Below are 45,026 nucleotides of genomic sequence, written 5' to 3' on the forward strand. Positions count from 1 at the left end.
GACTACAACATGCGCTGGCTCGCCTCCCTGGTGGCCGACATCCAGCGCGTGCTGACCCGGGGCGGCGTGTTCCTGTACCCGGGCGACGCCCGGAAGAACTACGCCCGCGGTCGCCTGCGGCTGCTCTACGAGGTCGCCCCGGTGGCGATGCTGGTCGAGCAGGCCGGGGGTGCCGCCACCGACGGCCAGACCCGCATCCTCGACCTCGTCGCCACCGGCATCCACGAGCGCGCGCCGCTGGTCTGCGGCTCGACCGAGGAGGTGGAATGCGTCGCCGCCTATTATGCGGGCGGCAAGCCCGATGCCGGCCGCTCGCCGCTCTTCGGCCAGCGCGGCCTGATGCGGTCCTAGGGTCCAACGCAAAGTCGAAAAACGCATGTCGGCGCGGCACCCCATCATCTCGGTGACCGGCTCCTCCGGGGCCGGCACCACCTCGGTCCGCAACACCTTCGAGCAGATCTTCCGCCGCGAGGATGTGAGCGCCGTGTTCATCGAGGGCGACGGCTTCCACGCCTACGACCGGGATACGATGCGGGCGATGATGGCGCGCGAGCCGACGCTGTCCCATTTCGCCCCGAAGGCGAATCTCCTGCCGGAGCTCGAGGCGGTGTTCCGCAGCTACGCGGAATCCGGCGCCGGCCGGACCCGCCACTACGCGCACGATGCCCACGACGCGCAGGCCTACGGCATCCCGGAGGGCAGCTTCTCCGCCTGGGAGGCGTTCCCGCCGGATTCGGACCTGCTGTTCTACGAGGGCCTGCACGGCTGCGTGGCCGACGCCGAGGTCGACATCGCCCGCTACGCCGACCTGAAGATCGGCGTCGTGCCGGTGATCAACCTCGAATGGATCCAGAAGCTGCACCGGGACCGCTCGTTCCGCGGCTACTCCACCGAGGCGGTTACCGACGTGATCCTGCGGCGGATGCCCGATTACGTGCAGACCATCTGCCCGCAATTCTCGTTCACCGACATCAACTTCCAGCGGGTTCCGACCGTCGACACCTCGAACCCGTTCATCGCCCGCTGGATCCCCACCGCCGACGAGTCGATGGTGGTCATCCGCTTCAAGGACCCGAAGGGGATCGACTTTTCGTATCTGGTCTCGATGATCCACGACAGCTTCATGAGCCGGGCGAATTCCATCGTGATCCCGGGCGGCAAGCTCGATCTCGCCATGCAGCTGATCCTGACGCCGATGATCATGCAGTTCGTCGAGCGCCGCCGGCGGCTGGCCTGAGCCTCGGAGGGATCCGTTGGATCGACCCGGAACGCCGATCCTGCGCGCCGAACACCGCCGGGGTCAAACCATCGAAGGATCCGTGATGCTCCCACCCGTCATTGCCCCCTCGATCCTCTCCGCCGACTTCTCGAGGCTCGCCGAGGAGACCCGCGCCGTGGCCGCGGCCGGCGCCGACTGGATCCACCTCGACGTGATGGACGGCCATTTCGTGCCCAACATCACCTTCGGACCGCCGGTGGTGAAAGCGCTGCGCCCGCACTCCGAAAAGTTCTTCGACGTGCATCTGATGATCGCCCCGGCCGATCCGTATCTCGCGGCCTTCGCGCAGGCCGGTGCCGACGGGATCACGGTCCACGCCGAGGCCGGGCCGCATATCCACCGCTCGCTGCAGACCATCCGCGATCTCGGCAAGCGGGCCGGCGTGGCGATCAACCCGGGCACCCCGGCCGCGATGGTGGAGCCGGTGCTCGACCTCGTCGATCTCGTGCTGGTGATGACGGTCAATCCCGGCTTCGGCGGCCAGAGCTTCCTGCGCAGCACCATGGACTCGGTGGCGCGGGTCCGGGCGATGGTGGCCGGCCGCGACATCCGCATCCAAGTCGACGGCGGCATCGATCCCGAGACCGTGCGGGTCGCGAGCCGCGCCGGCGCCGACACCTTCGTGGCCGGCAACGCCGTCTTCGGCGGCGGTCCGGAGGCCTACGCCGAGCGCATCGCGGCGATCCGGGCCGGCGCGGAGGGCGCCTCCGGCCGCGATCTGTCGTGCTGAGGGCGCTGATCTTCGACGTCGACGGGACGCTGGCGGAGACCGAGGACCTGCACCGGCAGGCGTTCAACCGGGCCTTCGCGGATCTCGGCCTGTCCTGGAGCTGGGACGCGGCGCTCTACGCGGACCTGCTCACCGTCATGGGCGGCAAGGAGCGGCTCGCCCACTACATCGACACGCAGCACGCGGCCGAGGCCGAAGCGCTCCACGCCCTGGCGCCGGAGATTCACGCCCGAAAGACCCTCGCCTACGGCACGCTCGTGGCGGAGAGCGGCCTGAGGCTGCGGCCCGGGATCGCCCGGCTGATCCGCGAGGCGCGGGCGGCCGGGATCCGCCTCGCCGTGGCCACCACCACGAGCCGGCCCAACGTCGACCGGCTTCTCGCCGTCAATTTCCCGCCGGACGCCACGCCCTTCGACGTGATCGCGGCCGGCGACGAGGCGGACCGCAAGAAGCCCGCGCCGGACGTATTCCTGCTGGCGCTGGCCCGCCTCGGGATCCCGGCGTCGGAGGCGGTGGCCTTCGAGGATTCCGCCGCCGGCATCGCATCGGCCCGGGCCGCGGGCCTGCCGGTCCTGGCGACCCGGAGCCGCTACACCGAGGGCCACCAGCTCGACGGCGCCTTCTCGGCGATCTCCGATCTCGGCGAGCCGGGGCGCCCGCACCGGCACATCGCGGGGCGCGAATGGCCGGGCGGGGTCGTGGACCTTGCCGGCCTCATCCGGTGGCACGGGACGCAGGACGATCAGGGCGCGGCGTTCCAGGCGATCGGCACCAGCCGGTAACCCGGGCCGTCGCGCTCCACATGGCCGAGCGACGGGAACGGGAAGTGGTAGCCCACCACGAGGGCCTTCTCGGACGCGGCCATGTCGTAGAAGCGGTGGCGCGTCGCCTGCGCCTGATCGGCATCGTGATCGTACATCACGTGCCAGTCCGGGTGCTGCAGGAAGAAGGCCGGGATGTTGGTCACATCGGACTGGACCAGCAGGCGGTCCGAGCCGGAGGCCACCGCGAAAGCGGTGTGGCCCGGCGTGTGCCCGGGGGCGGCGAGCGCCGTGATCCCCGGTGCGACCTCCTCGTCCCACGCGAAGGTGCCGATCCGGTCCCTCAGGTCGCCGAGCACCCGGCGGGTGTTGGCGAAGTAGGCCTGCGTGATCGCGTCGGCGGCCTTGGCCATGTTGTCGTCGTTCATCCAGAAGGCCCAGTCGACCGCCGCCGCCCGGATCTCGGCCTTCGGGAAGGCCGGCGTGCCGTCGGCGGTCTTGAGCCCGTTCGTGTGATCGGGGTGAAGGTGCGAGATCAGCACGAGATCGACGTCCTCGGGCGCAACCCCGGCGGCCGCGAGGTTGGCCTTCAGGCGACCCACCGGCGCCCCGGGCACGGGCCCGTTGCCGGTGTCGATCAGGACCAGCTTCGCGCCGGTGTTGATCAAGGTCGGGTTGAACGGCACCGTGACCTGCCCGGGCGGCATGTAGGCCGCCTGGGCGGCGCCCAGCGCCTCGTCCCGGGGGACGTTGCGTACGAAGCGGTCCGGCATCGGGAAGCTCCGGGCGCCGTCGTTGAGGATCGTGACCTCGCAGGTACCGAGGCGCATGCGGTAGAAACCCGGCGCCTGCGGATCGCCGAGGCGTGCCGTGCCCCGCGCGCCGTCGACGAGACCTAGGGCGACGCCACCGGCGAGTGCTCCGCGGACGAGGTCGCGACGGGTCGCGTTCGGCATTCGATCCTCCAGGGACAGGAAACGTGGCGAAGTCCGATCCGGCGCGCCCCGCAGGACGCCCGGGTTCGCAATGGCGGGCGGGTGTCGACCGGGGAGGGGACCCTAACGGCCGCTCTGCCGGCGCGGAATGCGCGCCTCGCTGCGTCCCTCGCTCCGCCCCTGCGCCTCGGTGGCGAACAGCATCGTGCCGGCTACCACGCCGAGCGCCGCCGCGATCCCAAGTTTGAGCCAGCGCGGGTCGGCGGCCGCCACGTGGGCGGTCGACCGGGCGTCGAAGCGGCCATGCGCCCCGGGATCGGTGTCGACCGGATGGTAGAGGTTGTCGGGACGGTTCTTCTGCGCCTGCACGCTGGTCATCTCCCCACGATAGCCATGCCGGGCGAGGTAGCCGTCGATCCAGCCCGGAATCAGCATGTTGCCCACGATGGCCTTCCAGGCCGAGGCACCGATCCACAATTCCCGCGGCGCCTCGTGCGCCGCCCGGTACACGTGGCGGGCGATGGCCTCGGGCTGGTAGATCGGCGGCACCGGCTCGAGCTTGCGCGGCAGCCGCGAGCGGGCCCAGTCGAACTGCGGCGTGTTGACCGCCGGGAGCTGAATCATCGTCAGACGCACCCGGCTGCCGTCGTGGAGCAACTCGCTGCGCAGGGAGTCGACGAAGCCGCGCACCGCCGCCTTGGCGGCGCAGTAGGTCGCCTGCAGCGGGATCGACCGGTAGGCGAGGGCCGAGCCGATATGGACGACCGTGCCCCGGTCCCGCGGGACCATGTGGCGGAGCGCCGCCAGGGTGCCGTGCACCTGGCCGAGATAGGTCACCTCGGTGGCGCGCCGGAACTCCTCCGGGCTCGTCTCCTGGACGGGCGCGTAGATCGTCACCATCGCGTTGTTGACCCAGACGTCGATGCCGCCGAAGGCCTGCGCCAGCGCATCGGCGGCGCGCGAGACGGCGTCCGCGTCGGCCACGTCGACCGCGAAGGCGCGGGCCCGGCCGCCGGCGCGCTCGACGTCGCGGATCGTGCCGGAGAGCCCAGCCTCGCCCCGGGCGATGAGCCCGACGTTCCATCCGTGCCGGGCGAATTCGTGCGCCACCGCCCGGCCGACGCCGGCGCTGGCGCCCGTCACCATCACTGTCCCGCCGCGTCCATTCCGGTTCGACATCGATGCTCCACGTGACAGGCGTCCCCGGCCAACGCCCGTCACCGGGGATCTTTCCGTGCTCGCGCGATCGGGATGACCGGCGCCGCCGCCGGCCGGTGATCGCGATCGCGTTGCCTCGCCGGAAGGCGGCGGCCTATAACGCGGCGACCTCACAGCCGCGACGGCGGGGTCCCGGACGCCCGCCCTCGCCAACGAACAAAGTCTCACACGCCATGGCAGGCCATTCGCAGTTCAAGAACATCATGCACCGGAAGGGCCGGGTGGACGCGGTCCGCTCGAAGGTGTTCGGCAAGCTCGCCCGCGAGATCACCGTGGCGGCCAAGCTGGGCACGCCGGACCCGGCGATGAACCCGCGGCTGCGCGCGGCGATCATCGCGGCCCGCGCCGAGAACATGCCCAAGGACAACATCGAGCGCGCCATCAAGAAGGCCGCCGGGGCGGACGGCGAGCACTACGAGGACATCCGCTACGAGGGCTACGGCCCCGGCGGCGCCGCGCTGATCGTCGAGGCGCAGACCGACAACCGCAACCGCACCGCCTCGGACGTGCGCTCGGCCTTCACCAAGTCCGGCGGGAGCCTCGCCGAGACCGGCGCCGTGGCCTTCATGTTCGACCGCGTCGGCGTGATCGCCTTCCCCACCAAGGTCGCCGATGCCGACACGATGCTGGAGGCCGCCATCGAGGCCGGCGCCGACGACGTCAGCTCCGGCGAGGACGGCCACGAGGTCGTCTGCGCGCAGGAGGCCTACGGCGAGGTCGCCAAGGCGCTGGAGGCTCGTTTCGGCGAGCCGAGCCGCACCGGCTTGATCTGGAAGGCGCAGAACACGATCGACGTGGACGACGAGACCGGCGAGAAGCTGATCCGCCTCGTCGAGGTGATCGAGGACCAGGACGACGTCCAGCACGTCTACGTCAACTTCGCCCTGTCGGACGCGCTGATGGCCAAGCTGCAGGCCTGAACCCGGCTCGGCCGCCGGCGGCGCTCAGGCGGGCGCGGCCGCGAGTTCGGCGCCGAACCGCTCCTGCGCGTAGCGCTCCACCGAGAAGGTGTCGTCGGGCAGCTGGACCATGAAGCGCTCGGCCACCTCGGTGACGACGATGTCGGGCCTGACCCGCTCGATATACGCCCAGTCGAGCGAGGTGCTCCAGATGAAGTGCACCTCGCGGAACGTCTCCGCCAGCATGATGGTCAGCATGTACGGCATGACGTGCGAGAAGGAATCGCCGAACAGCGCCAGCCGTCGGGGATCGGTGGCCCTGTCGTTGCCGTAGACCACGTGGGCGCCGACATGCAGCGTGTGCAGCAGGCCGGCCTTCTCCCGGGCCTCGACGATCGGGCTGCCGTAGCGCCGCACCGCGTCCCGCTGCATCAGAACGGTGCGCGAGCGCGCCCGGCGGGGCGGATCGAAGGCGCTCCCCAGGTCGCCGTCGTGGTCGGTCTCGAAGGACGGCCGATCGCGGAGGTCCTCCCGGGGCTCGGCGCCCAGCGCCCGGCAGATCTCCGCGTAGGCGAGGTAGCAGCCGTCGAAGGACCAGTGGGTGTCGGTGCGGCAGTAGAGGTCGGCCGTGTCGCGTTGCGCCCGCATCGGCGTCACCAAGTCGACGCAGGTCCGCCGCCACCGCCTCCGCCGCCGCCAGGCCGCGTAGAGGCCGACGGCGCGCCGGAGGCGGCCGAGGGGGGGCTCGCCGTGGAGCAGCCGGTAGGCCGGCGAGGCGGTCGGCCGGATCGTGATCCCGTCGAGCCGATGGTCGTAGATCATCAGCTTCTCCGGGGCGACGACGTGGCGGTACAGGATGCCCATGGCGCGCAGGCGGCGCTCGCGGGTCGCCACGAGGCTCCGCCAGTGCCAGATCAGTTCCGCCGTCTCCTCCGGCCGCTCGTACTGGCCGAGGACGTCGTTCGTCCCGGTCTTGAGGAACAGCCATCCGTCCTGTCCGACATGGATGTGGTCGGTGTTGCTCGAAGCCATGGCGCACTCGTGAGATCCGCCGCCCGGTCCGGCGAATTCGGCAGAAGGAGCGGGATGCCGGACGCGGGGCGGTCGGACAGGATGGCGGGACGATCCCTCTCGCCCGCCGGAGCCCGTCATGCCCCTCACCATCGCCCGCGCCAAGCCGCATCGCGTGCGCCCCGCAAGTCCGGCCGGGCGCGACCGCCTGGTCGTTCGGCCTCGTCACCCTGCGCGCCGCGACGTGCTCGCGCGACGTCGGGAGCGGTGGCGCCGACCGGGATCCCCGCCGGGCAAACCAAGACGGTCGCGGACGAGCCTTCGACGGGCGACCGCGTCGGCCGGCACGCGGAGCATTGTCGGGTTGGATGGGATCACGTGCCGGACGGTCTGGGCGCGCATCCCCTCCCTCTTGCGGGGAGGGGTCAGGGGAGGGGGTGGTGCCGGATGGGGCTCGGCGGTGGCGTCTGCACCACCCCCACCTCCAACGCCTCCCCGCAAGGGGGAGGGGAGCGCGTCGCGCTTCGTGATTTAAATCCGATAGAGAACGCTTCAGCGCCGGCCGCCGCCGGGCCCGCCGAAGCCCCCTGGACCGCCGAAGCCCCCCGGGCCGGCCCCGGGACCACCGCCAAAGCCGCCGGGGGTACCGGCTGGTCCCCCGAAGCCGCCGGGTCCGGGGGGCAGGCCGCCCGGGCCGCCGGGCGCGCCGCCCCGCGGCGCGCCGAACCCGCCCCTGCCTTCCAGACCGGTCAGGCCGCCGGCGCCGGGCCGGGTATCGATCGCCTGTCCCCGCTCCTCGCGCAGGCCCCCCGGCCGTCCGCCGGGCTCCGCGCCGAAGCGTCCGGGCGACTCGTCGGGCAGGTTGCGCAGGTCCAGGCGGTCGCGCTCCCGCTCCAACCGCGGCGCGTCCGGCTGCGGCGGCTCGGGCGCGATGCGGTTCTCGATCCGCAGACGCTCCACCGTCAGGTCGCCGCCCCGCGCGACCGCCGCGGTCAGCACCGCCCGCACGCTCCCGGCCCGCGGCACCGTCGCGCCCGGAAGACCCGTCACGGCGTAGCCGCCGCCGACCTCCAGCCCGGCGCCGGCGCGGCCGATATAGGCCTCGATGGAGACCCGCTTCAGGCCCGGCGGGAACGGCAGGCCCACCTGAGCGGCGTCGGTCACCGTGAGGAGCCCGTCCGCCGCCGTGCCGGTCACGAGGGCGCGCCTGCCGGTCGGCAGCGCCTCGGCGCCGCTCAGCCGGAGCCCGCCGATGCTGAGGCCGCCCGCGCTCCGCCGCACCGGCCCGGCGACGCGGTCCGGCCCGGATCCCCGCGGCTCGATCAGGCTCGCCACGATCACGTCGTCCGGCCGCCGCAGGCCGCTGACCGCGACCCGCAGGCCCGGCTTCCAGTCGCCGGGAAGGCCTGCGGTCAGGACGCGCTGGCCGAGCACCACCATCCGCCCGGGCGCAATCGACTCGACGGGACCGACGACCTCGCTCGTCACGTCGATGCGACCGGTGGCGAGGCCGCCGCCGTCCGGCCGCGCGACGACTTGGACCACCTGTCCGATCTTCAGGTCCGCGGCCCGCGCGGCCGCGCCGTCGATCCGCACCTCGACCTCCGGGGGGTAGGCGATGCGCAGGTCGTTGACGATGATCGAACCGAAGCGGCGGATCGTGCCGATCACGCCGGTACCGCCGATGCCGCGGTCGCCCTCGCCGGGCGGCCCGTTCCGGGGCTCGTCGGTCCGCATCATGCCGGTGCCGCCGATACCCTGGTCGCGCGGCGCCTCCTGCGGCCGGACGGCGCCCGGCAGCAGCGTTGCGGCGCCCGCGAGCAGGCGCAGGACGAACCGGCGGTTCGGTGAGGATCGCACCGGCCGGCCTCTCAGCGCCCGCCCGGGGGCCGGGCTGGCGGCGCGGCCTCCGTGTAGACGTAGAGGCCGAAGTTCCAGCGGTGATCGCCGCCCGGATCGTCCGCACAGGCGGCGTGCGCCTCGCGGTTGGCCTGCTGCAGGGCCTCCATGGCGATCTCGCGCGCCCGCGACTCGAGCCTGGCCGCGAGATCCTTCGACAGGCCGTCGTAATGGACGGCCCGTTCGAGGAACCGCGGCGCCGCGCCGACGATGTTGGCCACGCTCGCCGCGATGTGGTCGTGCAGGTTGCGGCCGAAGTAATAGAGCTGCGGTCCCTCCGCGCCGTCGCCGCGGGGCACGTAGGCGGCCTCGGCCAGCACGATCCGGTCCTGCGCATCCGTGAAGGCCAGCCCGCGGTCGAGCCACTCGTCCAGCACCGCCCGGGGCCGGAGATCCCGTGTGACGCCCGAGACCAGGGCTTCGAAAGAAGGCGCGCTGCCCTCGGCGGCCCGCGGCAGGGGCAGGGGATGGCCCTGCGGATCGGTGAAGGCCGGGTCGGCGATCCAGCGGGCGATGATCCGGCTCGTGCGCGAGACCACCGCCGGCACGACGCTCACCGGGGCCCCGGCTCCGCGCAGCCGCCGCACCTCCTTGCGGTGGATGCCGGTGAGCAGGGAGACGCGGCTGTCCGTCTGCTCCTTGCCGGCGAGCGCGAAGTCGTATTCGGCGACGTTCACGTAGAGTTCCCGCAGCAGGTCGGCGAGGGCCGGGAAGGTGATGCCCCGCGCCACCAGCAGTCGCACGAGCGGACGAAGCAGCCGCGCCAGCGGCGCGTGCAAGCTGGCGCCGTCCGGCGGTGTATCGGCGGTCTGGGACATGCGGGCATCGTTATAGCAAGGGTCGTGGGAGACAATCCCACACCGTGCGCGGGCGCACCTCGGACCGCGGTTTCGGCGTTGACGTGGGATTTCTGCACACGTAGTTCGTCTGCGTGGTCAATTTTCCCACGTACACCTTGGAGCCGATGTCATGAAGGTCGAGACGCGCATCCTCGTCGCGGACGCGCTGCCGCCCCTCACCCTGGCGGCGCCGTGCCCCCGTCGTATCGCGCGGGGTCAAGCCATGCCGCGGCTCGGGCGCATCCTGTGCGTCGCCGCCGCGCTCGCACTGCCCGCCCTCGGGATCGCCGTCGCAGATACGGTCCACCGCGTCGGCGCGTCGGGGGCGCCGCAGGCCGCCGCACCCGTCGTCCCCTCGGACGGGGCGGCGGCACCCTCGGGGGCCGTCGCGCCCGCCCGCGTCCTGCGGATCATCAGAACGGCTGCGCTCCCCACCCGGCGCGGAGAGATGGGGGCGTGATCGCCGTGTCCGAGACCGGCGGCCCGTCGACCCGACCGGCACCCCGTTGCGGCGGAGCCCCGATCCTCGATCTCGCGCTCTGCCTCATCCTCTCGGTGACCGTCGTCGGCCTGCTTCTGATGGCCCTCTGACGCCGCGATCCGGCCGCTCCGCCGACGAGGCCTCGCGGGACAGCATCGCGCCACGCCGCGCTACTCCACGCCGCGGCCGGGCGGCCGGACCCGTCGCGCCCGCCGGCCGCCGATCGGAAGCGCTCGTGCCCGGTCCTGACCACCAGCTGCGCCTTCGAAACCGGGAGCGCGGGCCAAGGCGATCCGACCTCCGGCGCCGTGTCCGCCGAAGTAGGCTCCGGATTTACCGCAGCGTCATACTACAGTGCCAGCGTTCCCGCGTATTATGATGCCGGCAAACAGGATTATGGCCTCCTCCCGGTCCGGTCGGGTGTGGAGTACCGAATTTAGACAATATTGATCAAGTCGGATCTTGACGACGTGGCCCGGCTGGGTCGCTATGCGCGACGTTCGGCGCCGGGAATCCATGGGCCGGCGGTGCCGTTGCACGGCTGGTCGGGATGGTCGGTGCCAAATGCCGCGCGCGCGTCGCCGCGCGGCGCCCGGATGCATCTCCGACAGGATCGGCCGTGAACGCTTCCCGCCCGCCTATCGCCGCGACGGTGGTCCTCGCCCTCGGACTCGCCGCCGTCCAGGCGCCCGTGCGGGCGCAGGAACTCGTCCCGCCGGGGCCGGACGGCCGGGGCGCCTTCCTGATTTACGGCAACTTCTGCGGACCGGGGAACCGCGGTCCCGGCTACCCGCCGATCGACGCGCTGGATCTGGCCTGCGCGCACCACGACGCCTGCTCGGCCGAACCGAGTTCCGGCATCCTGACGAGCTGCGCCTGCCACCGGCGTCTCCAGATCGAGGCGGGCGCCGTCGCCCGCGATCCGCGCGCGCCGGACCGGACCCGTCAGACGGCGCAGTTCATCTCCGACTTCGCCACGGCGCTGCCCTGCGAGTAGGGGCTCTCCGCCGAACTGGAGGCCGGTCCGGCCGGCGCGCGCGGCCGCGCCATTGCGCACGACAGGGCCGTGCGACCGCGTCGCGCGGGCGTTCCACCCAGCCGCTCGTCCCGAGGGAGACGGGTTGGAAGATCGGAGCCCGGCGAGGCCAGGTCGCGTCCTCCGGTCGTGGAGCGTGCGGCGACGCGATCGGGACCCCCGGGCGCGCCGCCGGCCCGGTCAGGCGGCGTCGGCCGGGCTGGCCGCCGCCTTCGGGCCGCCCTTGGCGACGCCGACCACGGCGGGGCGCAGGACGCGCTCGCCGATCACGTAGCCCGCCTGCACGACCTGCACGACGGTGCCGGCGGGCACCTCGGGATTGGGCACCTCGAACATCGCCTGATGGCGGTTCGGGTCGAACTTCTGGCCCTCCGGCTGGACGATCTTCACGCCGTGGCGCTCGAGCGTCTTGGCGAGGTCGCGCTCGGTGAGGTCAATTCCGTCGATCAGGCCCTTCAGCGCACCCTCGGCGTTCGCCCGCGCGTCGGCGGGGACGCTGTCGAGGGCGCGGCGGATGTTGTCGGCGACGTTGAGCACGTCCCGGGCGAAGTTGGTGACCGCGTAGGTCCGGGCATCCGCCACCTCCCGCTCGGTCCGGCGGCGCAGGTTCTCCATCTCGGCGAGCGTGCGCAGGGTCCGATCCTTCAGCTCGTCGCGCTCGGCGGTGAGCAGCGCGAGCGTCTCGGCGATGGGATCGACGGATGCCGCCTCGGCGCCCTGGCCGTTCGGCGCGGCGTCCTGCGCGGCGCCGGCACCGGCTTCAACCGTGGTCTGGCGCGGGTCGTCCTGGGGCATGTCGTTGCTCGTCATCGCGATTCAGTCGTCGGGGCGGGGTTGCTCGGGGCCTTCGGGACCGGCGCTGATATCTGGCCAGGCGCGCCCGAAATCAACCCGGCCGTCACGCTTCCCGGGGCGGCGGCGCGGCGACGAGCGCCTCCAGCCCCTCGGCCTTGAGGGCGGCGACGTCCCCGGCGAAGACCTCCATCACGGCGCTGCGGATCGCGGCCTGCCGGTCGGGCTGCGTCACCCGCGTCCCGGTGAGGTCGGTGACGTAGAAGACGTCCACGGCCCGCTCGCCGAAGGTCGCCACGTGCGCCGAGGTGATGTTCAGCGACAGCCGGCCGAACGCGGTGGTGAGCTCGTAGAGCAGGCCGGGGCGGTCGAGGCCCGTGACCTCCACGACGGTCTCCCGGCTCGACAGGGCGTTGTCGATCGTCACGTCCGGGGGCACCGGGAACATCTTGGCGCGGGCGCTGGTCGCGGGATGCTTGTCGGCGACGAGGTCGGCGATGCGGATCTCGCCCTTCAGCGCCCGCTCGATGGCCGCCGTGATGCGCCGGGTCCGGCGCAATTCGTCCTCGTCGCGCTCGAAGGCCCGGGAGATGAAGATCGTGTCGAGGGCGAACCCGTCGGTCGTTGTGAAGATCTGCGCGTCGACGATGTTGCTGCCGGCCGCCGCGCAGGCCCCGGTGACGATGGCGAGCAGGCGCGGGTGGTCGGGGGAGTAGATCGTGATCTCGGTGACGCCGCGGACCGGGTCGAGGCCCACGTCGGTGGCGCTGGTGCGGCCGTCGCCCAGCGCCTCGCGCAGGAACATCGCGTTCTTGAGAAGGCGCGCGCCCTCCACCTTGAGCCAGTAGGCCTGCCCGTGCCGGGCCGCGTAGGCGTCGAACTCGTCCGAGGCCCAGCCTGGCAACCGCTCGCGCAGGCCCATCTGGACCAGGCGGACCCGGTCGGTCCGCGCGATCTCGGAATGGCCCCCCGAGAGGTAGACCTCGGTCTCGTCGTACAGGGTGCGGACCAGGGTGCCCTTCCAGGCCGTCCAGACCCCGGGACCCACCGCGGTGATGTCGGCGACCGTCAGGATGGTCAGGAGCTTCAGCCGCTCCAGGCTTTGCACGCTGGCGGCGAAGCGCTCGATCGTCTTGGCGTCCGAGAGGTCGCGGCTCTGCGCGGTCATGGACATGAGCAGGTGGTGCTCGACCAGCCAGCGCACGGTCTCGGTCTCGGCCTGGCTCAGGCCGAAGCGGGGGCAAAGCTTCTCGGCGATGGCGGCGCCGGCGATCGAATGGTCGTCCGGCCGGCCCTTGGCGATGTCGTGCAGCAGGATCGCCACGTAGAGCGCGGTGCGGTTGTGGATGGTGTGCACGAGGCGCGAGACCAGCGGGTAGGTCTCCTGCGCGCGGCCCGATTCGATGTCGGCCAGCACGCCGACCGTGCGCAGCAGGTGCTCGTCCACCGTGAAGTGGTGGTACATGTTGAACTGCATCATCGCGACGATGCGGCCGAAATCCGGGATGAAGCGGCCGAGCACCCCCGCCTCGTTCATCTCGCGGAGAGCCTCCTCCGGGGCGTTCCGGGAGGTGAGGATGTCGAGGAACAGCCGGTTGGCCTCCGTGTCCCCGCGCAGCGACGGGTTGACGAGGCGCAGGGAGCGGCTGGCCAGCCGCTTGGCGTCCGGGTGGATGGCGAGGTTGTGCCGGTCCGCGAGCCAGAACAGGCGGATGAGGTTCACCGGGTCCCGCTCGAAGGCGTCCTCCGCGCGCAGGTTCACCCGCCCGTGGTCGATCCAGAAATCCTCCGCCTCGATGGCGGTGGCCCGGAAGCGGTCGCGGAACCGGCCGATCCAGCGGTCGAGCACCGGCGTGCGCTTGGCGTGGCGCGCCTCGAGTTCCGCGCAGACGATGGCGGTGAGGTCGCCCACGTCCTTGGCGATGCGGAAATAGGCCTTCATGAAGCGTTCGACGCCCGAGAGGCCGCCCCGGGCCTCGTAGCCGAAGCGCTCGGCGATCCTGGGCTGCAGGCCGAAGGACAGGCGCTCCTCCGCCCGCTTGGTGACGAAGTGCATGTGGCAGCGCACCCGCCACAGGAACTCCTCGCAGCGCTCGAACAGCGCGTATTCCTCCGGCGTGAACAGGCCGGCACTGATGAGTTCGATCTGGTCGCGGACCCGGTAGGTGTACTTGGCGATCCAGAACAGCGTGTTCAGGTCGCGCAGGCCGCCCTTGCCGTCCTTGACGTTGGGCTCGACCAGGTAGCGGGAGGTCCCGGCCTTCGAGACGCGCAGGTCCCGCTCCCGCAGCTTCGCCTCCACGAACTCGGACGCCGAACCGACCACGAGCTCGGCGTCGAAGCGCGTCACCAACTCCTCGTAGAGCGTGCGCGTGCCGAACAGGTATCGGGCTTCCAGGAGGGACGTGCGGATCGTCATGTCGGCCCGCGCCTCGCGCAGGCACTCCTCCACGGAGCGGGTGGCGTGGCCGACCTTCAGCTTCAGGTCCCACAGGACGTAGAGCATCCCCTCGACGACGCTCTCCGACCACGCGGTCTGCTTGTAGGGCAGCAGGAACAGCAGATCGATGTCCGAGCCCGGCGCCATCGTGCCCCGTCCGTAGCCGCCGGTGGCGACCACGGCGAGCTGCTCGCCGGTGGAGGGGTTGTCGTTGGGGTAGAGCCGCCAGACCACGGCGTCGTGGATCGTCCGGACCACCGCGTCGGTGAGGTTCGAGAGCGCCTGGGCGCAGCGCAGGCCGTTGCGGTCCTCCAAGAGCTGCGCCTCGGCGGCGCGGTGGCCGTCCTCGATCACCTGGCGCAGCTGCGGCACCAGGGCGGCCCGGAGCTTGGTCGGCTCGCGGGCCTCGCGGTCGAGGTTCTCCAGGACCGTGTTGAGGGCGGCGACGGGATCGAACATGGCTCCCGTTAGCATGATATGCCTACGCCGCCAGCCATGCGGCGATACCCCGGGTGCTGCGGGCGTCTTGCGCCGGTCCGGACACTACTCGGCCGCCGGGAGATCGAGGGCCAGAAGCCGCGCCGTCCGGTTGCGCTTGGCGGTCCGGAGCTCGGCCTCGCCCGTCTGCCGGCGCGCATCGGCGATCGCCGCGTGGACCCCGTCCACCGCCAGGATCAGGGCGCTGACCGTGCGGGCGTCGATGCTGCGTTCCCGGGCGTAGCAGACCACGTCGGCCACCAGCCCGTCGGTCTCCAGGGTCATGGCGTCCAGCTCGGCGCTGCTCGTGGCGGCGCGCACCTCGCGCATGATGTCGAGCAGGCGGTCCAGGACGAAGTCGACGCGCTCCCGGCGCTTGCGGGCGAGCCGCTGCCCGATCCAGGCGATGCCCGAACCGATCGTGCCGCCGAAGAAGGCGAACAGGTAGATATAGTCCTCGTAGCGATCGAGGAAGGTCTGCTGCTCGCGCTCGAAGTAATCCACCGCACCGGGGTGGTTGGGGAGGCGCGCGGAGGTCGCCGCCACCGTCGTGTCGAAGTCCGGCGCCTTCATCAGCTTGGCCACCGGCGCCGCCGAGGCGAGCCGCGAGCGCCACTCGAACAGGTGCTGGGTCGCCGAGGCGACCGCGACCCGGCTCACCGTGCCCCGCGCCATGAGGCGGTAGGAGGCGCCCACGGTCTTGACCTCCTCGTCGGGCCGCTTCGGGCGGCCGCCGAAGGTCCCCGCCGGGATGGTCACGGCCTGCAGCTCGGGAAAGCGCTGCAGGATCGCGTCGCCGTCCGGGATCGAGACGAAGCCGATCTTGTGCTCCGGCGAGCCCTGCTCGACCGCCCGCACCATGGCGGCCGCCGTCTTCGAGGCGGGGCTGCCGATCACCGCGACCGCGTCGACGCGCTTCTCGGTGAGCGCGGCGGTCACATCGGTGATCTTGAGCGGGACCACGGCGACGTGGCCGGCGGCGGCCTCCGATTCGGCGGCCGTCTGGCCATCCCCCGGCGCGTCCGCGTCCGGGCTGACCGACTGGAGGTCGTAGAAGGAGAGCAGGTTCGCCAGGAACGGCAGATCGGCGCTGTGCCGCACGACGATGCCGAGGCGCTTGCGCGCCAGCGCGGGGATGTCGTCGATGTCGGCCGAGTCCGGAGCCGCGATGATCAGGGCCTCGTCATGCAGGATCGCCAGGGTCAGGCCGTTCTCGGGCAGGAACACGTCCGGACGGACCACCGCGAGGTCGGCCTTGTTGCGCTGGAGCGCCAGGGCGCTGTCGCGGACGTCGCCGTAGCGGACGACCTTGAGGCGCACATCCTCCCGTGCCCGGTCGAGGGCGCCGGCATAGGCCTCGATCAGGGCCGCCTCGGGCCCGTCCTGCGGTCCCACCGCCACCGTGAGGGTGTTCGGACGCGAGAGGTAGACGATCGCCGCCGCGGCCGCGGCGAGGCCCAGCGCCACGAGGACCAGGAGCCACTCGCGCCGCATCAGGACATCCGCCGCGGCGCGGAGGTGTCTCCGCCCCGGGCCGAGGGGTCGGTCGGGCGAAGGACGATGGTTCGGGCCATGACCGAGCCTGTCGCGTTGCGCGCGTTCCATACAGACGTCATGGAACGCAATCCTGTCGAGATCGTGAAGAACCGGTGAAACCTCCAATCGTTGCAGGATCCGCGCCACAACGCCGCGACCGGGAGGTCAAGCCGCCCGGGCCGGTGAGTGCGGCCTGGCTGGAGCGTGCCGCCCTCCATTATCTGGAGCGCTACAGCGCTTCGACCGAGATGCTGCGCCGGACCCTGGCCCGCCGGGTCCAGAAGCGCGCCCGCGCCCGGGGCGAGGATCCCGAGGTGTTCGCGGACCTCGTCGCGGCGACGGTGGCGCGGGCGGTCTCGGCCGGCCTCGTGGACGATGCCCGCTTCGCCGATACCCGCCTCGCGACCCTGCGCCGTCGCGGCACGTCGAGCCGCGGGGTCTCGGCCAAACTCGCCGCCAAGGGCGTCCCGCGCGACGTGGTCGAGGCGGCCATGCTGGCGGAGCGCGTGGCGCTTCCCGACGGGGAGGCGGAGGCGATCGACGATCAGGCCGCGCGGGCCTATGCCAAGCGTCGGCGGCTCGGGCCGCATCGCCGGCCGGACCAGCGGGCCGCATATCGCGACCGGGATCTCGCCGCTCTGGCCCGGGCGGGCTTCCCCTACACGCTGGCGCGCCGGGTGGTCGACACCGATCCGGAGGAGCCGGCGTGACGGGTGCGGCATCGCGGCCCGGGGCAAAGCGGCGGTCGGCCTTGCACCTTCCTCCCCGTCGTTCATTGTCTGTTCGATGGACGAGTCCCTGGCCAAGAAGCTGCGCATCCTGGCGGATGCCGCGAAGTACGATGCATCCTGCGCGTCGTCGGCGGCGCCCAAGCGCGCGGCCAGCAAGGACGGCCTTGGGTCCACCACGGGCGCCGGCATCTGCCACGCCTACACGCCGGACGGGCGCTGCGTCTCGCTCCTGAAGATCCTGCTGACCAACTGGTGCCTGTTCGACTGCGCCTACTGCATCAACCGGCGCTCCTCGAACGTGCGGCGGGCGAAGTTCACCGTCGAGGAGGTCGTGAACCTCACCCTGAACTTCTACCGGCGCAACTACATCGAAGGCCTGTTCCTGTCCTCCGGCATCATCAAGTCGCCGGACCACACGATGGAGCTCCTGACCCGGGTGGCGAAGTCGCTCCGGCGCGACCACGGCTTCGCCGGCTACATCCACCTGAAGTCGATCCCCGAGGCGAGCCCCTGGCTGATCGAGGAGGCAGGCCTCTACGCCGACCGGCTCTCGATCAACGTGGAGCTGCCCACCGAGGCCAGCCTGGAGCGCCTCGCCCCCGAGAAGGACGGCGCCGCGATCCAGGGCGCGATGGCGCAGATCGGCGAGCGCATCGTCCAGGCGAAGGCCGAGAAGCGGCGCTTCTCGCCCGCCGGCCACTCGACGCAGGTGATCGTCGGGGCGGACGCGACCACCGACGAGGCGCTGATCCGCAAGAGTGCGCTGCTCTACGGCAGCGTCGGCCTGAAGCGGGTCTACTATTCGGCCTTCAGCCCGATCCCCGACGGCTCGGCGATCCTGCCGCCGAAGGCACCGCCGCTCCAGCGCGAGCACCGGCTCTACCAGGCCGACTGGCTGCTGCGGTACTACGAGTTCACCCCCGACGAGGTCGCCGACGCCGCCGAGGGCGGCATGCTGGCCCTCGACATCGACCCGAAGCTCGCCTGGGCGCTCAAGCACCGCGAGAAATTCCCCGTCGACGTGAACAAGGCCGACCGGGAATGGCTTCTGCGGGTGCCGGGTCTCGGCGCCCGGGCCGTGGACAAGATCATCACGGCGCGCCGCCACGCGACCCTCCGGCTCGACGACGTCGCGCGGCTGACCTCGGGGTTGAAGCGGGCGCGGCCGTTCCTCGTCGCCGCCGACCATCGGCCGGTGGGGCTCACGGATCGCCTCGACCTGCGAGCCCGGCTGGTCGAGCCGGCGACGCAGCTGAGCCTGTTCTGATGAGGCTCGGAGACGCGCCTCTCCCTCCCCCCACTGTGGGGGAGGGTACCCTGGGCAGCAGGGGGGGAGAGGGGAGCGAGGGTGCAGGTTCTGATACCGGTCGCGGCCTCTCCGGCAACGTCGCTCCCCTCTCCCGACCCCTGCTGACGCAGGGCCCACCCTCCCCCGCAGAGGGGGGAGGGGAGGCGCGGATGCCGCGCGCCATCTCCTTACGCCCCGGCGCCGATCTCGACGGTTTCCGCACCGCCGTCCGGAGCCTCGTGGCGCTGGGCGTTCCGCCCGAGGCGGTGTCGTGGTCGGTGACGGGTTCGCCCGGCCTGTTCGGCGGCGACGCGGAGCACGCCACCACCGCGCCCCTGGCCCTGCCGAAGCCCGTCGCGGCCCTGATCCCGCAGGTCATCCCGCACCGGGATCCCGAGCGTTACGGCCTGCTCTACGCCCTGATCTGGCGGGTCTGCCGCGGCGAGCGGCACCTGATGGAGGTGGGCAGCGATCCCCTGGTCCACCGTCTCCACCGGATGGCGAAGGCGATCGGGCGCGACCTCCACAAGATGCACGCCTTCCTGCGCTTCCGCCGGGCCGAGGGTCCGGAGGGCGAGCACTACGTCGCGTGGTTCGAGCCCGACCACCACATCCTGGCGGCGGCGGCGCCGTTCTTCGTGGCCCGCTTCCGCGGGATGCGCTGGTCGATCCTGACGCCCGACGGGTCGGCGCATTGGGACACCGAGACCCTGACCTTCGGACCGCCCGGCGACCGCGCGCAGCTCCCTGAGGGCGACGGGTTCGAGGCCGGCTGGCAGACCTACTACGAGAGCACGTTCAACCCGGCCCGCACCAACCTCAAGGCGATGCGGGCCGAGATGCCCAAGAAGTACTGGCGCAACATGCCCGAGACCGCCGCGATCCCCGCCCTGGTGCGGGCGGCGGCCGGGCGCACCGACGCGATGATCGAGAGGGCGCCGACCATGCCGACACGCCGCGAACCCGCCCGCGCCGTCGCCGCGATGGCCGACCAGGATCCGAAGTCCCTCGACGCGCTCAACGCCATCATCCGGCGGACCGAGCCGCTCGTGCCCGGCGCCACCCAGGCGGTGCTCGGCGAGGGACCGGCCGGCGCGACCATCGCGTTCGTCGGCGAGCAGCCCGGCGACCAGGAGGATCGGCAGGGCCGCCCCTTCGTGGGGCCGGCGGGGCAACTCCTCGCCCGGGCTATGGCGGAGGCCGGGATCGACCGCGGGTCGAGCTACCTGACCAATGCGGTCAAGCACTTCAAGTTCGAGGAGCGCGGCAAGCGCCGTATCCACCAGAAGCCCACCGCCGGCGAGGTCAGCCACTATCGCTGGTGGCTCGACCGGGAACTGGACTTCGTCGCCCCGAAACTGGTCGTGGCCCTCGGCGCGACCGCGGTGCTGGCGTTGACCGGCAAGGCGGTCCCGATCACCCGGGCGCGGGGCCCGTTCCGGTTCGAGCGGTTCGACAACCGCTTTCAGGGCTTCATCACGGTCCACCCGTCCTATCTGCTGCGCCTGCCCGACGAGGCGAAGGCGGAGGCCTACGCGGCCTTCGTGGACGACCTGCGCCGGGTGGAGGCCTTGGGCCGGGAACTCGCGGCGTGATCCGCCAACCCCGCGGTTCTGCTATGATCGCGGACGCCGATTCCCACCCCGGTCCCGCCACCATGGATAAGCTCGCCGCCCTCGATATCCTGCGCGCCAACGAGGCGGAGCTGCGCCGCCGCGGGGTGATCCATGCGGCGCTGTTCGGCTCGGTCGCCCGCGGGGAAGAGCAGGCCGACAGTGATCTCGATGTGATGATCGAGATCGATGCGCCCGTCGTCGGCGGTGTCTATGGCTATGTCGGACTCTGCCACTTCATCGAGGATCTGTTTCCGATCCGGATAGACGTGGCGAACCGGGCGGCCCTGAAGGATCGGGTCCGCACGCGGGCCGAGCGCGATGCCGTTTTCGCCTTCTGAGCGCGAGCGGACCGCCTGCTCCGACATCATCGTCAACGCGCAGCGCGTCGCCCGCTTCGTGGCTGGGTTCACGTTTGAGACGTTCGAAGCGGACGAGCGCACCCACTTCGCGGTCGTGCGCTGCCTGGAAATCGTTTCGGAGGCGAGCCGTCGATTGAGCGCCGAGATGAAAGCTCGGCATCCGGCGGTGCCGTGGCGACAGATCGCGGATGCGGGCAACGTCTATCGCCACAGCTACCATCGGGTGACCCTGGACATCGTCTGGCTCACCGTCCACCACGAGCTGCCCGTCCTCGTCTCGGCCTGCCGCGTCGAGCTGGACCGCGCGCCCGACCCCTGATCGCCCCGAGACGCCTGCGCCCATGACCGTCGAGACCGCCGCCGCCAGTCCCAAGAAGGTCGGCCCGGGCGATCAGGTGATCCTGGTCGACGGCTCGTCGTTCATCTTCCGGGCCTATTTCCAGTCGATCAACCAGGATCAGAAGTACAATTCGCGGCCCTCCGACGGACTGCCCACCGGCGCCGTGCGGCTGTTCTGCACGAAGATCGCCCAGTTCCTCCAAGAGGGCGCCGCCGGCACGATGCCGTCCCATCTCGGCATCGTCTTCGACAAGTCCGAGGGCTCGTTCCGCAAGGAGATGTTCCCCGACTACAAGGGCCACCGCCCCGATGCCCCGGACGACCTCAAGCGCCAGATGCCGCTGATGCGCGACGCGGTGCGGGCCTTCGGCCTGCATGCCGTGGAGCTGGAGCGCTACGAGGCCGACGACCTCATCGCCACCTATACCCGCCAGGCCGAGGCGCGGGGCGCGGGCGTCATCATCGTCTCCTCCGACAAGGACCTGATGCAGCTCGTCGGGCCGCAGGTGCGGTTCTACGATTTCGAGTCCGGCGCCAAGGGCAAGGCCGGCTACCGGCCCGAGCGCAACCTCGACGTCGACGCCATCGTCGCCAAGTGGGAGGGCCTGCAGCCGAACCAGATCGGCGACGCCCTGGCGCTGATCGGCGATACCTCCGACAACGTGCCGGGCGTGCCGGGCATCGGCCTGAAGACCGCAGCGGCGCTGATCAAGGAGTTCGGCAGCCTGGAGGCGCTGCTGGAGCGGGCGGGCGAGATCAAGCAGCCCAAGCGCCGGGAGACCCTGCTGGCCAACGTCGACCAGGCCAAGCTTTCGCGCAGGCTGGTGGCGCTGATGGAGGACGTGCCGGTCCCGGTGGCGCTGGACGAGCTGACGGTCCCCAAGCCCGATCCCGAAAAACTCGTCGGCTTCCTGAAGGCGATGGAATTCAACACGCTCACCCGCCGCATCGCCCAGATGCTGCACGTGGATCCGGAAGCGGTGAAGCCCGATCCGCGGCTCCTGCCGGGCGCCCGTCCCCATGGCTACGCCAACGGCGCGGGCGGCAGCGACGCGGTGCCGTTCTTCGGCGACAGCGTTCCGCAGGATCCCGAGACCGCGGCGGCCGGGACCGAGCGGCCGCCGGGCGCCGCCCCGCCCGAGGGCGGCGAGATCGACCCCTTCGCCGATCTCGACCTGCCGGACGCGCCGGCCAAGCCCCGGGCGCCGGTCGAGGCGACCCCCGGCAACGTGGTGGCGGCGCGCGCCGCCGAGGCGGTGGCGCCCTTCGACACCGCCGCCTACGAGACCGTCGCCAGCCTGGAGCAGCTCGACGCCTGGATTGCCGAGGCCGAGGAGGCCGGGGTGATCGCGGTCGACACCGAGACCGACGCCCTCGACGCCCACAGGGCCGGCCTCGTCGGCGTCTCTCTGGCGGTGTCCACCGGCCGGGCCTGCTACATCCCGCTGGCGCATCTCCAGGCCGCCAAGGTGCAGGCCGACGCCACCGACCTGTTCGGGGAGGGCGCCGCGGCCTCGGACGTCGCCGAGCCGGTGCCGGGCCAGATCCCGCTGGACCAGGCGATCGCCCGGCTGAAGCCGCTCCTGGAGAACCCGGGCGTGTTGAAGGTCGGCCAGAACCTGAAATACGACTGGGTCGTGCTCGCCCGCTACGGCATCGAGATCGCGCCGTTCGACGACACGATGCTGATCTCCTACGTGCTCGACGCCGGCAAGGGCGGCCACGGCATGGACGAGCTCGCCCGCCGCCATCTCGGCCACCAGCCGATCACCTTCTCGGACGTGGCCGGCACCGGCCGCAACAAGGTCAGCTTCGACCGGGTCGCCATCGACAAGGCCACCGCCTACGCGGCCGAGGACGCGGACGTGACGCTGCGCCTGTGGCGGATGATGAAGCCGCGCCTCGTGGCCGAGCACCGGGTGGCGGTCTACGAGACCCTGGAGCGGCCGCTGCTGCCGGTGATCGCCCGGATGGAGCAGCGCGGCATCCGGGTCGACCGGGAGATGCTGAGCCGGCTCTCGGGCGACTTCTCGCAGATCCTGGTGCGCCTGGAGGAGGAGATCCAGGAGGATGCCGGGGAGAAGTTCTCCGTCGGCTCGCCGAAGCAGATCGGCGACATCCTGTTCGGCAAGATGGGCCTGCCGGGGGCCAAGAAGACCCCCTCGGGCCAGTGGGCGACGCCCGCGACCCTGCTGGAGGAACTGGCCCAGGCCGGGCACGAACTCCCCAAAAAGATCCTGGAGTGGCGGCAGCTCTCGAAGCTGAAATCCACCTACACCGACTCGCTCCAGACCCACGCCGACCGCGAGACCGCCCGGGTCCACACCTCGTTCTCGCTGGCGGCGACCACCACCGGGCGGCTGTCCTCCTCCGAGCCGAACCTGCAGAACATCCCGATCCGCACCGAGGAGGGCCGGCGCATCCGCCGGGCCTTCGTGGCGGCGCCCGGCAACCGGCTGATCTCGGCGGATTACTCGCAGATCGAATTGCGGCTGCTCGCCCACATGGCCGACATCCCGGAACTCCGGAAGGCGTTCGAGGACGGGATCGACATCCACGCGGCGACAGCTAGCGCGATGTTCGGCGTGCCGCTCAAGGAGATGACCGCCGACCTGCGGCGCCGGGCCAAGACCATCAATTTCGGCATCATCTACGGCATCTCGGCCTTCGGGCTGGCCGACCGGCTCGGCATCGGCCGCGAGGAGGCCTCGGCGTTCATCAAGCAGTATTTCGAGCAGTTCCCGGGGATCCGCGACTACATCGACACGACCAAGCGCAGCTGCCGCGACAAGGGCTACGTCACCACCCTGTTCGGCCGGGTCTGCCACTACCCGCAGATCCGCTCCAACAACCCGTCCGAGCGCGCCAGCGTCGAGCGGCAGGCGATCAACGCGCCGATCCAGGGCTCGGCCGCCGACATCATCCGCCGGGCCATGACCCGGATGGAGCCGGCCCTGGCCGCCAGGAAGCTCGGCGCCCGGATGCTGCTGCAGGTGCACGACGAGCTGGTCTTCGAGGTCGCCGAGGACGAGGTGGAGACGGCGATCCCGGTGATCGCCTCGGTGATGGAGGAGGCGCCGGCTCCCGCGCTGACCTTACGCGTGCCGCTGGTGGTGGAGGCCAAGGCGGCGGGGAACTGGCAGGAGGCGCATTGAGGGCGCGGCTGTCGCGCTCGACGCGTGCCCGGTTCCGGCCGGGTGCCCGCGACGCTTCGCTCTGCGGACATGCCGTCCCGCCCTGTTCACGAGGTGCCGCGCAGCCGCCACTGAGGCGGGTTCCGGGGTTTCGGGCAACGTCCGACGGACGCCGGCACCAATCCCGTCCGAGGCGCCGCCCACCGGGCCGTCGGCCGGTCCCTCGGCTCCGGTTCGAGAGCCTTGCGAGACTTCAACCGACCGGGTCGGCCCGACCCCAGGCAATGTGCGCGACGGCTTGACCGCGCGGCCGGTCCGGGCCTGAACAGGATCAAACCGAACGGGAGGACGACCGTGATGCGGGCGCTGCTGTGCACGAAGCTCGAAGGGCCGGAACACCTCGCGATCGTGGACCTGCCCGATCCGGTCCCGGGGCCCGGGCAGGCGCTGGTGCGGATCCGGCTCGCGGCCCTCAACTTCTTCGACACGCTGATCGTGGCCGGGCGCTATCAGGTGAAGCCGCCGCTGCCGTTCTCGCCGGGCGGCGAGGGCGTCGGCGTGGTCGAGGCCCTGGGGGAGGGGGCCGCGGGCGTCGCGGTCGGCGACAGGGTCATCGTCCATGCCGGCCACGGCTGCTGTGCCGAGCGGATCGCCGTCGATGCCGCCCGGCTCACGCCGGTGCCGGACGGGGTGCCGGACGAACAGGCGGCCGGGCTCACCATCACCTACGGCACGTCGCTCCACGCGCTCGCCAACCGGGCGCGCCTGAGGCCCGGCGAGTGGCTCGCCGTGCTCGGCGCCTCCGGGGGCGTCGGTCTCGCCGCCGTGGAACTGGGGCGGCTGATGGGCGCCCGGGTGATCGCCTGCGCCTCCTCGGAGGCGAAGCTCGCCGTCGCCCGCGCCCACGGGGCCGAGGCGGGCCTCGTGTACGATCCCGCGACCCTCAAGGACGCGCTGCGCCAGATCACCGGCCCCGGCGGGGTCGACGTGGTCTACGACGCGGTCGGCGACGCCTACGCGGAGCCGGCCCTGCGGGCGCTCGGCTGGCGCGGACGCTACCTGGTCATCGGCTTCGCGGCGGGCGGCATCCCGCGGCTGCCGCTCAACCTGATGCTCCTGAAGGAACTCGACGTGCAGGGCGTCCACTGGGGCGCCTTCCTCGACCGCGATCCGGAGGCGCACCGGGCCGACCAGCGCCGGCTCCTCGATTGGGTCGCCGCGGGCAAGCTCACCGCGCAGGTGCACGGCGTCTACCCGCTGGCTGCGTTCCCCGAGGCCTTCGGCCTGCTGACCCGGCGGGCCGCGGTGGGCAAGGTGCTCCTGCAGCCCTGAACCGGCGACCCATGCGCGCGATGCCGGACTGCAACGCGAAATTATCCGGACGAAAAGTGCCGTCTTAAGGCTGAACATCGGCGACGCGTGTAATCTCCGTCATGACGAATCATGGTGGTGAGCACGATGAGTTTCAAGAGAAATATAACTTTCCGACTGGTAATGCCGTCATTAATCGGATTTATTCTGTTTTTGATCAGTTCTGTCGGGAATTTGATACAAATCCACGCGATCAACGATTCCGCCGTCGAGACCCGGGACGTCTGGATGGTGAAAGACGCCAAGCTCAACGAGATTCAATTTCTGGTTTTGCGCTACCATACCACAACGATCCGCAAAGTGGTCGCGGTGGATGAGGGCGAGAACCGGGACCTCGACGGCGAGTTCGTCGAGATGGATCGGATCATCCCGGAACGGTTCGGCCAATACCGGGCTCTGGTCGGGTCGCCCCGCGAGACCGCGCTGTGGGACATGCTCGAGGGCCGCTGGAAGGCCTATCTGGCGGCGCGCGCGGCGATCATGGCCGCTCTCGCCCGCGGGGACCGGACAGCGGCCCGCGGCGCCATTGCGCCGGCGCGTCCGCCGCTGGTGGCGACCTTCGAGGCCCTGGGAGACCTGGCGAAGGTGAACGCCGAGGGTACGAATGCCTCGGTCCGGCGCGCCGAGGAGGCGTTCCGGACGGCCTGGTGGGTCACCGTCGCGCTGTCGATCGCCGGCGTGGTCACGACCGGCGCCGCTGTCTGGTGGGTCTGGCGCCACGTGGCGTGGCCGATCCGGTCCATGGCCGCCGTCATGCGGCGGCTCGCCGCCGACGACCTCGATGTCGTGGTCGCCGGTTCCGAGCGCCAAGACGAGGTCGGTGCCATGGCGGCCTCCGTCCAGGTCTTCAAGGACGGCCTGATCCGGGCCCGGACCCTCGAAGGCGAAGCCGCGCGGTCCCGCGCCAGTGCCGAGGCGCAGCGCCGGAGCGGCATGCACCAGATCGCCGACGCCTTCGAGGGCGCGGTCGGCGGCATCATCGGCACGGTGTCGGCGGCCGCCGCCCGCCTGCAGGGCACGGCGACGACCATGACGGACGCGGCCTCCGGCACCACCGACCGGTCCATGCGGGTGGCCAGCGCGGCCGAACTGGCCGCCGCCAACGTCAACACCGCGGCGGCGGCGGCCGAGCAGCTCGGCGCCTCGGTCCAGGAGATCGGCCGTCAGGTCTCGAATTCGGCCACGCTCACCCAGGCCGCCGTCGCGGACGCGGAGGCCACCGCCCATCTGGTGCAGGATCTCAGCGGGGCGGCGGCCCGGATCGGCAACGTCGTGACCCTGATCTCGACCATCGCCGAGCAGACGAACCTCCTGGCGCTGAACGCCACCATCGAGGCGGCCCGGGCCGGCGACGCCGGCCGTGGCTTCGCCGTGGTGGCGGCCGAGGTGAAGGAACTGGCGGGCCAGACCGCGCGGGCGACCGAGGAGATCGGCGGCCACGTCGCGCAGATCCAGGCCTCAACCGGCGATGCCGTGTCGGCCATCGGCCGCATCGGCGGCCGGATCCAGGACATCAGCACCGTGGCGACCCGGATCGCCGGCGCGGTCGAGCAGCAGGGCACCGCGACGCGGGAGATCGTCCGCAACGTCACGCAGGCCGCGCAGGGTGCGGGCGAGGTCACCACCAACATCGCCGGCGTGGCCGGCGCCGCGAAGGAGACCGGAGCGGCGGCGGAGCAGGTCCTCACCGCCGCCTCGGAGCTGTCGCTCCATTCCGAGCATCTCAAGGCCGAGGTGACGCGCTTCCCGCGACCGTGCGGGCGGCCTGAACCGGCCGGGCCGCCCGCGGGGCCGGCTCAGAGCAGCCCGTGCGCCTTCGCGAGGCTGACGAGGTCGGCCTGCGGGCGGGCGCCGATGTGCTGGATCACCTCGGCGGCCGCGAGCGTGCCCAGGCGCGCGCTGGTGACGTTGTCGAGACCCCGGGCGTGCCCGGCCAGGAACCCGGCGGCGAACAGGTCGCCGGCCCCCGTCGTGTCGACCACCGTCTCCACCGGGCTCGCCGCGACGGCGCGGACCTCCCCGCCCTGCACCACCAGGGCGCCGTCGGCCGAGCGGGTCACGAGGCCGAGCAGGTGCCGGCCCCGGGCGTTGCGCTCGTCGCGCAGGGCCGCCACGGCGGCCTCGGGATCGTCGGTCTGGTAGAGGCTCTGGAGCTCGCCGATGTTGGCGAACAGGATGTCGATGCTGCCGTCGCGGATGAGGCCCAGGAATTCGTCGCGGTAGCGGCCGACGCAGAACGCGTCCGACAGGGTCAGCGCGACGGCGTTGCCGGCCTGATGGGCGACCTGGGCCGCCTTGCGGAACGCGTCCTTGGCGGCGGGCGGATCCCAGAGGTAGCCTTCGAGGTAGACGACCCGGGCGGAGCTCACGAGCGCGGGCTCGACATCGGCGGGGGACAGCCCCTGGCAGGCGCCGAGATAGGTGCTCATGGTGCGCTCGCCGTCCGGCGTCACCAGGATGAGGCAGCGGGCCGTGGCCGGCCCCTCGCTCGCCGCCGGAACGGTGAAGCCGACGCCGGTGGCCTTCAGGTCGTGGCTGAACTGGCCGCCGAGCGCGTCGTCCCGGACCTTGCCGACGAAACCGGTCCGGGCGCCGAGCAGGGCCGCGCCGACCGCCGTGTTGGCGCCGGAGCCCCCCGACACGATCGTCCCCGGCCCCATGGCGTGGAACAGCGTCTCGGCCCGCGCCTCGTCGATGAGCTGCATGGCGCCCTTGGCGACGCCCTGCTCGGCCAGGAAGGCGTCGTCCGCGCGGGCGATCACGTCGACGATGGCGTTGCCGAGCACGAGGAGATCGAGGGAGGTTGTCATGCGGGCGTCCTGGTTCGCGTTCGCGCCGCTGTGGCATCCGCCTCGGATCCGATCAAGCCGCGGGCTCTGCGGGGGGCGGCAGATCGGCGAACAGTTCGGCGACCGGCAGGGTCAGTCCGGGTGGGCTCAGATCGAGACGTCCCTCGGTCGCGATACGGGTCTCGATCAAGCCGCCTTCGCCGCGACGATAATGAATGACGATGCGGTTGACCGGATCGAGGATCAGATAGTGGCATAGGCTCGTGACCCGGAAATAGCCGATCAGCTTGGTTCCGGTATCGACGGACTTGGTTCCCGGCGAGAGCACCTCCACAACGATGACCGGGTCCGGTACCTCGACCGCGTCGAGGTCGATCGGCGGCCCGCCATAGACGAGGGCGTCCGGCTCGAACGTCGTCGTCGCATCGATGCGGACCGTCATCCCGTCCGGCATCATGTGGCAGGAGAGCCCGGCCTGCTCGATCGCCCGATTCAGGGCTGTCTGAGCCGCGTACTTCACCAAGCCGTGCCGCGCCCGCTCCGGCGACATCGCGAAGACTTCGCCGTCGACCAGCTCGTAGCGCCCCGGTCGGCCCGCGGCCCAGACCAGGAACTCGTCGACCGTCATCCGGGGCTTCGGCTGTGCGACCATGCCGTGAGGCTAGCACGATTCGCGCGAGCGCTGAGGCGCGCCTCACCCCGCGATCTTCTCCAGGGCCACGTCGCGGGTGCGGGGGCCGAGCAGCCCGACCAGGAGCCCGGCGGCCAGCATCGCCGCGGAGATGAACAGGAACACGCCCGGGGTGCCGGTCTCGCGCAGCACGAAGGCGATCACGAAGCCCGTGAAGATCGCCGAGAAGCGGCTCCAGGAATAGACGAACCCCACCGCCCGGGCCCGGATGCCCGTGGGGAACAGCTCCGCCTGATAGGCGTGGAAGCTGTACGACATGACATTGGAAGCGAGCGTCAGGCCGATTCCCAGGGCGACGATGGCGCCGACGTCCCGGGTCTGCGCGAAGCTCAGCCCGCAGGCGATGTAGACCAGGGCGGCGGCCACGATGACGTGCTTGCGCTCGAACCGGTCGGCGATGATGAGCCCGATCAGCGGCCCGACCGGGGCGGCGAGGGCGATCAGCGCCGTGTAGGCGAGGCTCGACGTGATGGTGATGCCCTGCGCCACCAGCAGGGTCGGCACCCAGTTGGCGAAGCCGTAGAAGCCGACCGTCTGGAACACGTTGAACCCCGCCATCATCAGCGCCCGACGGCGGTACGGCGGCACCCACAGGTCGCCGAACGCGCCGCGCCGCTGCACGGGATCCGGTGCGGCCGGCGGCGGCAGGGGGCGGCCGTACTCGGCGGCGATCCGCCCTTCGAGACGCCGCAGGACCGCCTCCGCCTCCGCGAGCCGCCCGCGCTCGACCAGCCAGCGCGGGCTCTCGGGCAGGCCCGCGCGCATCCACCAGACCCCGATCGCCGCGGAGGCGCCGATCAGCACGACCCAGCGCCAGCCGTCGATGCCCAGCGGCTGCACCGGGATCAGCAGGTAGGACAGGAACGCCACTACCGGCACGGCGGTGAAGCCGATGCCCTGGCACAACGCGAAGGCGCGGCCGCGGATCGCCTTCGGCACCAGTTCCGAGAGGTAGCTGCCGATGGTCACCATCTCCAGGCCGAGCCCGATCCCGGCGATCAGCCGCCAGAGGTTGAGCCCGAACGCCTCGGTCTGGCAGGCCATCACGACGTTGGCGGCCGTGTAGGACAGGAGCGACCACGTGAAGATCGCCCGGCGGCCGAACCGGTCGGCCAGCCAGCCGCAGAGGAGCGTGCCGATGAACAGGCCGGTGAAGAGCGCCGCGACGAAACTGGCGACGCCGCTGGCGCCGAACAGCCCGGGGGTGGTCGGCGTGAGGATCCCGGCCTTCACGAGCCCCGGGGCGACGTAGCCGGTGAACAGCAGGTCGTAGAGTTCGAAGAAGAAGCCGAGGCCGAGCAGAGCCACGAGGCGCCAGATCGTGCGGGTCGGCGGCAGACGGTCGAGGCGGGACAGGATAGCGCCGGGATCGAGGATGGCTCCTTGAGGTTCCGCGATCCGTGTCGTCGCCATCCGCCAACGTCCCTCCATGCCCGATCGTCGCGCCTGTCCGTTGGCCACTGCCGCGGAACCGCCACGCCTGCAAGAGCGCGATGGCGTACGGTAGCGGCGATCTCATCCGAGTCGGTCCGGGGTCGGACGATCAGGCTGGCGATGAAGGTTGCCTGTACGGTACCATCGGATGAGAGTTCGGGAGTTCCTCGACGATCACGGACGGAGCCCTTTCGCCGAATGGTTCGACGATCTGGATGCTCAGGCGGCTGCCAAGCTCGCCGTCGCTCTGGTGCGGCTGGAACAGGGTAATCTGTCCACCGCCAGGACGGTCGGCGGCGGGGTCGAGGAGTACAGGATCGACCGGGGGCCAGGCGTTCGCCTCTAATTCGGTCGGGGTAGGAAACACCCTGATCCTTCTGCTCTGTGGCGGGACCAGGCGCCGACAGCAGAGCGACATCACCAAGGCGCGCGGGTATTGGGCTGCGTACAAGAGCCGCAAGGAGGCGTGATGGCTCTGACGCGCAGCTTCAGAGAAACCGTGAAGGCCCGGGCCGACCGCGACCCGGTGTTCCGCGCCGCGCTTCTGACGGAGGCCGTCGAACTGTTGTTGGCAGGGGAGGCGGAGAGCGGGAAGGCGCTGCTGCGCGACTGCGTCAACGCCACGCTCGGGTTCGAGCAGCTGGCGCAGGAGACGGGTTCGACCTCCGAGAGCCTGATGCGGATGCTCGGCCCGTCCGGCAACCCGACCGCCACCAACCTGTTCGCGATCCTGCGCAGCCTCCGGAAGGCCGTCGGCGCGAATTAGGCGGTCACGGTCGCCCACTGAGAGCGGGCGTCGCCTTCAGGCCCCGAACACCGACCAGCCCATGCGCTGGGTCAGGCGCTCCAGGGCGACCCGGCCGAGATGGGAATTGCCCGCCGCGTCGAGCCCCGGCGACCAGACCGCGATCGAGGCCTTGCCGGGGGCCACCGCCAGGATGCTGCCGCCGACGCCGCTCTTGCCCGGCAGGCCGACCCGATAGGCGAATTCCCCCGAGCCGTCGTAGTGGCCGCAGGTCAGCATGATCGCGTTGATGCGCCGCGCCCGCTCGACCGAGACGACGTTGTGCCCGGTCGAGGGATTGCGGCCGTTATGGGCGAGGAACCGGCCCGCCATGGCAAGCTGGCGGCAGTTCATCGCGATGGCGCAGTGGTGGAAGTAGACGCCCAGGGTGTAGTCGACCGGATTGTCGAGGACCCCGAACGACTTCATGTAGTTGGCGAGCGCGGTATTGCGGTAGCCGGTGCGCTTCTCCGAGGCCGCCACCCGCTCGTCGATCGTGATCGTCGGGTCCTGGGCCAGGAACTGCATGAACCGCAGGATCTCGCCCAGCGCCTCCCGGGGCTCGTGGCCCGAGAGGATCACGTCGGTCACCGCGATGGCGCCGGCGTTGATGAACGGATTGCGCGGCACCCCGCGCTCGCGCTCCAGCTGGACGATCGAGTTGAACGGGTTGCCCGAAGGCTCGCGGCCGACCCGCTTCCACAGCCGGTCGCCGACCATGCCGAGCGCCAGGGTGAGCGTGAACACCTTCGACACGCTCTGGATCGAGAACGGCGTCTCGCTGTCGCCGCCCGCGCAAACGCGGCCCTCGGCGTCGATCACCGCGATGCCGAACCGGTTCGGGTCGACCCGGGCCAGTTCGGGGATGTAGTCGGCGACCGCGCCCCGGTCGGTGCGCTGGGCCATCTCCTCGGAGATCTCCCGGATGACGAGGGCGAGGTCGGGCACGGTCGGGGCTCGGGCGTCGGGCGGCGTCGGAACCGGACCGGTCTGCGACGCCTCGGGTGATGCAAGTTCAGGTCCGGTCTTTGCGCGCGGGACCGCCGATCGGCACCGGTCCGGGCCGGCGGGCGGCGGCGTCCTGACCGATGCGCGCGCGACGCACCGGACGTCCCGTCAGCCGGACCGCAGCCCGGCCGGTAGAGCCGCGCGCGCGGTCCCGAGGCGGACCAGCGCGGGTCCCGCGGATGCGTCGCGCGACGAGTCCCGCTCAGGCGGCGGCGAGCGCCGTGCCCATGGATTCCTTCTTCATCAGCTCCCGGAAGAAGCCGTCGAGATGGGTCAGCTTGTCGGGCGAACCGTCCTGGGCGATGCGGCCGCCCTCCAGCACGACGATCCGATCGAAATCCTGCAGGGTCGACAACCGGTGCGCGATGGCGATGACGGTGCGGCCCTTCATGAGGTTCGCCAGGGCGTGACGGATCGCCTGCTCGGATTCGGCGTCCAGCGCCGAGGTCGCCTCGTCGAGGAGCAGGATCGGCGAGTTCTTGAGGATGGCCCGCGCGATGGCGATGCGCTGGCGCTGGCCCCCCGAGAGCTTGACGCCGCGGTCGCCGACCATCGTGTCGAACCCCTCCGGCAGGGCCTGGATGAAGTCGGTGCAGTGGGCCGCCTCGGCGGCCTTCCAGACGTCCTCGTCGGTGGCGTCGGGCCGCCCGTAGCGGATGTTCTCGCGCAAGGACCGGTGGAACATCGACACGTCCTGCGGCACGACCGTGATCGCCTCGCGCAGGGACTCCTGGGTCACCCGGTCGATGTCCTGGCCGTTGATGCGGATCGCGCCGCTCTGCACGTCGTAGAAGCGCTGGATCAGCGAGAACAGGGTCGACTTGCCGCCGCCCGACTTGCCCACCAGGCCGACGCGCTGACCCGGCTCGATCACGAGGTCGAAATCGGTGAAGACCGGGCGCCCGTCCGGGTAGCTGAAGGCGACGTGCTCGAACTCGATCTTCGCGCCCTGGCCGGTGAGCGGCTCGGCTTCCGGATGGTCGACGAGGTCGTGGGGCTGGAGCAGCGTGTGCAGGGCCTCGGACAGGCGGGCGGTGTGCTGCGTCGCGTCCACCAGCGCCACCGCCAGATCGCGGGTGGCGGCGAGGATGCGGATGCCGAGGGTGCAGACAAGGACGACCTGGCCGTTGGTCGCCTCCTTGGCCTCCCACATCTGGATCGCCCAGTAGAGCAGGCCGAAGACGGCGAGAACGGTGAGCACCGCGTGGACGATGCGCAGCTTCTCCAGGTAGAGGAGCGACGAGCGGCGGGCCCGCATCTCGGTGGCGATGGTGCCCTCGAAGCGCTGACCCTCGCGCTTGAACGCCGAGAAGGCCCGCACGAGCGACATGTTGCCGACGAGGTCGACCATCTCGCCGTCGACGGACGCAGCCTTGGCGGCGAAGTCGTGGTGGAGCGGCTTGCCGGCCGAGGCCATCTTGAACATCAGCACGACGACCGCGGCGAAGACGCCGGCCAAGATGGCCGCCATGGTGCCGTTGACCGTGGCGATGTAGCCGATCGACCCGAAGGCCGCGACGGTCGGCGGCATCACGTTGAACACGAACATGTTCTCGACCGTGAAGATCGCGTTCGAGGTCGCCGTGATGCGCGATGCAAGGGTGCCGGGCTGCCGGTCGGAGAAGAAGGTCGGGGAGTGGCCGGTCAGGTGCCGGAACAGGTCGCGCCGGATGTCGCCGGTGATGCCTACGAAGGTGAAGGCGCCCGTCAGCGCCGCCACGCGCCAGAGCATGTTGTCGGCGGCGATGAAGGCGATCAGGACCGTCAGCGCGCTCCAGATCAGGGTGTTGCCCGGGCCCGGCCCCTTGGTCAGGGCATCGACCACGCCCTTGAGGGCATAGTCGGTGGAGACCGAGAAGCCGACGGCGCCCAGCACGGAAACCAGGATGACCAAGTGCGGCAGCCAGCGGCGGCGGAGATACCGGCCGACGAAGGCGAAGGGCCTGTCGGCGTATCGGTGCAGCTCTTCCATCGCGGTGACCATTCCGTATTCGCGCGGCTTTGGCTTACAGGCCGAGGCGGAGTGCAACGCGGGCGCAGTCTGACCCGCAGCGGCAACGCGAGAGCGTTGCCATATGTTTCACCCGACTGCACTCGCGATGCGCTTTTACCTGGACAATGTGAACGCCGCTTGAGCGGCGCGGAAACATGCAAGCGAATCCGATGCCGCGGCCGGTCAGGCCGCGGGCTCCGCCTGACGCGTCTCCGGCATGATCAGCGCCACCAGCATGAAGGCCGCGAAGCCCACGACGGCCAGACCCAGGAAGGCGCTGTGGCTGCCGAGACGGTCGGCCATAATCCCGGCCAGCGAGGTCGAGAGGGCGGCGCCGATGCCCATTGCGGTGCCCACGGCCCCTAGGGCCAGGTTGAAGCGCCCGGTTCCACGGGTGAGGTCCGAGACGATGAGGGGCACCATCACGCCGAGGACCGAGGCCGAGATCCCGTCGAGGACCTGGATGACGACCAGGCCGTAGGGGTTCGTCGTATAGGCGAGCAGGAGGCCCCGGACGGGGAGCGCGGCGAAGCCGAACAGCAGCACGGGGTAGCGGCCGAACCGCTCCGCCGCCCGGCCGACCGCGGGGGCGCTGACGGCCAGGACCGCCTGCGGGACCATGATGCAGGCCGCGACGAGGGCGGTCGCGGTCTCGCTCGCCCGCAGGGTCAGGACGCTGCCCACCAGCGGCAGCATCGCGGCGTTGGCGAGGAAGAACAGCACCATGCAGGCCGAGAAGGACAGCAGCCCGCGGTTGGTCAGCAGCGCCCGCACCCCCTCTTGTCCAGAAGGCGGCGACGCCTCGGCCGGCGGCGCCTCGCGCAACACCCCCGGATCGATGTCCTGGGCCCGGATGCGGGCGAGGGCGATGATCGTCGGCACGACGAGGGCGGCCGTCAGGTAGAACACCGCGCCGTTCGAGAGGTAGTAGCCGATGGCGCCCATCCCGGCGGCGCCCAGGGCGTTGCCGAGCGCCGCGAAGCTCGCGTTGCGGCCGAGGCGCTCGCCCGCCCGGGCGCGCCCGACGAGGCCGATGCTGATCGCCGCGATGGCCGGCGTCAGCACGCAGCTGGCCGCGGAATGGATCGCCATCGCCAGGAGGACGACCAGAAAGCTCGGCCAGACCGCCAGGGCGAAGGCGCTCCCCGAGATGCCGAGGACCGCCACCGCGGCGGCGAAGCGCTTCGAGCGCACCACGTCGACGAACGCCCCCCCGGGCACCTGCCCGAGGAGCGCGACGAGGCTGCCGACGGTCAGGGCGAAGCCGATGTCGGACTGGGTCCATTTGGCCTGCGAGAAATAGACCGCCAGGAACGGCCCGAAGCCGGTCTGCAGGTTGGCGACGAAGAACGCGAAGGCGTCGAGGCCGTGGCGGCTCGCCGCCGTGATCGCGCGCCCGGAGGCGGTTCCGGCCGGCGGCGCCGGATCGCGCGGGCGCTCCATCGCCGGATCCTTCAGGCGGACGGGACGGGACCGGGGATCCTGCCGGGACACCTCGCGCTCGCGGGCGGCGGCGGCGGGTCTGACCTTCAATCGGGCCACCGTCATTTATCCGGCGCCTTCTCCGGAGGGGTGGCGGGCGCGGCCGGGGCAGTCGCGGCGGGCGCGGCAGGAGCCGGCTGCGTCCCGGAGGGGGCGATGCCGGCCGGCGCTGCGGCGGCCGGGCTCGCCGCCTGGTCACCCTCGGCGGCGGGGGCGGCCGGACTCGCCGGGCCGAGAACCACGATCGGCTCGCCGGCCTTGTACTCGGGCGAGACACGGACTTGGTTGCGCGTCAGTGCCACGGACAGTTTCCGCTCCTTGCCGCCGTCGGCGGCGAAGCGCAGGGCGCGCCAATCCACCGCGATCTTCCGGGTGCCGACGCCGAGGAAGCCGCCGAAATCGATGATCGCGGCCCGGGGATGGCCGTCCTTGTCGATGATGATGTCGATGACGCGCCCGAGTTCGTCGCCTCCGGCACTGCGCACGCTGCGGCCGAGCAGGCTCTCGTAGTCCTGCGTGTCGAGGACCGTCGCCGGGGTGCCCTGCTGCTGGGCCTGCGGCGCCGGGATCGGCGTCACCGGGGCGGCCGGCGGGGTAGCGGGCGCGGCGGCGGAGGGGGGCGCGAGAGACTGGGGCGCGGCTTGGGTGTTCGGAGACGGCGCGGCGGCCGGGGCCTGCGGCTGGCCGGACGCGCCCTCGCTTCCGCCGGGCTGGACCTGCGCCGCGGCTCCCGATGCCCACAGGGCGAGCGACACGGCCGCGATCATCCGGATGGTTCTGAACACGCTTCGTCCTCTGAGGAAGGGTCGGGTCAGGCCGGTACGCCGACGCGACCGCGACCGAGTCGGCCGGGTTGAGGTCCGCCATCGGCAGGAGGCCGCCCGCGGTCAGCGGTCGTGGCGCAGGACCTGGGCGAAGTTATGGACCCACTGGTCCAGGCCGCAAGGTTCGGGCCGCCACGGGCCGGACGGTCGGCCGCAGCTCTGTCTGGTTTTCGCCGCATCGCCAGCGTAGAGAGCGGATTAAAGCCCATGCGAGCCGCGGACAGCACCGCGGCCCCTTGCGAGGACCATACGATGTCGCCCCTTCCCCCGTCGAAAAGCGCCGCGGCGCGCGGATTCGTGCTCGCCACCGTGCTGGCCGGCCTGATGGCGGGTTGCCAGGCCCTGGGCGGGGGCGGCGGCGTGATGCCGGATACGCAGGTCGGGCCGCCGCCCTCTCTGCGGAGCTCCCTGCCCAATCGCGAGGCGCGCAATGCGGGGGTCGATGCCGACGGCCAGCCGCTCCAGACCGCGCCGACGAGGCAGCTCGCCATCCCCAAGAGTGCCGGCACCGGGACGCGCTCGGCGGACGCGGGCGACAGGCGGATCCGCCGCGAGGACCTCGACGGCGGCAACGCCGCGGTGGGCGGCAGCGGCAGCGGCGGTGCCATGGGCCCGATGCTCTCTCCGGGCGGCAGCGTCGGCCTCGGCGGCAAGTTCTAGAGGCAAGTTCCAGCGGAACGGGCCCGGGGCGCACGTCGCCCCGGCTCGGGAGGCGGCGACGCGGCCCGTCAGGCCGTCGGCGCCCGTCCGCCGTAGAAGCCCTCGATCCGCCCGCCATAGGTCGGGTCGGCGAACCCGTCCTCGCCCGCTCCGTGGCTGGGCGCTCCAGCGAGGCCGGCCGGGTCGATGTCGATCACGTAGCCGCCCAGCTCGGTGCTGTAGGTCAGCGCCTTCCAGGGCAGCGGATGGTGGTTCTCGCCGAGCCCCAGGAAGCCGCCGAAGGCCAGCACCGCGTAGGCGACCTGTCCCGAGATCTTGTCGACCATGAAATTGTGGACGGCACCGAGGTGGCGGCCGCTCCGGTCGTAGACCGCCGTTCCCTCGACCTTGTTGGAGGCGATCAGCCGGCTGGTCTCGTCGATGGCGATCCCGGGTCCGGCGGGGTCGAGTTCCAGGCTGCCGGGTTTCCTCACGGCGCGCTCGGTGGGCAGGTCCGTCGGCATACGCACTCCCGGGTGATGGACGCGGCGGGACGGCATGTCGGTGTCCCTGCGGACTAAGCGGGTCGGCCGACGCAGGTTCCGCAGGCTTCGGGTCGGGGCGCCCGGTCCCGGCCCTCGATTACGCGTCAGACATCGGCCGGCATCCCGGCATCGGCGCGCCGTTCGTTGATCCGGTCGCGGACCGCGCGGTTGGCGAGCAGCATCTCGATGCCGAAGGCCACGAGGGCGCACAGCGTGCACAGGATCGCGGATCCGAACAGGCCGAACAGCAGGGTGGCCACCGTGCTGTCGCGCAGGGCTCCGACGAACAGCGTCAGCACCGACCCGCAGGTCGCGACGCCGCCGAGGGCGGCCAGGAACACGGCGGCGTCGAGGGCGAGCGAGCGCAGGTGCAGCCGGTCGAGGCGGCGGCCCAGCAGGCGCCGCTCCGCATCCCCCGCACCGGCGAGCAGGCTCGAGACACGCTCGGCCTGGTCCGCCACGCGGGCAAGCCGGGCGCCGAAGACGTTGAGCAGCGTCGCGATCCCGGACAGCAGGAACACGGGGCTCAGCGCCACCTGGACCACGTGGGCGGTGCTCTCGAGAGCCGCGGGGAGGATCGGGTCGGTCATGCGCCCCGGCAGATGCACCGGGCCGAGGCGAGGGGCAATCCCGCCGGCCTCAGAGCAGGCCGCGTCCCGGTTCCGGCCCGGTAGCAGCCGGCTCCGCACGAACGCCGAGCCCCAGCGCCATGACGAGGCCGGTGGCGAGCAGCAGCGCGAGGGTGAGGGCTGGAGCAAACATGCCTGTACTTCAGGCGCAGGATTGTTAAGAGCAGGTTTCGCGCCCGCGGATCCGGCCAATAATCTTTCGGACCGCGCCGACCGGCGGCTTCCAGCGTGGATTTCCGCGCCTGCCTTGTGGATGAGAGCGCCGCAGAGGCAATTTCCCCTTGGAACGGCGGCGGCACCGCTTAGTTGCTGCTATGCTGGCTCGGCCGCGGGGCGATCATGCCCTGGCCTGCGGCCCGAGAACCGGAGGAAGTTTATGGCCACGAAGACCGAGAAGGCTGCACCGAAGGCGGCCAAGACCACGAAGCCCGAGGCGAAGGCCGCTCCGGCCAAGGCTGCGAAGCCCGCCGCCCCGAAGGCCGCCGGCACGAAGCCGAACGCCCTGCAGCAGCCGCTGAAGCCCTCGGCCGACCTCGGCGCGATCGTCGGCACCAGCCCGCTCCCGCGTGGCGAGGTGGTCAGCAAGGTTTGGGATTACATCAAGAAGCACAACCTTCAGAATCCCGAGAACAAGCGCGAGATCATGGCCGACGACAAGCTCAAGAAAGTCTTCGGCAAGGACAAGTGCTCGATGTTCGAGATGAACAAGCACCTCGCGGCCCACCTGAAGGCCTGATCGCACCCTAGAGCCAGGCCCGGCGCGTCGCCCGGGACGTCGGCTCTAGGAGCGTCGGCGCTCCGCCTGTCGGAACCGACGGGCGCCATCGTGTCGAGGGTCGCCGCAGGCGGGAGCCCGGAATCCAGAGCCGCAGGTGCCCTCGGATGAGGCGGGCTGGCCCGTCTCGATCGGGAGCGTGCCGGCGGCTTCGGATTCCGGGCTGCGCCGCGCGGGCCTGTCTCGAACTGGCGTCCCCGGCCTCGATCCGGGGATCGTCCGGTCGGCCTGGTCGTTCAGGCCAGGCCCTGTAGGACGCCCCCGTCCACGCGCACCGCCGACCCGGTGGTGGCGCTCGCCGCGGGGCTGCAGAGATACGCGACGAGGTTCGCCACCTCCTCCACCCGCGCGAGGCGCCGGATGAGCGAGGACGGACGGTGCTCGGCGACGAACGCCCGCCCCATGGCGTCGAGGTCGGCGTCGGCCTGTCCGCCGGCCATCTGCGTCATGAACTCCGCCACGCCCTCGGACAGGGTCGGGCCCGGGAGCACGCTGTTCACGGTCACGCCTGAGCCGGCCACCGTCTGGGCGAGGCCGCGGGAGATCGCCAGCTGGGCAGTCTTGGTCATCCCGTAATGGACCATCTCGGTCGGCGTGTTGATGCCCGACTCGCTTGAGATGAAGATCACCCGGCCCCAGCCGCGCTCCGCCATGCCGGACGCGTAGGCGCGGGACAGGCGCACGCCGCTCATCACGTTGACGTCGAAGAAGCGCTGCCAGTCGGCGTCCGGGATCTCGAAGAACGGCTTCGGCTCGAAGATCCCGGTGTTGTTGACCAGGATGTCCACCGCTGGCAGGGCCCGGACCAGGGCATCGACACCCTCGGCGGTGGAGACGTCGCCCGGAGCCGCGAAGGCGCGGCCGGATTTCGCTTCCCCCCGGAGCTTCGCCAGCGCGGCCTCGACGCGCTCGGGGGTGCGGCCGTTGATGCCGACCTCGGCGCCGAGGTCGCAGAGTTCCCTGGCGATGGCGTAGCCGATGCCGACGGTCGAGCCGGTGACGAGGGCCTTCCGGCCGGTGAGATCGAGATCCATGGCGCTCTCCCGTACGTGATCCATTGCGTCAACGCGTGCCCGCCCGGTCGGTGGCACGCCGGTCCTGTCTCGAGCGCTCTCCGACGAAGCGGTCCCGGGTCGTCGGAGAGCGCGTCTCAGCGAGCGCTCTAGCCGCTCCGGCTCCGCCTCAGGACGCTGGCGCAGCCGCCGACGACCGCGAGGGCGACCGCACAGGACAGCGACAGGGTCACGGCCCGCTCCGGGCCGAGCCCGTGGGTCAGGCCGAAGATCACCGCCACCAGCGCGGCGCCGAGGGACTGGCCGGTGAGCCGCGCCGTCGACTGCATCCCGCTCGCACCCCCGGCCCGCTCGCGCGGCGCGGAGGTGACGATGACCTTGTTGTTCGGCGACTGGAACAGCCCGAAACCGAGACCGCACAGGGTCAGGCGCCAGACGATGTCGAGGGTGGCGGGGGCGTCCGGCAGCAGGGTCATGCAGACGAGGCCGGACGCCAGCATGGCCAGACCGATCCCGCCGAGGATGCCGGGCGGGTAGCGGTCGGCGAGGCGCCCGGAGACCGGCGCCATCGCCGCCACGGCGATCGGCCAGGGCGTGAGCAGGAAGCCGGTCTGCGTGCTGGACAGGTGCAGCACGTCCTGGAAGTAGAACGGCAGCGCCACGTAGGAGATCATCTGGGCACAGAAGGATGCGACGGAGGTCGCCATCGACAGGGCGAAGGCCGGGATCCGCAGCAGGTCCACCGGCAGCAGCGGCGCGGGCAGCCGGATCTGTCGCCGGACGAAGGCCGCGCCGATCACGAGGGCGCCCACGAGTTCCGCGGCGGCGACCCGCCGGCCGTCCGGATCGCCCAGGCCGTCGATGCCGATGATGAGCAGGCCGAAGGTCAGCGCGTTCAGGACGGCGCTCACGAGATCGAAGGGCCGTCCGCTCGCCGGCGTCGCCGGCAGGGTGCGGGACGCCACCGCCAGGGCCAGCAGGCCCACCGGGATGTTGACCAGGAACAGCCAGGGCCAGGTCGCCACCGAGAGGATCGCGGCCGCCACGGTGGGGCCGGCCGCCGAGGCGACGGCCACCACCAGGGCGACGTTGGCCACCCCCTGGCCGATCATCCGGTGCGGGTAGATGAAGCGCACGAAGCCGATGTTGACGCTCATGATCGCCGCGGCGCCGAGGCCCTGGACGATGCGGGCTGCGATCAGCAGGGGCAGGCTCGGGGCGACCGCGCAGGCGAGCGAGGCGGCGACGAAGACGGCCAGCCCCGGCAGGTACACCTTTCGGAAGCCGAAGATGTCGCCGAGCGCCGCAAAGGGCAGGAGGCTCGCGGTGACGGCGATCTGGTAGGCGTTGACCACGAAGATCGCGTCGGCCGGCCTGACCGCGAGGTCCTTGGCCATGACGGGCAGCGCCACGTTGACGATCGCCCCGTCGAGCACCGCCATGGTCATGGCGAGCGCGATCGCCGCCATGGCGAAGACGCGCTCGCGGGGCGGCAGGCCGTCATGGGTGCTGCCCGGCGCGGCGGAGCCCGGACCGGTCGGGACTTGCGCCATGATCACGCGCGCTCCTGCGGCGTCCGGAGGGCCCGTGACGTCGATCTCTGGGGACATCCGGGCGCAGGATGCACCGCGGGATGCGGTTCCCTGTCGCCCAGGAGCCGCGGCCCGTCGAGGGGCGCGGTGTGTCCTATGTCACGGCGCGGGCGGATCCCGGCGTGACGGTGATGCGCGCGCGGCCGCTCACCCGTCCCGGACTGGGGCGCGGTGCCGGATGAAACGCTACGCCGATGCCCGAGGCTGGCGCGTTTCCCATCCGATGCGGATCACGAAGCGCGACGCGCGCTCCTGCCCCTTGCGGGGCGGAGGTGGAGGTGGGGGTGGTGCAGACGGCACCGCCGAGCCGCATCCGGCACCACCCCCTGACCCCTCCCCGCAAAGGTGAGGGGATGCGCGCCCAGACCGTCGAGCGCGTGATCCCATTCAACCCGACATTGCTCCGTTGCGTCGGGGACGGCGTCCCCGGGGACGGGCGCGATCGCCGCCGTGCCGCACCTCGACAGGTCGGCCCACGCCGGGATCGGTCACGCCAGCATGTAGGTGAGCAGCGAGCGGAGCTGGGCCGGCTTGATCGGCTTGCGCACGAGCTCGGCGCCGGTCGCCGCCACCTGCGCCTCGACCGCGCCGGTATGGTCGGCGGTGGTGACGATCACCGGGAGCGGCGCGCCCCGCAAGGCGGAGAAATACGCCGCCACGGCGAGCCCGCAGGCGCCGTCGTCCAGGTGGTAGTCGAGCACCAGGATGTCCGGGGGCGCGGCGCCGGCCTCGATGGCGGCCCGCACCCCGGCGAGGTCCCGGAAGGTCGAGACCCGGGCGTCCCAGTTCTGCAGGAGGCGCGCCAGGGCGTCGGCCGTGGAGGCGTCGTTCTCCACCACCAGGACATGCGCCCCCGAGAGCCGGGTCGCCACCGGGGCGGGGGGCGCCGCGGCGGCCGGGACGGCGCTCACCGGCAGCGCCAGCGCGACCCGCGTGCCGTGCCCGGGCCGCGAGCGCAGGGTCAGGGGATGATCGAGCGCCTGGGCCATCCGGCGGACGATCGACAGCCCGAGCCCGAGCCCCGGTTCGTCGCTGGCGCCCGTCCGGGTGCCGCCGCGGAAGAACTCGTCGAAGACCAGATCCCGATCCTCGGGGGCGATGCCGCAGCCGGTATCGGTGACCTCCACCCGAACGCCGCCGTCCCGGGGCCGCGCCGCCAGGACGATCCCGCCCGTGCGCGTGTACCGCACCGCGTTCGAGACGAGGTTCTGCAGGATGCGCCTCAGGAGCACCACGTCGCTGATGGCGGCGAGGTCCGGGCAGCGCACGGAGAGGCGCAGGTTCTTGCGCTCGGCGAACGGCTTGAAGCTCTCCGCCAGTTCCGCCAGCAGGTCGGGGAGGAAGATCGGCTGCAGCTGCGGCCGGACGATGCCGGCATCGAGCTTGGAGATGTCGAGGAGGGTCTTGATCAGGTCCTCGATGGTCTGCAGCCCGCGCTCGACCTGCCCGGCGATCGTGCGGGCCTCCGGCGGCACGTCGAGGTCCGTGAGTGCCGAGATCGACAGGCGGGCGGCGTTGACCGGCTGCAGCAGGTCGTGGCTCGCCGCCGCCAGGAACCGGGTCTTGGAGCGGTTGGCGGTCTCGGCCTCCTCCTTGGCGATCGCCAGCGCCTCGTTGGAGCGCTCCAGCCGGTGCATCAGCCCGGTCAGCTCCTCGGTGCGGGTGCGGACCCGGCCCTCCAGCATGATCGCGGTCTGGAACAGCGAGTAGGCGCTGCCCCGCTGATCCATGGAGCGCTCCACATGGGACATCAGCGCGGCGTTGATCCGCTCGAGCTTCTCGATCCGCCGGTGCAGGGACGCGTCGGTCTGGAGGCCCTTCGGGTGCAGCGTCATGACGCGACCGGGGCCGCGGACGCGCCGTCGGCGAGGGTCCGGCCGATGGCGATGCCCGTGAAGGTCTGGTTCAGGTGCATCGCCCGGTATTGCTCGCCGAAGGTCTCGAACCCGACGACGTTGTAGCGGCGATAGAGGTCGGTGATCCCCTGGCGGACCTGCCGGCTCTCGGCGTCGAGGCGGCGCAGCACGCACTCGAATCCGATGATCAGGTCGACACCGCCGAGCAGCGCGTCGAGGCGCGCCAGCTCGGTTCGGGTCGAGGCGACGATGTCGCGGGGCTCGGCCAGGGTGAGCACCACGCCCTCGTCCACCGCGCAGAAGAAGCTCAGCGAGCCGTCCTCGTTCATCCGCCGGATCGAGCGGCAGAAATACTCGCCGCCGACCTTCACGGCGAGCGGGTAGGCGGCGAAGCTCATCGGCGACAGGCCCTCGGGGTCGAGGCCGATCGCCATGGCGTACTCCCGGGCCGCCGGCTCGGCGTTCAATTCGTGCACGGTGCGGCGCTCGCCGTCCGAGGCTGTGACCACGAACTTGGTCTGCGTCGGCTCGAAATTGTCGCTCTTGAAGATCTCCACGGCGAAGTCCGTCTCGACCACCACGAGAACGGCGGCGTTGCGATGGATCCGGCCGCCGTGGAGCAGCACCGCGTCCCGGAAGCGCAGGTCGTCGCCGGCCGAGCCGCCGACGATCGGGATGCCGTCGAGCGCCCAGGCGATGGCCGAGATCACCGTCTCCTCAGCGTTGGCAAGGCCGTCGATCAGGGACAGCGCGAAGCGGCGGCCCTCCGCCCCGGGGTCTGCGTCGCGGCACCGGTCCTGGGGGTCCAGGGTCCGGCGGAGGGCGCGCACCGCCGAGGCGGTCCGCTCCACGTCGAGATGGTCGATGGCGTCGAGCACCGTGGAGACGATGCGGAACCGCGCGACCGGGAACGCGATGGCGACGAGCCCGCGATCCAGGCCGGCGGCCGGCGCGATGCCGCCCGACATGGAGCACCCGGCCACCGGCACGCCGGGGAAGCGGGCCGCAAGTTCGCCGGCCAGAATCTCGGCGTCGTAATCCGCGGAGAAGAACACGACGATCTGAGACAGCGCGGCATCGGCCACGGCCCGGGCGACGTCCGACACCGCGTCGGCGGCCGAGGCCGCGTCCGTCCAGGCCGTCCGGATGCCGCACAGATGGCGGCGCTCTCCCGGTCCCTGAGCCACGTTTCCACTCCCGGCGACACCCTTGGCGGGCTTGGTGCCCACTCTTGCGCGTCTTGCCGTGAGTATGTCGTGCGCAACCGAGCGGTGCAACGGGGCGCGCCGCCGCTCGGTCTGGTTCGCGCGGATCTGCATCCCCGGGCGGGCAACGTTCTGCCGGGACTACGGCGGTGCGTGCGGGTTTTCGCTGCCCTCCGGGGATCCGGGCCACAGGGCCGACGGGAACGCCGCTTATCCGCGTTGCCCACAACGTTAACCTTTTGTTAATCGGCGGATTGCCGCCGGGCCCCCGGCGTGAGAGCTTTCGTTAACGAGAGCTTAACGGTTGGGTCACGGCGATGCGGTCCGCGGTTTCCAAGATGCTGGGTCTGGTTTCGGGCTCCGCATCGCGTCGGCTCTCCCGCGGTCGGCGCACCGCGACCGTCCTCGCCCTGGCGGCCCTCGGGGTCGCGGGCCTCGCGACCGGGCTCGCCGCGCAGACCCTGGCGAGCCTTCCGAACGAGGTCGGGGCGCGTCTTCAGGGTGAGGCCAAGCCGATCGCCGCCTGGGTGACGTTCTGCCAGTCGTACGCGGCCGAGTGCGCGGTGGACCGGGGCGAGCCGGCGCGGATCAGCCTG

Annotated in this window: 42 protein-coding genes and 2 pseudogenes (1 of these 44 cut by a window edge); 22 read left to right on the forward strand and 22 right to left on the reverse strand. The window is 71.5% G+C overall.

The genetic code is table 11. The features are described from left to right. From MKL01_RS08645 to MKL01_RS08660, 4 genes are all read left to right on the forward strand, one after another. Positions 1–351: the end of a class 1 fructose-bisphosphatase gene (locus tag MKL01_RS08645; protein WP_243904802.1), read on the forward strand. Its footprint begins 705 nt before the window's first position; 351 of the gene's 1,056 nt are visible here — the last part of the coding sequence; the start codon falls outside the window, past its left edge; its stop codon occupies positions 349–351. 25 nt (positions 352–376) lie between these two features. Further along, positions 377–1,237 (forward strand): phosphoribulokinase, encoded by an 861-nt coding sequence (locus MKL01_RS08650; protein ID WP_243904803.1) that lies wholly within the window; start codon positions 377–379, stop codon positions 1,235–1,237. An 85-nt stretch (positions 1,238–1,322) separates the two neighbouring features. Continuing rightward, positions 1,323–2,009, forward strand: coding sequence for a ribulose-phosphate 3-epimerase (gene rpe / locus MKL01_RS08655; RefSeq protein WP_243904804.1), 687 nt, complete (start codon positions 1,323–1,325; stop codon positions 2,007–2,009). Further along, the gene (locus MKL01_RS08660) at positions 2,003–2,791 is read left to right on the forward strand and encodes an HAD-IA family hydrolase (protein ID WP_243904805.1); all 789 of its coding nucleotides are present in this window, start codon (positions 2,003–2,005) and stop codon (positions 2,789–2,791) included. The genes rpe and MKL01_RS08660 overlap by 7 nt, the downstream gene beginning before the upstream one ends. Here MKL01_RS08660 and MKL01_RS08665 read toward each other — a convergent pair. Beyond that, on the reverse strand, positions 2,752–3,726 hold the full coding sequence (locus MKL01_RS08665) for an MBL fold metallo-hydrolase (RefSeq protein ID WP_243904806.1): 975 nt from the start codon (positions 3,724–3,726) through the stop codon (positions 2,752–2,754). The two genes, MKL01_RS08660 and MKL01_RS08665, sit on opposite strands and share 40 nt — an antisense overlap. Positions 3,727–3,828: 102 nt before the next feature. Further along, a complete protein-coding gene (locus MKL01_RS08670; protein ID WP_243904807.1) occupies positions 3,829–4,884 on the reverse strand; it encodes an SDR family oxidoreductase in 1,056 nt (351 codons plus the stop codon). A gap of 212 nt (positions 4,885–5,096) precedes the next feature. Between MKL01_RS08670 and MKL01_RS08675 the strand changes: the two genes are divergently transcribed. Beyond that, positions 5,097–5,843 carry a YebC/PmpR family DNA-binding transcriptional regulator gene (locus MKL01_RS08675; RefSeq protein ID WP_243904808.1) on the forward strand — a complete coding sequence of 249 codons (747 nt, stop codon included), beginning with the start codon at positions 5,097–5,099 and terminating at the stop codon, positions 5,841–5,843. A gap of 24 nt (positions 5,844–5,867) precedes the next feature. Here the strand turns inward: MKL01_RS08675 and MKL01_RS08680 are convergent, their stop codons facing one another. The 3 genes from MKL01_RS08680 to MKL01_RS08690 form a co-directional block, all read right to left on the reverse strand. Then, complete coding sequence (locus MKL01_RS08680) at positions 5,868–6,854, reverse strand: alginate O-acetyltransferase AlgX-related protein (RefSeq protein ID WP_243904809.1); 987 nt, start codon at positions 6,852–6,854, stop codon at positions 5,868–5,870. Positions 6,855–7,385: 531 nt separating this feature from the next. Beyond that, entirely contained in the window at positions 7,386–8,693 is a 1,308-nt protein-coding gene (locus MKL01_RS08685; protein ID WP_243904810.1) for a DUF5666 domain-containing protein, read from the reverse strand. Between the two features lie 11 nt (positions 8,694–8,704). Continuing rightward, entirely contained in the window at positions 8,705–9,550 is an 846-nt protein-coding gene (locus tag MKL01_RS08690; protein ID WP_243904811.1) for a DUF6502 family protein, read from the reverse strand. Between the two features lie 151 nt (positions 9,551–9,701). Between MKL01_RS08690 and MKL01_RS08695 the strand changes: the two genes are divergently transcribed. The 3 genes from MKL01_RS08695 (at position 9,702) to MKL01_RS08700 (ending at position 11,049) form a co-directional block, all read left to right on the forward strand. Continuing rightward, entirely contained in the window at positions 9,702–10,031 is a 330-nt protein-coding gene (locus tag MKL01_RS08695) for a hypothetical protein (RefSeq protein WP_243904812.1), read from the forward strand. Beyond that, entirely contained in the window at positions 10,028–10,162 is a 135-nt protein-coding gene (locus MKL01_RS35685; protein WP_279604477.1) for a hypothetical protein, read from the forward strand. The genes MKL01_RS08695 and MKL01_RS35685 overlap by 4 nt, the downstream gene beginning before the upstream one ends. A gap of 509 nt (positions 10,163–10,671) precedes the next feature. Continuing rightward, positions 10,672–11,049: a hypothetical protein gene (locus tag MKL01_RS08700; protein WP_243904813.1), complete on the forward strand. Its 378-nt coding sequence runs from the start codon at positions 10,672–10,674 to the stop codon at positions 11,047–11,049. 219 nt (positions 11,050–11,268) lie between these two features. Here MKL01_RS08700 and grpE read toward each other — a convergent pair whose 3' ends face one another. The 3 genes from grpE to MKL01_RS08715 form a co-directional block, all read right to left on the reverse strand. Continuing rightward, a complete protein-coding gene (gene grpE, locus MKL01_RS08705) occupies positions 11,269–11,898 on the reverse strand; it encodes a nucleotide exchange factor GrpE (RefSeq protein ID WP_243904814.1) in 630 nt (209 codons plus the stop codon). Between the two features lie 88 nt (positions 11,899–11,986). Next, positions 11,987–14,779 (reverse strand): [protein-PII] uridylyltransferase, encoded by a 2,793-nt coding sequence (locus MKL01_RS08710; RefSeq protein ID WP_243904815.1) that lies wholly within the window; start codon positions 14,777–14,779, stop codon positions 11,987–11,989. An 84-nt stretch (positions 14,780–14,863) separates the two neighbouring features. Beyond that, complete coding sequence (locus MKL01_RS08715; RefSeq protein WP_243904816.1) at positions 14,864–16,291, reverse strand: TAXI family TRAP transporter solute-binding subunit; 1,428 nt, start codon at positions 16,289–16,291, stop codon at positions 14,864–14,866. Positions 16,292–16,515: 224 nt separating this feature from the next. Here MKL01_RS08715 and MKL01_RS08720 point away from each other — a divergent pair, with 224 nt between their 5' ends. From MKL01_RS08720 to MKL01_RS08755, 8 genes and pseudogenes are all read left to right on the forward strand, one after another. Next, a complete protein-coding gene (locus tag MKL01_RS08720; RefSeq protein ID WP_243904817.1) occupies positions 16,516–17,043 on the forward strand; it encodes a regulatory protein RecX in 528 nt (175 codons plus the stop codon). A gap of 76 nt (positions 17,044–17,119) precedes the next feature. Further along, the gene (locus tag MKL01_RS08725) at positions 17,120–18,331 is read left to right on the forward strand and encodes a putative DNA modification/repair radical SAM protein (RefSeq protein ID WP_243904818.1); all 1,212 of its coding nucleotides are present in this window, start codon (positions 17,120–17,122) and stop codon (positions 18,329–18,331) included. 191 nt (positions 18,332–18,522) lie between these two features. Beyond that, positions 18,523–19,947: a UdgX family uracil-DNA binding protein gene (locus MKL01_RS08730; RefSeq protein WP_243904819.1), complete on the forward strand. Its 1,425-nt coding sequence runs from the start codon at positions 18,523–18,525 to the stop codon at positions 19,945–19,947. Positions 19,948–19,970: 23 nt separating this feature from the next. Continuing rightward, positions 19,971–20,306, forward strand: coding sequence for a nucleotidyltransferase domain-containing protein (locus MKL01_RS08735; protein ID WP_313901443.1), 336 nt, complete (start codon positions 19,971–19,973; stop codon positions 20,304–20,306). Continuing rightward, positions 20,287–20,646, forward strand: a complete 360-nt coding sequence (locus tag MKL01_RS08740) for a DUF86 domain-containing protein (protein ID WP_243904820.1) — start codon at positions 20,287–20,289, stop codon at positions 20,644–20,646. The genes MKL01_RS08735 and MKL01_RS08740 overlap by 20 nt, the downstream gene beginning before the upstream one ends. A gap of 22 nt (positions 20,647–20,668) precedes the next feature. Continuing rightward, on the forward strand, positions 20,669–23,821 hold the full coding sequence (gene polA / locus MKL01_RS08745) for a DNA polymerase I (protein ID WP_243904821.1): 3,153 nt from the start codon (positions 20,669–20,671) through the stop codon (positions 23,819–23,821). Positions 23,822–24,157: 336 nt separating this feature from the next. Then, positions 24,158–25,132: an NADPH:quinone oxidoreductase family protein gene (locus MKL01_RS08750; protein WP_243904822.1), complete on the forward strand. Its 975-nt coding sequence runs from the start codon at positions 24,158–24,160 to the stop codon at positions 25,130–25,132. A gap of 126 nt (positions 25,133–25,258) precedes the next feature. Further along, a pseudogene (locus MKL01_RS08755) lies at positions 25,259–26,940 on the forward strand (methyl-accepting chemotaxis protein). A gap of 27 nt (positions 26,941–26,967) precedes the next feature. On the opposite strand, the gene MKL01_RS08760 reads toward MKL01_RS08755, so the two are convergent. The 3 genes from MKL01_RS08760 to MKL01_RS08770 form a co-directional block, all read right to left on the reverse strand. Further along, a complete protein-coding gene (locus tag MKL01_RS08760) occupies positions 26,968–27,981 on the reverse strand; it encodes an adenosine kinase (RefSeq protein WP_243904823.1) in 1,014 nt (337 codons plus the stop codon). A 52-nt stretch (positions 27,982–28,033) separates the two neighbouring features. Beyond that, a complete protein-coding gene (locus MKL01_RS08765) occupies positions 28,034–28,588 on the reverse strand; it encodes a Uma2 family endonuclease (RefSeq protein ID WP_243904824.1) in 555 nt (184 codons plus the stop codon). A gap of 66 nt (positions 28,589–28,654) precedes the next feature. Beyond that, positions 28,655–30,064, reverse strand: coding sequence for an MFS transporter (locus MKL01_RS08770; protein WP_243904825.1), 1,410 nt, complete (start codon positions 30,062–30,064; stop codon positions 28,655–28,657). A 169-nt stretch (positions 30,065–30,233) separates the two neighbouring features. On the opposite strand from MKL01_RS08770, the gene MKL01_RS08775 reads away from it, so the two are divergent. Both MKL01_RS08775 and MKL01_RS08780 read left to right on the forward strand, forming a co-directional pair. Continuing rightward, entirely contained in the window at positions 30,234–30,431 is a 198-nt protein-coding gene (locus tag MKL01_RS08775; protein WP_243904826.1) for a hypothetical protein, read from the forward strand. Between the two features lie 123 nt (positions 30,432–30,554). Continuing rightward, positions 30,555–30,851, forward strand: coding sequence for a DNA-binding protein (locus MKL01_RS08780; RefSeq protein ID WP_243904827.1), 297 nt, complete (start codon positions 30,555–30,557; stop codon positions 30,849–30,851). 36 nt (positions 30,852–30,887) lie between these two features. On the opposite strand, the gene MKL01_RS08785 is transcribed toward MKL01_RS08780, so the two are convergent. From MKL01_RS08785 to MKL01_RS08800, 4 genes are all read right to left on the reverse strand, one after another. Then, complete coding sequence (locus MKL01_RS08785; protein ID WP_243904828.1) at positions 30,888–31,817, reverse strand: glutaminase; 930 nt, start codon at positions 31,815–31,817, stop codon at positions 30,888–30,890. 262 nt (positions 31,818–32,079) lie between these two features. After that, positions 32,080–33,849 (reverse strand): ABC transporter ATP-binding protein, encoded by a 1,770-nt coding sequence (locus MKL01_RS08790; RefSeq protein ID WP_243904829.1) that lies wholly within the window; start codon positions 33,847–33,849, stop codon positions 32,080–32,082. 204 nt (positions 33,850–34,053) lie between these two features. Next, positions 34,054–35,418 carry an MFS transporter gene (locus tag MKL01_RS08795; protein WP_243904830.1) on the reverse strand — a complete coding sequence of 455 codons (1,365 nt, stop codon included), beginning with the start codon at positions 35,416–35,418 and terminating at the stop codon, positions 34,054–34,056. Beyond that, on the reverse strand, positions 35,415–36,119 hold the full coding sequence (locus tag MKL01_RS08800; protein ID WP_243904849.1) for a PRC-barrel domain-containing protein: 705 nt from the start codon (positions 36,117–36,119) through the stop codon (positions 35,415–35,417). The genes MKL01_RS08795 and MKL01_RS08800 overlap by 4 nt, the downstream gene beginning before the upstream one ends. Positions 36,120–36,428: 309 nt before the next feature. On the opposite strand from MKL01_RS08800, the gene MKL01_RS08805 reads away from it, so the two are divergent. Then, positions 36,429–36,836 carry a hypothetical protein gene (locus tag MKL01_RS08805; RefSeq protein ID WP_243904831.1) on the forward strand — a complete coding sequence of 136 codons (408 nt, stop codon included), beginning with the start codon at positions 36,429–36,431 and terminating at the stop codon, positions 36,834–36,836. A 68-nt stretch (positions 36,837–36,904) separates the two neighbouring features. On the opposite strand, the gene MKL01_RS08810 is transcribed toward MKL01_RS08805, so the two are convergent. From MKL01_RS08810 to MKL01_RS35690, 3 genes are all read right to left on the reverse strand, one after another. Beyond that, positions 36,905–37,339 carry a PRC-barrel domain-containing protein gene (locus tag MKL01_RS08810; RefSeq protein ID WP_243904832.1) on the reverse strand — a complete coding sequence of 145 codons (435 nt, stop codon included), beginning with the start codon at positions 37,337–37,339 and terminating at the stop codon, positions 36,905–36,907. Between the two features lie 125 nt (positions 37,340–37,464). After that, a complete protein-coding gene (locus tag MKL01_RS08815; protein WP_243904833.1) occupies positions 37,465–37,950 on the reverse strand; it encodes a DUF2721 domain-containing protein in 486 nt (161 codons plus the stop codon). A gap of 49 nt (positions 37,951–37,999) precedes the next feature. After that, entirely contained in the window at positions 38,000–38,122 is a 123-nt protein-coding gene (locus MKL01_RS35690) for a hypothetical protein (protein WP_279604479.1), read from the reverse strand. Between the two features lie 243 nt (positions 38,123–38,365). On the opposite strand from MKL01_RS35690, the gene MKL01_RS08820 reads away from it, so the two are divergent. Beyond that, positions 38,366–38,725 carry an SWIB/MDM2 domain-containing protein gene (locus tag MKL01_RS08820; RefSeq protein WP_243904834.1) on the forward strand — a complete coding sequence of 120 codons (360 nt, stop codon included), beginning with the start codon at positions 38,366–38,368 and terminating at the stop codon, positions 38,723–38,725. A gap of 275 nt (positions 38,726–39,000) precedes the next feature. Here the strand turns inward: MKL01_RS08820 and MKL01_RS08825 are convergent, their stop codons facing one another. Next, the gene (locus tag MKL01_RS08825; protein ID WP_243904835.1) at positions 39,001–39,798 is read right to left on the reverse strand and encodes an SDR family NAD(P)-dependent oxidoreductase; all 798 of its coding nucleotides are present in this window, start codon (positions 39,796–39,798) and stop codon (positions 39,001–39,003) included. Positions 39,799–39,926: 128 nt separating this feature from the next. Next, on the reverse strand, positions 39,927–41,330 hold the full coding sequence (locus MKL01_RS08830; protein WP_243904836.1) for an MFS transporter: 1,404 nt from the start codon (positions 41,328–41,330) through the stop codon (positions 39,927–39,929). A gap of 80 nt (positions 41,331–41,410) precedes the next feature. Here MKL01_RS08830 and MKL01_RS08835 point away from each other — a divergent pair, with 80 nt between their 5' ends. Beyond that, positions 41,411–41,551, forward strand: coding sequence for a hypothetical protein (locus tag MKL01_RS08835; RefSeq protein ID WP_243904837.1), 141 nt, complete (start codon positions 41,411–41,413; stop codon positions 41,549–41,551). A 306-nt stretch (positions 41,552–41,857) separates the two neighbouring features. Here the strand turns inward: MKL01_RS08835 and MKL01_RS08840 are convergent, their stop codons facing one another. Continuing rightward, positions 41,858–43,204 (reverse strand): ATP-binding protein, encoded by a 1,347-nt coding sequence (locus MKL01_RS08840; RefSeq protein ID WP_243904838.1) that lies wholly within the window; start codon positions 43,202–43,204, stop codon positions 41,858–41,860. Beyond that, positions 43,201–44,412: an FIST signal transduction protein gene (locus MKL01_RS08845; protein ID WP_243904839.1), complete on the reverse strand. Its 1,212-nt coding sequence runs from the start codon at positions 44,410–44,412 to the stop codon at positions 43,201–43,203. Before MKL01_RS08845 ends, MKL01_RS08840 begins: the two co-directional genes overlap by 4 nt. Positions 44,413–44,747: 335 nt before the next feature. On the opposite strand from MKL01_RS08845, the pseudogene MKL01_RS08850 reads away from it, so the two are divergent. Then, positions 44,748–45,026, forward strand: a pseudogene (locus MKL01_RS08850) (transglutaminase-like cysteine peptidase); the annotation flags it as partial.

The sequence above is a fragment of the Methylobacterium sp. J-070 genome (genome assembly GCF_022829385.1).
Classification (GTDB): Bacteria; Pseudomonadota; Alphaproteobacteria; order Rhizobiales; family Beijerinckiaceae; genus Methylobacterium.

Bases quoted from the DNA above. Each gene is read 5' to 3' on its own strand.
- MKL01_RS08650 (WP_243904803.1), top strand. From the start codon at position 377: ATGTCGGCGCGGCACCCCATCATCTCGGTGACCGGCTCCTCCGGGGCC.
- rpe (WP_243904804.1), top strand. From the start codon at position 1,323: ATGCTCCCACCCGTCATTGCCCCCTCGATCCTCTCCGCCGACTTCTCG.
- MKL01_RS08665 (WP_243904806.1), bottom strand. From the start codon at position 3,726: ATGCCGAACGCGACCCGTCGCGACCTCGTCCGCGGAGCACTCGCCGGT.
- MKL01_RS08670 (WP_243904807.1), bottom strand. From the start codon at position 4,884: ATGTCGAACCGGAATGGACGCGGCGGGACAGTGATGGTGACGGGCGCC.
- MKL01_RS08675 (WP_243904808.1), top strand. From the start codon at position 5,097: ATGGCAGGCCATTCGCAGTTCAAGAACATCATGCACCGGAAGGGCCGG.
- MKL01_RS08680 (WP_243904809.1), bottom strand. From the start codon at position 6,854: ATGGCTTCGAGCAACACCGACCACATCCATGTCGGACAGGACGGATGG.
- MKL01_RS08690 (WP_243904811.1), bottom strand. From the start codon at position 9,550: ATGTCCCAGACCGCCGATACACCGCCGGACGGCGCCAGCTTGCACGCG.
- MKL01_RS08695 (WP_243904812.1), top strand. From the start codon at position 9,702: ATGAAGGTCGAGACGCGCATCCTCGTCGCGGACGCGCTGCCGCCCCTC.
- grpE (WP_243904814.1), bottom strand. From the start codon at position 11,898: ATGACGAGCAACGACATGCCCCAGGACGACCCGCGCCAGACCACGGTT.
- MKL01_RS08710 (WP_243904815.1), bottom strand. From the start codon at position 14,779: ATGTTCGATCCCGTCGCCGCCCTCAACACGGTCCTGGAGAACCTCGAC.
- MKL01_RS08715 (WP_243904816.1), bottom strand. From the start codon at position 16,291: ATGCGGCGCGAGTGGCTCCTGGTCCTCGTGGCGCTGGGCCTCGCCGCG.
- MKL01_RS08725 (WP_243904818.1), top strand. From the start codon at position 17,120: ATGGACGAGTCCCTGGCCAAGAAGCTGCGCATCCTGGCGGATGCCGCG.
- MKL01_RS08730 (WP_243904819.1), top strand. From the start codon at position 18,523: ATGCCGCGCGCCATCTCCTTACGCCCCGGCGCCGATCTCGACGGTTTC.
- MKL01_RS08735 (WP_313901443.1), top strand. From the start codon at position 19,971: ATGATCGCGGACGCCGATTCCCACCCCGGTCCCGCCACCATGGATAAG.
- MKL01_RS08740 (WP_243904820.1), top strand. From the start codon at position 20,287: ATGCCGTTTTCGCCTTCTGAGCGCGAGCGGACCGCCTGCTCCGACATC.
- polA (WP_243904821.1), top strand. From the start codon at position 20,669: ATGACCGTCGAGACCGCCGCCGCCAGTCCCAAGAAGGTCGGCCCGGGC.
- MKL01_RS08750 (WP_243904822.1), top strand. From the start codon at position 24,158: ATGCGGGCGCTGCTGTGCACGAAGCTCGAAGGGCCGGAACACCTCGCG.
- MKL01_RS08760 (WP_243904823.1), bottom strand. From the start codon at position 27,981: ATGACAACCTCCCTCGATCTCCTCGTGCTCGGCAACGCCATCGTCGAC.
- MKL01_RS08765 (WP_243904824.1), bottom strand. From the start codon at position 28,588: ATGACGGTCGACGAGTTCCTGGTCTGGGCCGCGGGCCGACCGGGGCGC.
- MKL01_RS08770 (WP_243904825.1), bottom strand. From the start codon at position 30,064: ATGGCGACGACACGGATCGCGGAACCTCAAGGAGCCATCCTCGATCCC.
- MKL01_RS08775 (WP_243904826.1), top strand. From the start codon at position 30,234: ATGAGAGTTCGGGAGTTCCTCGACGATCACGGACGGAGCCCTTTCGCC.
- MKL01_RS08780 (WP_243904827.1), top strand. From the start codon at position 30,555: ATGGCTCTGACGCGCAGCTTCAGAGAAACCGTGAAGGCCCGGGCCGAC.
- MKL01_RS08790 (WP_243904829.1), bottom strand. From the start codon at position 33,849: ATGGAAGAGCTGCACCGATACGCCGACAGGCCCTTCGCCTTCGTCGGC.
- MKL01_RS08795 (WP_243904830.1), bottom strand. From the start codon at position 35,418: ATGACGGTGGCCCGATTGAAGGTCAGACCCGCCGCCGCCGCCCGCGAG.
- MKL01_RS08800 (WP_243904849.1), bottom strand. From the start codon at position 36,119: ATGATCGCGGCCGTGTCGCTCGCCCTGTGGGCATCGGGAGCCGCGGCG.
- MKL01_RS08805 (WP_243904831.1), top strand. From the start codon at position 36,429: ATGTCGCCCCTTCCCCCGTCGAAAAGCGCCGCGGCGCGCGGATTCGTG.
- MKL01_RS08810 (WP_243904832.1), bottom strand. From the start codon at position 37,339: ATGCCGACGGACCTGCCCACCGAGCGCGCCGTGAGGAAACCCGGCAGC.
- MKL01_RS08815 (WP_243904833.1), bottom strand. From the start codon at position 37,950: ATGACCGACCCGATCCTCCCCGCGGCTCTCGAGAGCACCGCCCACGTG.
- MKL01_RS35690 (WP_279604479.1), bottom strand. From the start codon at position 38,122: ATGTTTGCTCCAGCCCTCACCCTCGCGCTGCTGCTCGCCACCGGCCTC.
- MKL01_RS08820 (WP_243904834.1), top strand. From the start codon at position 38,366: ATGGCCACGAAGACCGAGAAGGCTGCACCGAAGGCGGCCAAGACCACG.
- MKL01_RS08825 (WP_243904835.1), bottom strand. From the start codon at position 39,798: ATGGATCTCGATCTCACCGGCCGGAAGGCCCTCGTCACCGGCTCGACC.
- MKL01_RS08830 (WP_243904836.1), bottom strand. From the start codon at position 41,330: ATGGCGCAAGTCCCGACCGGTCCGGGCTCCGCCGCGCCGGGCAGCACC.
- MKL01_RS08835 (WP_243904837.1), top strand. From the start codon at position 41,411: ATGCGGTTCCCTGTCGCCCAGGAGCCGCGGCCCGTCGAGGGGCGCGGT.
- MKL01_RS08840 (WP_243904838.1), bottom strand. From the start codon at position 43,204: ATGACGCTGCACCCGAAGGGCCTCCAGACCGACGCGTCCCTGCACCGG.